Below are 57671 nucleotides of genomic sequence, written 5' to 3'. Positions count from 1 at the left end.
AAGGAAACGTATAGAATTTCTATCTCTTTTGTCTACATTATTGACGGTAATGGTTGGGTATCTCTTTCCGATCCAATGAAATAAGGAACGTCCAAATCCTCGGTTTCTTTTTTCTCGCAAAACACCGAACTGCAGAACTGCTCCGTTGGCCGATTTTATAACCGCGTATCCACAAATCTTATTCTCTTCCCTTATCGTGACCACATCGTATAAATGCGGGTTTCGTAAAATTGCATGAACAGATTGTTCCCAAGATGGTTCCAAATTCCAGTAAGAATGTACCGATGTCCAATCGAAATCTTCCACGCGAACCGAAGCAATGGAAGTAAAACTAAGATCGTCCGGAAGGGTTACATCAATACGCCCCTTGAAACAAACCAATTCTCTATGAATTTGAAATCCTATGGCGGTATACGCTTTTATAGCTTTATCATTGGTTTGGATCACTTCAAGTAAGCATTTTTGAATATGATGTTTTTTAAAAATGGGAATAGCATGACGATAAATTTGTTCGACTAGCCTTTTCCCTCTATATAAAGGAATGACTCCTGTACCGGTATTAAATGCAGTTCTTTTGCCGTTATGGTCACCGATGCCATGCATAACAAATGCAACCTGCTTATCTTGATCAAAAGCACCGAACGACAACTGATAATTCACTCCCGCACCTGCAAATTTATCAGCTAATTGCTCCGAAGAAACTTGAAATGGAATGACATAATCGGAGAAGGCTTCGTTAAAGCAAGTTGTAAACTCTTCTAATACAAGGTCCTCAACATTTTTGATCAACATGTAGTTTTCGCTCCTTTACTTTTAGTTTTATGACTTATGATGCAGTCAACTTCTTTCATTTAGTTCGGCCATAGAAAAAAGAATACCCGTCTGACTTCCCTAGCTTAGTCGTCTCCGTTGCGTCCACTAGCTTGACCGCTTTCAGTAACGATACAATTTGCGTATGCATTAGCTTTGCATCAAACTTATCCATCTCTCTGTTTTCACTATTCACTAGTAGATAATCGGGCATTGGAATGAAGCCAATTACAGGTATACCTGCTTCAAATAAAGGCTGACTCTCTCCAAACTCAAACTTGTTATGTCCACGCAATAACACAGTACGTGTGCCATCGGTCTTTTCAATAGCCTTCAGCCAAATGGCTGCCATCATTTCATTGCCCGCATAAGTATATTCTGTACTTATTTGTCCAGTAGAGCTATAGTGACCCGTATTATCGTCCTTCCACTCCATGCTGCCTAAATGTTCAACCGTAATTCCAGCTACAGCTGTTAAATGGTCTTTCTTGCCATCCCATAGCTCTCGATGTCCCTCCATCCAGGTGGAAGTCGCCTGAGAAGACCCTTTGAAATCCGGCAATCTAAAATGCCCTGTCACAAAAGCGAAAATCATCGTACGTTCCGGCTGCTCCTGCTGCAAGTAACGAATCATGGACAGCATGCCCACAGCACCATTCTCCTCCACTACATTTATCCCATCCGTATGCGTATTTACGATTATCGCTTCGTCTTTATTTTTACCGTTAATTTTCACATAAAAGGATTCTGTTGGAGCATTTTTTTGTATTTCTGCTTCTAAAATAACCGTACCTTCTTTATGCTCCTGAGCTGCGCTGATCACCTTCTGCCCATCCGTTTCATTAACCCAGATCGCAGGGATTCCAGCATAATCGGTGGTAAAAGGCACATATTGCTTTTCAACCTTATCGTCGGATACCCCTTTCCAGACTAGAACAACTGCTTTTACCCCCATTTCCTTCGCTTGCTCCAATTTAGCTTCTTTTAAAGCTGTAGTGAGAACTAGATCGCCTTCATTTGGGGCAATTTGGCTTTCCATTGGGGATGAATCCCGCATGTTCATTACGATCCCACTTGGAAAATTTCTAAAATCCTCAATTTCAACGACAGCAATTTTCCCGCTGGCCTGGTCATATTCACCACGCTTCGTATACACCAGTTCCCCTGTTACGCCCTTTTCGTCAGTCTCCCCGGAATAGGGGAAAGCTGAAGAAACATGAATTTCCTGCTGATCAATCATTAAAGAACTGCTCTTTTCTTCCCATCGGTCAAAAGTATAACGATCACGATAAACATTCAACCCCATATCCGTTACCTGTTGCTCCAGCCATGCAATGAATTGATTGTGACCCTCAGAGCCGGTTGTACGGCTTCCAAAAGAATTCATTACCTCAATATCCTTCAGCATCACTGCTGCAGAATCCAATGTATGTTCATCGATCGTCACTGCCGCATTCGTTGCTAATGCCACAGGCTTTGAAATAGGTTTTGCATAGATTCCAATACCCCAAAGTACAGTGACGATAAGAGCTGTGATGCTAAATAACACTTTTCGAACCACTAGAAACGCAGTGACTCTTCTACTCTCCTTTTGCCAAAACAGTCCTCTCCATATGCCCGCTACGATCAGCAGCAGGATAGAAAGCGCAAGCAGCCAAAATTCTCCTGTCAGTAAAAACAACCCTTCCGCCGCCACCACACTAATGAATACCACATGTAACTTCTCACGCTTTTTTAAAAGCAAAAAAGAGATGCCTAATTCTGCTAATAAAAAGATAATGGTAACTATCGAGATTACCGTCTCTTTGCCAATAAATACCGTGGCACAAAGTGCTAAGCTCAAAAGCAGCACCGCTGACAATCGTCTATATAAGTTTTCTAACATGACGCCCTCCCATTTCATCTAACTACTATTTTGACATTACATTTGTAATGCCTTATGGTTTTAGCATATTGAAAAGACTCATGAAAAACAATGAAACGAACACCAGAATGTACAAACGGAGGGGAAATGTCATCTCAAATCATGAATTATACAGTCCAAATACCTCTCAGCATCAGTCCAATAAAGAAACCAACCGTTTGACAAGAGAGGCCATCTGTACGGCATTAGTCTATTTGATCCAGGAACAGCCGTTTAACAAAATCACCATCACCGATATTGTGAAGCGCGCAGGAGTCTCTCGAACGGCCTATTACAATAACTATTCCTCCAAGCAAGAGATCCTGGTGGATTTGGTCGATTCGCTTATTTTTGAAATTAATCAAAAACTCTTGCCTTACACCAATGAATTAACAGGCAAAGCCAAAGAACCTCAAAAATTTATTAAAGTGCTTTTTGAAGTTATTTTTCAACAGCGTAGCATCTACAAAGCTCTTCAAAGCGCGAAGTTTGATCATGTGATTCTGGATTGCTTGAATGAAATGATGCTCTCTACTGCTCAGGACAAAAGCGAAGAGAATGTATATCGTATATACTTTAAAGCGGGAGCCCTCTATAATGTTCTCCTCAAATGGATACAATCCGACTTTACAAAATCCATTGATGAGATGACCAAGATTTGTCTCTATGTATACCAAACTCCAATGTCCCAGGAATAAGGTTTAAATATCGTATTTTTTAATGTCAAAATAAAGAAACCACGGAACCAAGTTCGGCTCCGCAGTTTAGTTTTCAACCATTCTATTGGATCTGCTTCATGTATTCTTTGAATGCTTCGGCGATTTCTTTGTATTTTGTATGATGCAGGTAATGTGAACCTTCCATCGGGATCATTTTTCCCTGTGCGGATTGTTTGACTTGCTCCTCATGAAGCGGAATCCACTGTTTATTGTGCTCATTATTCGATTGAACAAAGAGAAGCAACGGCAAGTCATTTGGAATTGTGAGTTTTTCTCCATTTTTGAAATTAGAACCGAGGTGGCTCAATTCATTCATTAACGTTGGATTGCCCGCAACTTGATTCGAAATCAAACGCATCTGTTCTTTGGTATGCTCATCGAATGCAAGCGATTCATACGGATCTCCACTCACTTTTTGGACCAATCTCATAAGACCTGATTTTTTGAGGAACTGCATCGATTTTATAGGCAATTTGACATCCATACCAGGTTGATTGGGAACGCTGCTATCGATGCCGACAAAAGCAACAACTTCATCCCGATAGGTGTTCACATAGGATGCTCCGTAAAGTCCAGTTATAGAATGTCCCATTAGAATGTATCTGTTAATACCCAGTTGCTGCAGAGCTTCGTGAACCTCACTTACAATATTTTCTGTCGTTCTTTCTTTCTTGGTTTCATCGCTCAAACCATAACCGAAAGGCTCGACCACCACGACTTTATAATTGGGGGAAATTTCATCGATCAATAATTTGAAATCAAGCGCAGGCGTCGGGGTTCCTTGTCCCGGAAGGAGCACAACGGTTTGCTCTCCGCTGCCTTGAATGAGCACATTCATCTTTTTCCCGTCCACATTGACATACTGGCCATACGATTCGATTTTCTTTTTCTCGACCCCGTTGCTGATAATATTAACGATAAAAACGATGCCCATGAACAGCACGAGCGCCCCTACAATACCTCCGATTATTTTTAACCATAGGTTTCGTTTCTTGTGGCTCTTAGTCCCCGTTGTTTTTATTTCCACCATATTCCACCATATTTGCCACGTTCATCTCTTCCCTTCCTTGTCCCTGTATCTTATCTGAAGTGCCGCCTTGACGACATGTTCAAAGTGTAATCAACCAAGATGTACTCTTCGTGACGAGAATATGAACGGAATATGAACAAGCCAAAAAGAAAGCAATCTCTAAATGCATTGAAATCAAAACTAAAACAACCTAAGGCATGCACCCTAGGTTGTTTTAATCGTATGATTCTACATTTGTTGTTAATTATGCAGCCCTTGAAATACTTCGTACAAAACTTAAGCGCTCATCTCATTAACGGCTGACGGTTACCTTGATGGTATCGCTTAAGGTCTCTCCCGCTGCATTGACCAGCTCTGCCCGGTATTCATACATGCCGAAAGCGCGGCCAGTGACATCAGTTGTAGCGCTCTGCGCCGCTGGCGTGTTGGCGTTTAGCGCTTGCGTGTCGATTAGCTGCCCGTTCTCGTAAAGGCGGTACTCGGTGGCGTTAGTGCCCCACCACAGATTCATCGATACTTTATAAGAACCGTCTCCGTCCCAGTTGTCATGGGCCAGAACCGGCTTGCCCGGAGCGGCATCGCGTATCGTCACCGTGAGCGGCTGGCTCTTAGTTGTGCCATATTTATTAGTCAATTCTGCTGTGTAAACATAGTTGCCGTTCGGCTTGCCGTGAAGTACTGTGCTTGTCGTCTGGGCGGACGGTGATACATCCTTCAGCGACTTGGAATCGATCAGCGTGCCATTCTCATAAAGCTTGTAGCTGGTAGCGTTATTGCCCCACCAGAGGTTCATGGTGACGGTAAAGTTGCCTTCACTGAGTACATTACCGTAGCCGCTGTTCGAGGACAACACCGGCTGACCAGGCTTGTCAGTTGCGAGTGCAGCTCCGCCAGTAATTTGGAACTTGTAGCTCTTTTCGGTAGTGTTGCCTGCGGCATCGATCACGACATAGCTTACAGTATGAGGCCCGGCACCCAGCTCCGCAGCGTTCAGCATCTGTCCGTCGGCTATGGGCTGTCCATCCAGTAGGAGCTGTTTGGAGGTTACGCCAGACAGATTATCTTCGGCAGTCAATACAAACTTAAGCTGGGCTTCCTCATCCACATCGCCGACCGCATGACCAGACTCCGTCAGCTCCACTGTCGGTGAAACCGTGTCGATATTAAGGGTCAGTGACTTGGTTTCTTCCGCCTTCCCCTTGTCCGAAACCGCATGGTAAGTCAGCGTATACTGTCCGTCTTTGCTTACGGCCAACGGAGTGCTGTATATGGCTTGAGCGGCACCATTCAACGAGTAATAAACCTTTGCTGTATCGGAGTCGGCCTTCAGGGTCACTTCGGCGGGCTGGTTCAACCAGCCGGCAGCGTTCGGATTCACCGACAACGTCGCTGTCGTTACCGGAGCGGCCTCTGCTTCCACCACGCTGAAGTCCACGAGACTTCTAGGTTTGAGCTGGTATACGCCTTTGAAGATCGCGGCTACACCCGTAATATTGAGTTTCTGTCCTTCCGCATAAGGGAAACTGTCCTTCGTGATCCCCGTCCGGACATCTACTCGGATGTGATTGCTTGTCCCATCATTGGCGACGGCATCAAATTCAAAGGAACCGCTTGGAGTTGCGGTGATAATATTCGTCACTTTCACGTCGTTAAGCTTTAGCAGCTGACCTTGATTGGTATCGTTCACCGCTGGTACGGCAACGGGCTTAGGCAGCTCGACTGTGCCGGTCTTCTCGATCTGTACAACTTCGGTCAACTCTAGCTCCGAATTGTACAGCGCCGTGGACGCTGTTACCTTGACCGTATCACCGGCATGGTAGCCACTTTGGCTCTGGTAGACATAAAGACCGCCGGTCTCATCCTGCATATAAAAGGTCTGACCGCCGAAAATACCCGGCTCAGTCGTTACGATTCCCTCAACTGTCACCAACGACCCTACTATCTTGGTTCGGGCTTCGCCGATGGAGACAGTCGCCGGAATCGGATCTTCTTCGTCCGGAAGCGGTTCTGCTGGGACGTTACCGAGCGTTACCGAATCGGTCTTCAGGTTCGTTCCGTTCTGGCGCAAGCGCAGGTTAGATGCAGCCGTGGTACCCGGTTTGATCTGCACGGTCAGATCTTTGTAGGCATGACCATTCAGGTCTGATGTCAGGCTAAAGTTGGCGCTGTAACCATAGCTGCTCGGCCAAGTGCCGTCGCTGTTCTGGATCTTGGCGATCTGGGCTCCGCTGCTCACCTGGTAGATGCCTAATTGGAAGCCTGATACGCTGGTATTGGCAGGCAGATTATCTGCGCTGACACGAATCTGGAAATCCTGCGCGTTAGGCAGCACAGTCTGGTGTGTGAAATTGTACAACGCACTTGCTGTAGCCGCTGCTCCGCCGTAAGAACCTGCCTTGAAGGTACTGCGGTCATACCATTTATAACCGGCATTCGGCGCGGCCCATGGCTCTGGCTGCGGTTCGGTGGAGAGTGCCGGCTCTTCGAACGGATGCAACTGTGTAGGCTGATCCAGCGTTAAGCCACTTACCTGGGTGAAATCTGTATAGCTCGCCTGTTCGGCGAGCCAGTTAACGGTGTTCACCAAGAGCTCAGCATCATCAGCCTCCTTGAAGCCGTCGTAAGTCGTTTTCTTGGCACCGGTATCCTCGCGCAAATATTTTGGCGTGGCATCCTCGACCGGGGAGGAGTCGCCGATAAAGGCGGCTTTGCCGGCTCCTTTTTTCGCCACGGCTACGTATGGACCTTCCGCTACGCCGCCGCCATTGTAGACGCCTTGGTCCACTGCGTTGCCCCAAGTATTGTTGGTTTTAGGCAGATAGACGATGCCCTTCGCCCGGGTTGGGTCGAGGATTGCCAGCGTAGAGCCGGCATGCATGGCTACACTTGATACTCCTGCTGTAATACCGAAGGCTTGCTCGGGAGCCACTATGTTGTTTGCGTTAATGTCACCGAGCGCATTGAAGCGGAACCGGACGCCGAACTCATCCGCGAGCCAATCGGAGCTGACCACGCCTTGCATGGCTGCAGAGCCAGCCTCATCGGTGCTCATGCCTTTAGCCGGGTTATCCCAAGCTCCACGGCGGTACCCGTTGAATGCCTCGCTGCCGTCCCAACGGTTCTTATTGCGGTCCGCATTGTAATGATCGCCGATGAAGAAGATGCTTCCGCCGTTTTCCACGTATTCCGCCATGGCTGCCTGTTCGCTGGATTTATATGGAATGTTAGATTCGGCTACAACGAAGACATCATAGCTGGAAAGATCGCCTAGCGTAATGGGAGTGGTCTTACGAAGTTCCTTGACATAATAGCCTTCTTGCGCAAGTGCATTGCCAAAGTCGGAAAAGGCACCGTTGATAACCCAGTCGGCCGCCCCGGCCGTCTGCGCGTGAGTATTGTCGAACAGAATTTTCTGGCCTGAATGCTCGTTGACCACTTTGGCTTCAATAAATGGTGCGGGGTCGCTTGGCCCCTCAGCGTATATCGCCGAGTCGGCTCCGAATGCGAACAATTGCAGAGGTACGGCAACAGATGCAACCAGCATGCTATTTAGCAGCTTCTTTTTCCAACCTGAATGCTTCTCCTTCATATCCTTCCTCCTTAAGAAATAGATCGGCGGATTTTTCCATAATTGTCCACCGCTTTCGTCTAATATGCTATCTCATAAGGGTTAAGAAAAATATATATTTATGTAAAGTGTTGTAAATTTATACTTTGGGCCTATACAGTGGGTGAAAACAAGGTCGAATCTTGGAAATAAGCTATGAAAAAAGTCTTAGTGATACTGGAGTTTTGGTCCGGGACGTCCTAAGCGTTCAAACAGGAATATCTTTCTTATTATTCGGAAAGAACTGCAATAGAAAAAAGGTACGGAAAAACATCACGTTTTCCGTACCTTTTTCATTTTAGAACTTATTGGACAGCCATTTCATTGTTAAATCCCTTTTATCTTCATTGATGTAAATAAATATTATACAGAACCTGTGCAGCTTCTGCTCTCGTTGTCTCGCCTTTAGGGCTCAGGATCGTATTGCTCCGCCCGCTTATGAAGCCGAGCTTAATCATTGCAGCTAAATCTTCCGACGCGTATTTTGATGCTTTGTCGGCATCTGTAAACCTTTTAAGATCTTCGGCCGTACCGGTCTGTAATGTTGTATTGGCTGCCCGCAGCGCTCTCATTGTCATCACGGCCATATCCTGCCTTGTTATTTCCGATTCAGTATCGAAAATACCATTATAGCCTACCGCTATTCCAAGAGCTCTGGCAATTCCAATTTCGTCAAAATATTTATTCGTTTCCTGAATATCACTGAAGTTAGTGTTAAATACCACTGTCAGCTCTAGTGTTCTTACGAGCCATGCTAGATACTCACTTCTTGTAATCTTGTTGTCAGGGCTGAAGCTTGTAGATGTTGTACCTTCTACGAAGCCTTTAGATGCCATGGTTTCAACTGCTGCTTTATACCATGATTGATGGGTTACGTCACTGAAACTCTTTTTCGTGTATGCAATAGCAAACTCACCCACTTGTGACGTTGTAAATACCATGGCTTTTTGTGCAGCGTCATATTTTGCATTCTTGATCTGTACAGGCTTACCATTTGCATCAATATACCAGATAGCTAGGTATTCAGCATTTGCCAATTCTTCAGAAGTAGGAGTATATGGGATCTGAATCTCTACCGGTGCATTTAAATTATTCGTTTGAATGGCTACTCCATCTATTTTGACACCAAATTGGATTACAGGTCTGTTGCCTATCACATCTTTAGTTACAGGATCAAGCTTTGAATTGTCTGCCCTTTCCATAATGAGTACAACACGCTTGGCATCGGATGCTGCTGTCTTAAGCATCGTTGATGAAACTCGTACCGTACCAATTCCTATAGTAACTTCTATTATCATATTTGCTGTAACCGAATTCAGTGCTGCAACAGGAAGCTCAACGGCATATGCACTTGCTCCCTCGATTATCGGGATTTCCACTCTGACAGTTTTTATACCAACACTGTTCGCTTTTGCATTTGCCAACGCTTTATTGATGTCCTCCTGTCTGATTGGTGCTCCTGCAGCTATGCCGGTCACCGTATCCAGTTTCAGTGGCCCAACCTTAATCAGTTCTCCATCAACTGTAACGATTACAGGAGTCGATGTCGGTGTCGGTGTGTACACTGCTGGCGGTGGAGATGTAGGTTCCGGAGTTGGTGATGGCGTTGTTGTCGGTGAAGGGGCTGAAGGCGTTCCGCTTACACTGATGCCAGCCGACACATTGCCTGTTTTATTAACAGTTTGCAGCTTAATTGTATAATGCGTTCCGTTGACAAGTCCGGTGATGATTGTACTATTATTACCGCCGCCGATCTTCTGTTCGAACTCTTCACCAGTGACTACGACATGGTCAAAGTCCGCACTTACCGGATTTATCCATGTAAGGTTTAGCTGTCCATCGCCGGCGTTTACTTTTACTTCTGTTACTTCTTGAAGCTCTGGATCGGTCGGGTCTACAACCGAATTGCCTATGATGACTGTAAGGGACTGACTCGCATGATGCGTTTCAGTCTCTTTATACCTCACCTCATAGGTTCCGGCATCTAGAGCTGTGACCTCAATACCTGAGATAATGATCCAGTTATGTGCATCCACTTCCTGTTTCCGGTATTCCATTGCGGAATTTACGCCTGTAATCTTTCCGTCCTTTGCGCCGGTTACACTGACATCTACACCTCTTACCTCAGCGCCGGATGGCGGATTCTGCTCTTGCTTGGTTCCGTCAGGCACTACAATAATGATTGCGAAGCTTGGATTTCTGGTATCTGTCTCAGCATACCGAATTTCATAACTGCCGGCTTCAAGGTTCTCGATGCTGGTTCCGCTGACTGCAGTGTATCTGCCTCCATCCGTCTTCCGATATTCCATATCGGCAGTCACATTCTCAATCTTCCCGTCCTTACCACCTATGATTGTAGGCGGTGTTACGACCAGATCATCCGCGTTCGGAGCTTCTTTGTCTTCCTTAGCTTCATTACGAATTTCCACGGTTACAGGCTGACTTGCATCTAATCCGCCTTTCGCTGCGTACCGGATTTCATAGGTGCCAGGTTCAAGATCCTCAATCATTGTACCAGTGACAGGAATATAGCTCTCTTCACCTAGCTTCCGATATTCCATAGTGTCGTTTACGCCTTCTATCTTACCCTTTGTCGAGGTGACTGAGTTGGCGTGCAAGATCACCCATTGACTCTTATCCGGTGCAGGCTGCACGTGATTCTGCCCATCCGGAATTACAACTTCCTTATCCGGACTGGCATTCAGGATATCCGTTTTCATATATCGAACATAATACTTGCCGGCAATGAGACCTGTAACTTCAGTTCCCACGATTGCTGTATAACCTTCGGCGCCTTCCTTCCTATACTCCATTTCCGTTGTCACACCAGTGAGCTTGCCATCGGTTCCATTGATTGTGGTCGGCGCAACCCCATCCGGCGTTGTCGGTGCCGGCTGCTCCGAATTGGAAACTGCTTGGATAACTTCCCATTCCCATAACCCAACGCCATTGTCACCTGCCTGTGACTGCTTTGTCATTGTAACCCGCAGCGCCTTAACTTCCAGCACGGGATTAAACTCATATCGGTTCGAGGATTCCGCTGGGGTATGGTCAACCACCTTGATGCCTTCGGTAACTGCTTCTAGCGTGACCCATTCATTTGTAACGCTATTCAATGGAATGTATGAGTACACGTACTTAGTAGGCGCTTTGATACCGCCTGCATCAGACCACAACACCAAATTCGAGCTTTGGATGGTAGCACCTTGCGGCCATTCATACTGGACCCATTCCGCTGCGCTTTCATTGCCCCATGTTCCCCAATGCTGAAGGTTATTGCCTTCCTTTTTCCCGTCATTAATCGCGGCTAGACTCTCCCAAGGCGAGGTGTAACTGGAAGAAGTATTGGCCAGGAATGCCATATTCTTATCACGCGGGCTGAGAAGGCGCAAATCTGTCAGCAGCTTTTCAAGAGCCTGTGTAACTTCTCCGTTTGTGGCATTCATATTTTTGATTACTGCAGAAGCGTTCGCCTTCGCCTCATTGATCGGCGCAAGACCCGGATCCATAAAGTTTAAAGCGTTTAATGTATTAACGTAGTTATACACCTTTATCAACTCTGACTTATCTACCGCCCCTGTATATCCGTATACCTTCCATTCGAGAATACCGCTACCATTAGCAGTAGGCTTCATGTCCATACGGGCGCCAGTGATATATGCAGGTTCGAAGGTGGTTGTGTTGTATTTATTGAGCTCATTTCCAAGACCCTTTAAGGCTCTAGGTGTATACCATTTTCCATCCTCACCGCGAAGCATGAGTTGCATATCCTTCGGACGGAAGTTTCCTCCGCCGTCCTGGAACACATAGACATCCATGGAAGAGGCTAGGAACGGCTGATCCCATTCATAAGTGACCCAAGCCGGATCACCTTCTCTTCCCCAGTTGTGCCATGCACTGTTCGGTGCACCCCGGTTCGGCGAGAAATCTGCCGAACTTTTTGGTTCAATGCCGTTATTCATTGCTTCAGGATACCCGTCACCGCCGGAGAAGCTAGCAGACGGTTTGGCTGTCAGCGCTGCGTTTTGCAGCCCTGCATTTACGACATATACAGTGGTTCGTACCTCTAGATCGCTGTCTTTGACTGTCCCTCTAGCTTCGAATTCACCTGTATTCGCATAGCTGTCAGGATCAATTACATCCCACTTAATCTCCCTCTCCATGAATCCGTCTTCTGATAGAATATTCACCTGGGCGGGAAGTATCGGGGGTATTTCTTTCTTTGTCACTACGCTAATTGCCCGGTATGTGTCGTTGGTGTCTTCTTTAAGCTCAATCGTTACATCCTTACTAGCCTTCTTATCTTCGTCTGCCGCTGTGAAGGTAAACACATAGGTGCCTGCCTTACTGACGCGCGCATACGCCGTTGCTTTATCTCCTCCCACAAAAGTAATCTCTCCAGCACCATCAGGCTTTTGCTTAACGGTCCATGCATATGACAACGTAGGTTCAAATACCGCACTGTGCACTGGATCAGGTATTGCCTCGCCGGATAATACCAGAATACTGTTATTCGTAACATCCTGAGTCGCAGTCACTTGGCCAATTTCCGGCGGCAGTTTCTCAGGAGGTGCTGCCAGTTGAAAGGTTACTTGGCCGGAACCTGTTTTCTGTCCGTCATTGGCGGTGAGCTCGACCGTATATGTGCCTTCTTTTGTACCGACTGCCTGTGTAATGCTTGCCTTAGGATGGTTGAAGGTGAGCTTGCCGCCTTCCGGAGTACTGATTACCTCCCATTGGTAGGTCATTGTGCCATTCGGTGCACCGTCATCGGTTACAATGCCGTTCAGCATAAATGGAATCAGTGCCTGCGGTTTTTGCGTCGCCGTCTCTGCAGTAACCTGCGGTGCTTCATTTTCACCTGTTGCTAACTTTTCAATGGTCAGTTCAGCCGACTTCGCGCTGCTCATATGGAACATTGCGACGCCTTTATTCTTCTGAACATAGAACTGACCAGTAGCTACATCATCCAGTTTAATACTATAATAGCCGTTCTCGATTCCTGCTCCGTCAAAAGTAATTCTTGAAGCATGCTCTTTCTCAGCGGCATTTAAGAGCTGTAGTGTAAAAGCCTTGCCGTCTTTTCGAATGTTTGCGCTTGTAGCTTTATCGCTCTCCAGGACCAGATACATCTGCTCATCTAGCAGATTGATACGCTTGCCGAAGCCATCCTTAGGCGTGATCTGATAACTGTCGCCTTCGTCAGTGACCAGAGCACCATATCCGAACAGTCCGAATATCGGATCAGTGACAATATCAGAGCTGATGCTGAGTAGGGAACCGTAGAGGCCTTCCTCTGCTTCGCCAGAAAAGTCATTCCAACCGTTATTCATGACGCGGGAACCGCCGTCGAATACGTCTTTAGTACCAGTTCCTCCTTTATACATTGAATATCTCCAGGAGGTACTGCCTACAGACTGTGCCGCAATCTGCCCCATATTGACAGCGTTAAAGTTGGAAACCTTCGCCGCATAGTTGCGCTGCTGTGCGATTGCGGTCTGATCCTCCGATCTGCCGTCATCTTCATAGCGGAGCCAGTCATCCATAATGTATCCTGCTAAAGAGGCGGTATATTGGAAATTCCACCAGCCTTCGCCGCCACGGAATACCGGTACAGAATAATGGAACCAGTTAGGCTGAATACCGCGCATCGCGCGCGTCTTCCAGTCAGCCATTTCCATGCTTTTCTCAGCTGCGGCTGCGCGTCCGTCCTCAGGGTAGTAGGTGCGTAACGCCTTGGCAGCAGCATAAGCGCCTTCCTCACCGGTATTATCATACTCAAATTCGGACCCGTAAGGATAATTGGCGTAGGTCATATTCCGTCCTTTATCCAGCGCGAACTTCTTTTGCAGATTTGCCGACTCGGTCTGCATGCCCTCTTCCTTCAGCGCTTCAATCATATGCGGAATCTGTTGCTCGCCATAGAATCCGATTGCTCCGCTAGAGACACGGTTATAATAGATACCGTATGCCTTTTCCAGATAGAACTGCGGGGATTCGCGATACTCAATCAGATTGGGGTAAGCCTTTTGAATCCGATACATATTGAGAAAGCCGGTCGCTTCCATAATTTCAGAAAAGGCCCGTGTATAAGGTTTGTCTTTATCTGTGAAAGCTCCCGAATCTCTGAGGTAGTTGGCTACCATATAACTATCCTGCGTATTCTTCATAAATCGTTCCCACATAAAGTCGATCAAGTAAGTTTCTATAGAGCGGATTTCATCGGGATTGGGATCAAGATAATTCTTCATGGTCATGAAATTGATGTTATCGTGGCTCCAGTCATCTCCCCAGTGGCTTGTGTTCAGATCAATGCCGCCGGTAAGATACCAGTCAAAATAGTTGCCATAAGTAGGACTTGCCGAATTCTTATCCTGCGTGTGCTCCACCATGAAATTGGAGTGGGCTTCCGACGTTTGGTCCAGTTCGGCCAGCACATTGAATTCGAACTGGGTAAATTTATCTACCCATTCATTTCCAACCTTCAGCTTGTATTCCACACGAACGCTGTTGTTGCCGATAGAGTCGAACTGAAGCGAATAGATCTGATGCTGTTCACCGTTTACCACCTTGGTCTCCACAAACTCGTAAGATTCCGTATATCCCGGGTTTCCGTCAGAAAGTCCACGGCCAGTGCGGGAGTTGTTGACCATATCCTTCCTGTTCTTTCCAGGCTTGATGTTCGGGATATGTTCTTCGTCATATGGATCATTCTCGTCAACACTCTGAATGTCGATTGCCTGTACATCAATGATACTGTCGTCGTAGTGGAGATCCAACTTAACAGGCATATTGATGGCTGTCTGGAAACCAGGTACCGCTACGGCATCAATCATGCCTGATTTATACAGGATGGATCTCAGGTTCGCCTCACGGTCTTCCATAGAGGTTGAACTGTTATTCTGGCTTTGGGCATTCTCCTGAGGCTTGTTATCGCCTGCGCGTACCGCTGAGAATTTGAACTTATAGGTTTGTTCCTGCTCTGGTCCCAACACTAGACTGGAGGCATCGGTAAAATAACCGCGGCCGGTTTTCTGGACGTCCTTAGAGTGGATATACAGAACATTTAATCCTGGATACCAGCCGCCACTGTCACCAGTCCAGTTCGAATATGTGTTTCCAGAACGCAATTCACCCTCTTCTTGCATCCAATAATCAACATACTCGATGCGAGCGCCGCTATTCGGCACTGGGGTAAACAGCATGAAATTTCCTTCGCCGCTGGTGCGGATAGCATAGGCATACCCGCTGTCGGCGCCGGCAAAATTATGCACGGTTACACGGTCGTCATAGGTATCAGATAAAGTCTGGTATTTGTTATTCCAAGGCATGGGCAAACCGATATCACCGAATTCAATATATTTTCCGCTTTTGTTTTTCACGGTGATTTCCCACAGCATCGAACCGTCTTGGGTATCCATATCAAATACGGACTTCACGTCAAAACCTTTTATTACGCGCTGGGCTGTCGAGTCCAGGTTCTGTCCGATAAAGTTGACTTCCACTTTCTTACCGTCTCCTGAGGCTGTTTTCGCAATATAGGGATTATTAGGATTGATATCGGAGTATTTTGTTGATCCGCCGGCCGCAAGCGTTTTATTGGTATCTACCTCTAGAAAGCCCTCTCTGTTGTCAGGGAATTGTTCACTGTCACCAGTACGATAAGAAAAAATCATTTCGCCCATCCATTGGTGCTGGATATTGTTTTGAGGGATTGTGTCGTTAGGCAAAACAAAATTGATAGGCTCTCCGTTTTTATTGGTAGGGTTATTATTGATATACAGTTCTTCTATCTGACCTAAATCACCGACTTTCGCAGAAAGGCTAGTATTCGCTATATCATTTTTTACTGCAGATACTGTGGCTGCGGCGCTAATCTCTATAGGAACCGATTGAAAAAACAACAGCAGAGCAATCGTAAGTGGCCTTAGCTTTTTAGTCATCATTTACTTCATAACCTCCTGTTTTTGTACTTAGTAATAAAATTAATTCAAGTATTTTTTTACTCCTTTCTTCCATTCCATTAATAGAAAGCGCTTACTTTAGTGTATCATCCGTAGTTTCACTGAAAAACGAATATAACAACCAATATTTATAAAATTCCACACTTTTTTGTCTTTGCAATGTACTTATAGCAAATTTATTGTGCCGAAATACAAGAATCAAAAAAATCCCCTCATGTATACAGGAAGAGTTCACGATCACGTGATCTCTTATAGCCCTGTCTAACATGAGGGGACTTTTAGCTAAAAAGCAGGCTTTGCTTGATGCAGCGCATGCTTCATTCCATTATTTATTGAAATTAATCTTCTCCGAACCGTTCTCAAGAATGATCGAAGTGTCCCGCGGCTTTGTTTCCGCGATTTTGCGCCCAGCTCTGAACGAATAAAGAACTCCGGCCTGTTTACGAATGGTCTCATACTCGTTCTCTGCTTCAAGAACGATGAAGTTGGCAGGTTTACCTACTTCAATGCCATACATATCCTCGATATTCAACGTTCTTGCGCTATTTTTCGTAATAAGATCGATTGAATTTACAATTTGGTCGTATCCGAGCAACTGAGAAGCATGAATGCCCATGTGGAGCACCTGAAGCATGTTGCCTGTACCTAGCGGATACCATGGATCAAAGATATCATCGTGACCGAAGCATACATTAAGTCCGGCTTCCAGCAGTTCTTTGACGCGAGTTAATCCTCTTCTTTTCGGATAAGTGTCAAAGCGTCCCTGCAGATGGATGTTAACCAGAGGATTGGAGACGAAATTTAGGTCAGCCATCTTCAGTAATCTGAACAGTTTGTACGTATAGGCATCATTGTATGAACCCATCGCCGTTGTGTGGCTTGCTGTCGTGCGGGAGCCAAGCCCGCGTTCGTAGGCTTCTTTGGCTACAACTTCTAAGAAACGGGATTGCTCATCATCGATTTCGTCGCAATGGATGTCGATCAAGCGGTCGTACTTTTCAGCGAAGTCAAACACAACCTTCATCGAATCGACGCCATATTCTCTTGTAAATTCGAAGTGTGGGATACCACCCACCACATCAACGCCCATTTTCAGCGACTCTTCTAGTAATTCTACGCCATTCGGGTAGGAGTGAATACCTTCCTGTGGAAAAGCGACAAGCTGGATGTCAATGAATGGTGCCATTTCTTCTTTCACTTCAAGCATCGCTTTAACGGCGGTCAAGCTTGGATCGGTGACGTCTACATGTGTTCTTACATGCTGGATACCCTGCGCGATCTGCCACTTCAGTGCAGTTTTAGAGCGCGTTTTGACGTCTTCGTGCGTCAGGAAGGCTTTACGTTCTGACCAACGCTGAATGCCTTCAAATAGTGTTCCGCTCAAATTCCATTCCGGCTCACCAGCTGTTAACGTTGTATCCAAGTGAATATGAGGTTCAATGAACGGCGGCAGCACAAGTGAGCCGTTAACGTCAATTACTTCCTCATTCGCAGTTGATTCCAGTGACTGCGTGATAAGCTCAAACTTCCCATCTTTCACTACAATATTCCATAAACCTTCTTTACCCCGCAATTTTGCGTTTTGTATAATCATTTAAATTCCCCTTTTCTTTGGATTTTCTCGCAGAAACGATCAGCATCAACACGGTATATACAACCGCTGTTCCGATAAGTGCATTGAGTGGTGTTATTCCTGGAGCCAGCTGGGCAAAGGCCACACCGATAGCCCATGCCACCATCGCTATCCAGTTTACATTCTTGAAAGTCATGTCGGCAAATGGTTTATAGTTTCTGCGCTTCACAATAAAATAGTCTGCGATGATGATAGCTCCGATGGACGGTATCGCTGCGCCCAACACATTCAAGAAACCGACGAAGTTGTTGTACATCCACATGGCAAATACTGTACCTACGATGCCGTTCACAATAACGAAGAACTTTTTCGATATTTTAGTGATATTGGCAAAGCCCAGCCCGGAAGCGTAAAGTGCATTATCGTTGGTCGTCCAGATGTTCAGGCCCAGAACGATGATTGCAGGAATGAGCAGTCCTTGCAAGAACATGACCTCCGAGATATCAGCTAGATTGTAAGCCATTGCGCCGACTGCGCCGAATAGGAACATAAGTGAGTTCCCAAGAAAGAACGAAATGACAGTGGCTGTAACCGCCTGCCGGGACGTCCTTGCAAACCGGGCAAAATCGGGCGTCAGCGTTCCGCCGCTAATGAATGACCCGATACAAATGGTCAATGCTGCTGCTGCGGTAAGCGACTCTGTTGGTGAGTAATCGAGCAACCCTTGCAGACCACCCAGCGTGTTAACTCCTTCGAACACGGAGTAACCACCGAGAATTGCAATGGCCGGAACTGCTATATAACCCAGAATGACGAGCGACTTCATGCCGAAGATGGCTGATGCCGTCATTGCGAGACCAAACACGAAGATCAAAAGGTACACATTCCAGTCCATCGCTCTGGCGACCGGTACCGCGAACATGGCTACACCGACACCGAACCATCCTACCTGTGTGAAGCCAAGTAGGAAAGAAGGAAGGTACGATCCTTTTTCACCGAACGCATATTTTGCAAGCAAATGCGTGGAAAGACCTGTTTTGGCAGCGATATGTGCCAGTGCTCCCGTATAGATGCCGAGTGCCAGATTACCGGCAAGCACGATTCCAATGAACTCCATGAATGTCAAGCTGACCCCTAACGTTCCTCCTGCCAACATGCTTGCGGAAAAGAAAGTGAAAGCCAACATGACGGAAAACGTCTTCCCAAAATGATTTCTCTGCGTTTTCGGCACCGCTTGCCACGAAAACTCTTGATCTTGTTTACTCATCAGAATACCCCCATATAAAGTGTCCTGATACCAAAAAAGCAGAAACAAAAGAGGCTACTCGTCAAATCAATCTGACAAGTAGCCTCTTTAGTTCATCATAACCCGCGCGAAGACACAGAGCATCCCTTGACGGAATATGCCCTGATTCTTAGCTGATTATAAAAATCCGCTGTCCTTGTCAGCCTCTCTGGACTGAATTAAAGGTACCAGTATTTAATTACATTCTATTATTTTAGAAAAACCTTTGGATGTCAATGTCATTAATATCCATTGATTAGAATCTTCATTTGAAAGCTGCACTCGGAATTTTTAATAGGATGATGTCGACCACGCCTTCCATATGGCACTCCGCATCTATTAAACTATTAAGTAGTGCCAAGTAATAAATTCACAATTGTATCAAGTTGAAGCTCTAATGAAAATGGGTCCTCCATTACGAATTCATCATGATAGTTATCACCATATAAATAAACTTTACCATTTTTCACTGCAGGTATGCCTTTCCAAATGTTACTTTCCATTGCTTTTTTGGTTGCATCAGCATCGCCGTTATATACAAAAACATAATCACCTAAGTATTCTGGAAGAACTTCAAGTGAAATCGATTCAAACCCTTCCGCCATATTTTTTGCATTTTCTGTTGGAGGCAGCTGTAGCATATTGTAGATAGTCGAAGATCCATAGTTTCCGCCCTTTGCCGCTAAGACGTATACTGCTTTTTCTGAAAATGAAACAACCGAGACGGTCTCCCCTTCCTTGATCACCCCGGATAGTTTTGACTTTGCTTCAGCTACTTTCTGTTCGTATTCCGTAATCCATTCTTCTGCTTCTTTTTCTTTTCCAAAAATCTTGCTTACACTCCTAAACTTATCAAGCGGCCCTGCTGTTGTTAACCCCTCCCAATAAGGCAGAAAAACAGTCGTTCCAATTTTCTCATATTGTTCTATATTCTCATCGATTGAGCCGATAATTAAGTCCGGATCTAGCATCGTTAATTTTTCCAGGTTTAAAGGGAAATTGCCTAAATCTTCAATTTTCTCGATCGTTTCTTTGGGAATGTCTGCCTTTTCCATCCAACCTTCATCCAGCATAAACGTTCTTACACCGATTGGAACTATACCTAATTTCAATAAATGTCCCATATATTGATCAGATGCCACTCTTTTCGGCTCTGCGGGTACTTCCACATCTCCCTTAGGTGTTGATACTATTCGGGTTTTCAAAATTTCTTCTGATTTTGTTTGATTTACGTTTCCATTCCCTGCACTTTGCTCCTTCGCAGCTGTGCCCGTCCCGCTGGAGCAAGCACTTAATAATAGAGAACCGCAAAGCAGTAAAGCTGCCGTCGTCTGAGATTTTGTCATTTTAAACATATGTAATTCCCCTTTATCCGTATTATGATAATGATTATCATTATTAATATACTGTTGAACGATGTGTTCAAAAATAGAGGATGTGGGGAAGTTTGATGGATTTTCAACAACTCGCTGTATCTCTCTTGTTCTAAAATGTGCAGGTGAAGCTCCCTTTCTTTTCTTGAAAATTCGGCTGAAATAATAAACGTCTTTATAACCAACGCTTGCTGAAATTTCCCCCACAGAAGCATCTGTTGTCATTAAAAGCTTTGCTGCAAGATCAAGCCTAAACCAAATTAAATAATCAATCGGACTCATACCTGTGTACTCTTTAAACAATGATGACAAATGATAAGCACTAAAATTAAATACTTCCGCAAGAGAATCTAATGTGATAGGCTCCGCGTAGTACTCCTGGATATAGGTGATTACTTGGACTGCAACACTTGTTTGTTTCACCTCAGTCTCTTTTCTATGTAACTCTGTTAATTGCTGATGAATGAATTGATAAAAAAGTGATTTTACGTTGAGTCTCTCTTCTTGCTCGTTCCATTTTTGATACATCATTTGAATTTTGTTATAAAGTAAAATGGGTGCATCAGGGGTAAAACAATATTGTGATTGGAAGAGATCCTCTTCATGAATCCATGCACGGTAATAAATGATATAGTAAACAAATTTTTCGCTTGTTGGAACAATATTGAGGGTCGCCCCTTTTCCGCTATGCAAAAATTGATATCCTGTAAAAGAAAATTCAGACCGATCTAACTGAACTTGAGCACTTCCATGTACCGATAGTAAAAATATGTTGGCTGGAATCTTATATTTTTGAAGTATTTCGCCTTGCACCATTTCAATATGGCGTACGTCCATTAACTTGACCGTCGCTTGATCCCAAAGAAATATTTGATTGCTTTTGTGCATAATGATTGCCCCTCCGTTATCTTTCTAATGATAATCATAAATGATAACCATTATCAATAACAGTCGAGATATTTATTTGAGCTCCTCTTCGCAAAATACTTGTAAATGATTACTAGCCAGAATAGTGTTAAAATATGGGTAAAAAGGATAACTAATTTGTAACAGGGAGAACAACTATGAAAATGAGATTCATAATGAATACAATCTTTGTTTTGTCACTTGCAATTCTAACTGCGGCAGCAGCTCCTGCAGATGAAGTCGACTACCAAATCTTCATTAAAAAACAGAGGATTTCGGGAGATATAACTGCTGTTAATGAGTCAAATACTACACTGCTGCCCGCTGCACCTTTCTTTAATGCTTATCACTTTAAAATTAAACCTCAGGAAAATACCAAATTGATTATAGTGACAGATGGTTATACCAAATTAGAATTTGAAATAGGCAATACAACGGCTTACCTTAAAGGTATGAATCCATACACAGAACAAGGATATGGAGATGATGGCTTAAAAGTGAAACTCGCTGTGGCTCCAACAATAATAAATGACCGAATATATTTACCGATCTCTCTTATCGCCAAGAGTCTGGGTTTACATTATCAAATTGACAAACATGAAAAGAAAATTATTTTCTATTCAATTCCAAAGAAATCTGCATGATTATGATCCTTAATCTTTATTTCTTCCGAAATCTATTTCTATGTGGCTTTGATTTACTCCCAAACATAAACCTTCTCCACACAAACTCAAAGTGTCCATATTTATGTCCGTGACTACAATTCATTTCTTCGGGCATTCAATACTTATTGAAACAACACATTACAAAGTAATAATCATCTGCTAAGCCGATCCAGAAAGGATCGGCTTATTTTTAAAGTTTTCCTAAGGTCAATCTTGTCTGTTCTCAACAGATTTCATGCGGTTTTGATCGTCAGGCACTCGGTCATTACTGAATTCCTGACCTGCTTCTACTTCACCATGGCCGGAAGCACTTCGAGCAAAATTTGTGAACTGCCTTTTTTGCTCATCTAGCTTATGTTTACTTTTTAGAAGCTCTTGCGGATCCAGATTTGTCATAATGCTATCCTCCCAAAATGGAATTATGCTGTTTATTCGCACTATAGAAGTTTTCCATAATAGAGCGGTGCTTATGCAAGAATTTCAATAACTTTAGTCAAAACAAGATATTCTAAAACTACGATCCCGACGCAAATCATTATAAAAAACTGAAGTCTTGCCGTATTCATTCTATCCTTCCAATACTCTCCTCGGAATAATGAAATGATGTTAGGTGTAAAAGTATGTCTAACTGTTTCGTTATAATCATCATTATCCGCAAAGAACACGCGAAACAATACCTTATATACCGGAATATTTAAGAACAGTAGAAAAATGATTATAACAAGTTCGAGTCTCAATGTATCTCCTCCCAAGATTTATTCATCCTAATTTTACCACACGAATAACTGTAGAATTTGGGAAAGACATTATTGAGCAAGATTACTTTCAGTTGTGTAAATCATTATTTATGCTCCAAACACTTACAATTTGTACTTTCTATTTCTGTGAAGACAGCTTTAAATGAATCATCAATTCATTCCATTAATACCAATTTAAAAACTCCGCGCAAAAAAAAGGCGTATCCCAAACTGGAATACCCCTCTTTAAGCTTACCGTCTCACCCTTCGGGCAAAATCAACGAACTGAAATTTGTCCATCCGGTGTCTAGACTCGGTATATTGGAAAAGCACTGTATTCTCCAGATAAACATAGTTTCGGACTACAACAATATGTGAGAAGCCCTTCAAATCGAGTAATCGATGATCCTCCTCGGTTGAGGGCTCAACGGATATCAGCTTCTTCGCATAACTGATCTTAAGCCCCAACTCCTGCTCCAGATATTCATAGAGTGAGCCTTCCGCGATTTCCTCGTTTAGGAATGGAACAATATCCGCTCGGAAATAATCCTTATCCAAAATGATCCGATCTCCTTCAATTTCTCTGGCACGAACTACTTTCCAAACCAGGGTTTCAGGCGGAATCTGTAGATGTCTGGCGAGCGCGGCCCCTGCTGGCTCACTTATTGTCCGCTCTACCAGTGTCCGTGAGGTAGTACCCAGTGTATCGGACATCTCTTTAAATGATATCAAACCGGTAATGGGGAAATCCATTCTCGTCATGTCAAGCACAAAGGAGCCTCTTCCCTTGATTTTGTGAATGTATCCTTCACGGAACAAGAGGTTCAGTGCTTTGCGAACGGTTTCTCGTGAAGTGCTGTAAGCTTCAGCAAGTTCACTTTCGGAAGGCAGCTTGGTTCCCGGGAGCAGTTGTTCAGAATGAATTTGGTTGCTGTACTCATTATAAATTTGCAAATATTTATTTTCTCTCAATTTTGATCACCGCCCTTTATTGTATCACGTCATGCCTTTGGAAGCATCGATTCAATTGGAATACGGCACACAAGAAGAAACGACTTTGTCGTCCTTTAAAGACGAAACCGTTTCACGAAGTAATATAAGAGGATTATATACCGTGGAACATATAAATTTATAGAAAGACAGCCCCTGGGGGCTGTCTTTCTATAGTATAAAGTCTTTGCCAATATAACATTTATCAACCCTTGAGATGAACAGTCAAGATAATTGTTTGTTTAACCGTAGCTGGTCCTGTCTTCTCTTCAATCTTCTCGATCATTTCCTGACCTGCTGGAATGATGATTGGAGTAATCAACGGGTAACCTGCTGCACGGATAGCTTCCATATCAAATTCCAGCAGAAGCTCACCTGCCTGCACCTTGTCTCCAATATTCTTAAAGGTGGTAAATCCGCTACCTTTAAGTGACACGGTATTAATTCCCACGTGGATGAGTACTTGCACACCGCTGGCATGCTCCAGAATAAGCGCATGTTTGCTCTTGATCACATGAGCTACTGTAGCATCAAAGGGTGCATATACTTTACCCTCAGAAGGTTCGATTGCAATGCCATCGCCCATTTGCTTCTCGGCAAAGGCGGGATCGGGAACTTGTTCCAATGGTACTGCAGTTCCACTGAGCGGAGAGATAAGCTCTAGAATATTCACGGAGTCCTGTGACTCTTGAACTATAGGGCGGCTGTGTAAATTGTCTGTCTCGCTCACAGTACTAGTAACCTTTGTAGCTGAGTTCTTTTCGGAACGCCCCACCACAGAACGGCCGTAGAGTACAGTGGCGACAAATGGCACAATGAGAACAATAAGCATGCCAATGAAGAACACGCCCCACTGGTTCGGGAATATCGAAAGGAAGCCGGGAATCCCGCCTACGCCAATGGAAGAAGCGCGAACCTGATTAACGGTAAGAAGCATACCGGCAATCCCTGAGCCGATCATCCCGAAGATGAAAGGATAACGATAGCGGATATTCACTCCGAAGATCGCCGGCTCCGTCACGCCGAGGAATGCAGAGACAGAAGATGTAGCCGCTAAGCCTTTTGCCTTCTGTTCTCTGACTACGAACATCATCGCCAGTGCTGCAGCACCTTGTGCAATATTGGATAACGCTAACATCGGCCAGAGGAAAGTGCCGCCCTCGCTGCCGATGAGCTGCACATCAACCGCCAAGAAGGTATGATGCATACCAGTGATGACCAGAAGCGCATAGAATCCGCCGTAAATCAAGCCACCAAGAAGTGCAAAATGATCAAATACAAAGATCAGGCCGGAGGTGATGGCATTGGCAATGCCAAAAGTAACCGGTCCGATAATGGTGAAGGCCAGAAAACCTGTAATCAGTAAAGTCACCGGCGCAACAACCAGCAGTTTAATGGAATCATGCACCCGGCGGTTGAGGAACTTCTCCAGCCTTGCCAGAATATAGGCCGAAACCAGCACAGGCAATACTTGTCCCTGATAACCGATCTTCTCCAAATGCCAACCGAACAAATTCCAGGTTGGAACAGTTCCCTCAGTGGAAGCACTTGCATAGTTATAGGCACTTAATAGATCCGGGTGCACTAGAATGAGACCCAAAACAATCCCGAGCAGAGGACTGCCACCGAACCGTGTAACAGCTGCCCAACCGATAAGTGCTGGTAAAAAGGTAAAAGCTGTGCTGGCAATCGTATTAATAATCGCAGCAATGTCTTTCCATGCGGGATAGACATCCACCAGCGACTGATTATCAAAGAAGATACCAGGTCCGGTCAAAATATTATTGATCCCTAGCAGCAAACCTGCGGTTACGATAGCCGGTAGAATAGGAATAAATATATCAGCCAGCGTCTTGATCGCACGCTGCAGCGGATTCTGTTTTCGGGCAGCCGCGGATTTCACTTCATCTTTGGAAGAACGAGAACCGCCTGTGATCTGAATCATTTCATCGTATACTTTATCTACAGTTCCCGGTCCGATAACGATCTGAAACTGCCCTTGGCTAGAAAATTGTCCCTTTACTAGTTCGTTGCGGTCCAAGGCTTTCGAATCCACCTTGCTCTCATCATACAGCGAGAATCTCAGCCGGGTTACACAATGTGTCGCAACCTCTATATTCTCCTTGCCCCCAATTGCCCGTACAATATCCTCAACATTTTTGCGGTCTATAGCCATATTTTCACTCCTTACATAATTGATTTGTGCTCCTTCTCAAGTACACCTCGTTAGCGGATTAACCACATGTAGGAAGCATAAGGACTAAGCTGAAGCTCTTGTGTTAAAGCAGGTGTATCTGTTGTGTTCCCAATCAGGAGTTCGTCCCTGCCCCTCGATGACAATTCGGACCAGTGACTGTCTTCAAAGCGGAAGGTAATCCGTTTACTGCTGAAGTTTGAGACCACGACAAGCGCTTCCCCATCTCCTGTTCTAGCGTAAGCGAATACTTCAGGGTGTGCTTCATCGAGTCTCTTGAATACACCGTCTATAAATATCCCATACTCTTTGCGTAACGCAATTAGCTTGCGGTAATGATGGAAGATGGATTTGGGATTGGCTAGCTCCTTCTGCACATTGATGTCCGGATACCGTTCATCAACTTTCAGCCATGGAGTACCGGTGGTGAAGCCGGCATTTCGACTGTCATCCCACTGCATCGGCGTTCTTGAATTATCCCGTGAACGTTCCTGAAGAATACTCAAGGCAACCTCAGAGCTTTTCCCTTGTTCGCACAATATGCGGAACATATTCAGTGACTCGATATCACGGAACTCATCGATACTATTCCATACCGGATTTGGCATACCGATTTCTTCCCCCTGATAGACATAAGGTGTCCCTTGAAGTCCATGCAGCGTTGTCGCGAGCAGCTTGGCGCTCTCCACCCGGTAGACCTTATCATCAGTGAATCGGGAGAGGGCACGCGGTTGATCGTGATTGTTAAAAAATAATGCGTTCCAGCCCCGGCCTTTCTGCATTTCAGTCTGCCACTGCGTGAACAACCGTTTCATCGCCTCAAAATCATAGGGCATTAGCTCCCACTTCTGTCCATTCGGATAATCGACTTTTAAATGATGAAAATTGAACGTCATGGAAAATTCCCGTTCTTCAGGGTTCGAGTACCTGATGCAATGCTCCAGTGTAGTTGAGGACATCTCTCCTACAGTCACCATCTCATACGGACCAAATACCTCTTCATACATTGCTTTGATGTATTCATGAACACGTGGACCGTCAGTATAGAACTTTCGTCCATCCCCCGGCGGAACACTTCCGTCATCATTAGGGAAGCCCTGATCCTTGGAAATTAAGTTAATTACGTCCATGCGGAAGCCGTCGACACCCTTTTTAGCCCAGAATAGCATCATATCGTTCACTGCTCTACGGACCTTCTCGTTCTCCCAATTCAGATCCGCTTGGGTTTTATCGAAGAGAGTTAGATAATATTGTCCCGAAGCTTCATCGAACTGCCAGGCAGGGCCTCCGAACTTCGACTGCCAGTTGTTGGGTAAGCCTCCGTCTGGAGCTGGGTCCTTCCAGATATAGTAATCACGGTAGGGATTGTTCCTGCTTGAAATGGATTGTTTGAACCACTCATGTTCTGTTGAAGTATGGTTAACCACGATATCGATCATTAGCTTCATGCCGCGTCTATGCAATTCCTGTACTAACTCGTCGAAATCCTCCATCGTTCCAAAATCCGGGTTAATATTTTCATAATCCGCAACATCGTAACCGTTATCATGTTGCGGCGAAACATAAACCGGCTGTAACCAGACAATATCAATTCCAAGGGTCTGTAAATAATCTAACTTTTCAATAAGTCCTTTAATATCTCCTGTTCCGTTGCCTGTAGTGTCCTTAAAGCTCTTTGGGTACACCTGATACACCGTGGACCGGCGCCACCATTCTGAATTCTGGGACTGACTCAAGTTGAACACCTCCAAAATGAATTACTTTATGTCAAATATTAAACCTGTATATACAAGTTCAAACACATCCACAGTTTAAACCTGTATATACAGGTTGTCAATACTAATAATTATCTAAGCCCTAGCAAAAGAAGTGACAAGAACATTTATACCGATACTCTTAACTACGATTCATTGGAAAAGGGTATTGCCTGATGGTTTGTCTTTTATTAACCTATTTGATAATCAATTATTCTTTTTCATTTATTTCCCGTCTAAATACTTGTTCAAAATCACAACAAAAAAAGCCGCTTTCTAAGCGACTTTTTGTATACGTTGATGTCCAGTTAAAAAGACGAACAGGATACCTTTTTACGAAATATAAGTTAGGTATCCTGTTTCATAATAAATTTAGTTTTTATTTAAGTTCCTGGAGGAGGCTCTGTCCAAATTGTGGCAGGGCTACACCAAAATTTTCTGCAATGGTTGCTCCAATATCCGAAAATGTCTTACATACAGGAAGCTCACATTGTTGATTGAAACGCTTACTGTAGATGAGTAAAGGCACATATTCGCGGGTATGATCTGTACCAGTATGAACGGGATCATTGCCATGATCTGCCGTAATCATAAGAAGATCATCTTCACTCAGCTCCGCGAGAACTTCCGTCAATCGTTCGTCAAATTCTTCTAGTGCTTTCCCGTACCCGATCGGATCTCTGCGATGACCATAAAGAGCATCAAAATCAACAAGATTCAAGAAGCTAAGTCCTGTGAAATCACTATGAATGGTCTCCATGAGTTTATCCATGCCATCCATGTTAGACACTGTGCGCAAAGACTTGGTGACACCTTCTCCATCATATATATCTGAGATTTTGCCAATCGCTAGTACATCTAACCCAGCATCCTTGAGCTCGTTCATCACGGTTCTTCCATAAGGCTTCAAGGCATAATCATGGCGGTTCGATGTTCTTTTGAAATTTCCGGGCTGTCCGAGGAACGGTCTTGCGATCACTCTACCTAACATGTAGTCCTCGCGTAAAGTAATCTCTCTGGCAATCTCACAGATTTGATACAGTTCTTCCAAAGGAATGACCTCTTCATGAGCGGCAATCTGAATCACTGAGTCTGCTGATGTATAGACAATGAGTGCACCGGTCTCCATATTCTCTTGTCCAAGCTCATCGAGAATAGCAGTACCGCTAGCGGGTTTATTCCCAATTACCTTTCGTCCCGTTCTTTCTTCTAATTCATTAATTAATTCATATGGAAATCCTTCAGGAAACACTTTGAAAGGAACCTCAATTCGCAAACCCATGATTTCCCAATGGCCTGTCATCGTATCCTTACCATTAGAAGCCTCTTGCATTTTTGACCAATAAGCTAAAGGCTGATCTACCTTGGGAACTCCGGGTATTTGGTCAATATGACTTAACCCTAACTTGGATAACACAGGAACATGTAGTCCATTCATTTTTTCCGCAATATGCCGTAATGTATGTGATCCTGTATCCCCAAACTTTTCAGCATCTGGAGCTTCACCAATACCTACAGAATCCATAACGATGACGAAAACACGCTTAAAACGGGGTGTTTGTTTCATGTTAATACTCCTTAATTCAACTAGAATATGATACCGATAATCAAAGCAGATAAAACGCTTACAAGTGTGGCACCGAATAACAGCTTTAATCCAAATCGAGCTACGATATTCCCTTGTTTTTCATTCAATCCCTTCACAGCACCCACAATGGTACCAATGGACCCGAAGTTAGCAAATGAGATTAGAAAAACGGAGACAATAGCTGTAGTACGTCCGCTTAAACCGTCTTGGATCTTAACAAAGTCAAGCATAGCAACGAATTCATTCGCAACAAGCTTTGTCGCCATAATACTGCCTGCATCAACTGCTTCATGCCATGGCACACCGATAAGAAAGGCGATTGGTGCAAAGACATACCCTAAAATTCCTTGAAACGAAATACCGAATACTCCGCTGAAGACCCCGTTAATTAGAGCAATGATTCCCACAAAACCAACCAACATTACTCCAACTACTATGGCTACCTTGAAGCCATCCATAATATATTCGCCCAGCATTTCAAAAAACGTTTGTTTTTCCGCTACCTGAACTTCAACAATATCTTCTTCAGGTGTAACTTCATATGGATTAATGATGGATGAAATGATAAATCCACCGAAAAGGTTTAATATTAATGCAGCTACTACATATCGAGGTTCTAGCATCGTCATATATGAACCAACGATTGACATGGATACCGTCGACATTGCGGACGCACATAATGTATACAAGCGATGTTTTGGCAATAATCCCAGTTGGTTTTTCACCGAAATAAACACTTCATTTTGTCCTACAATTGCAGCTGCAACTGCATTATAGGATTCCAATTTGCCCATGCCATTTATTTTACTCAGTACCAAACCAATATACTTTATAATGAATGGCAATATTTTATAATGTTGCAAAATCCCTATTAATGCTGACATAAAAACAATTGGCATCAAAACATAAAGGAAAAATGTATGCGCCCCTTCATTTGCAATCCCGCCAAATACAAAGTCAATACCTTCGTTGGCGTAGCCAAGTAATTTTGCAAAACTATCAGCAAAGCCTTTAATTAAGAATTCGCCTATGCTCGTTTTTAGGATAATTAATCCCAAGCCTATCTGAATAGCGATCATTACAATGATTGGACGATATTTAATCTTTTTCTTATTGTTACTTCCAAGCCATGCCAGTAATAGAACAATAACTAAACCGGCAACAGAAATTAGATAGTGCATTTTTAACCCTCCAAATTATCGGTTGATTTTCTTGGAATCCTCATTCGAAATGTATCTTTCCACATTAACCCTTGTTCCAAAATAATCGCCAATAGACTTCCGCAGATTAATCCATTATTTAAAATGGCTATCAAGATCGGAGATAAATGGGCTGTGGCTGATGAAGGGATAAACATTAGACCCACACCCACTAAAAGGGAAACTCCACTAACGATAAAAGTTCGTTCTTCATGAATGACCTTCTTCAATTCCTTTAGCGCTAGTCCGACCATCTTCACAAAAATGACGAAGGTAACGGAATAGCCTATGGGAGCTGGAATTGCTGATATAACATTCATCATTGGCGGAAATAAGGATATTGAGATCACTAAGCAGCATCCAATTAAAAATGATCTGCGCTCCTTCATCCCTGTTTGTTCAACATATCCCGCCGCTCCCGAGATAGGGACAGAGCCGACCGCTCCTAAACCGCCACTAATAAGATGTGTAATTCCAGAAGTAAACCCGGCGCGCAAATAACGACGATGATCCACTTGCTTTTGTTTCATAACGGTCTCCATCAAACGGATGGACGCAACTGCATTGGTTATTAATAACAGCGTTAATAAAAAGGCAGTAGTGATGGTCCCGGCATCGAATTGAGGTCTGCCAAATGGGAATATTTTCGGTAGCTTAAACAAAGTATCCGCATGAGAAAACACCGGTATAATACCGCAGATAATAAATAATAGGCAGCCTATCAATATACTGAAAATTATTGAAAACTGGCTGAGTACTACTAAGCGACTTTTTCCTAACCAAAAGGTAATGCAAACCACAATCACACTCAGGATGAATACTTTAACATCTAACGTGGTGTGGGCTATGGTAATCCCCATCATCCCTTTCATAAAAGATCCACTTAATTGAAAGATCAATAAAAGTAAATAAATAAAAGTGATGGTTGGAGTAAATAGACGAGCGATTTTATCCATTAGCTTAAATGCCGAAATTAGGATAAATAACACACCGCTAATGATCATTGCCCCACTTAAAGCTTGTAAAGCACCATTGTTAGAAGAATAAAGTCCCCCTACTAAACTTGCGTAAATCGTAAAAATGCTCCACCATAACCCTGCCGGACCTTCGTGAATAGGGAATTTATGTCCCATCAGGCCTTGTAAAAATCCAGCTATCCCTAAAGTAATCATTGTGCTCTGGATAAGTCCAGAAGTCTCTATGGGTGTTAAGTTATATAAATCTGCGATAGCAATGGGTGCAGCAATTGCACCAGCGATCATAAAAATCATCCACTGCAATCCTGACAGTATTCCCTTCATTTCTTTCTCACTCTCTTCTCTAACAACACTGCTCTTATTAATTAATCAGCCATCAATGACTGTATTAAGAGCTATTTCGACCATTTCATAAAAGGATTGTTCACTTTCTTTATGAGTCAGGTGTTCCTGTCTTAACAATTGACTGCCGACTGTCAAAATCGATAACGCTTTTACACCATATTTTGCCGCTAAAGTGTATAGGGCTGTGCTTTCCATTTCTACCGCTAAAACCCCGAAATCCATAAACTTGTGAAGTCGATCTAAGCTCTCACGATAGAATTCGTCAGAATTATAGATGTTACCAACAAAGACATTTGCATTTTTAGCTTGTGCTTGTTGATATGCTTTTATTAACAATGAGAAATCTGCCGTAGGTGCGAAATTACAGCCATGGAAGATCTTCTCCGTCATATTACTGTCTGAAGACACCGCTTGGGCTAATATAATATCTCGGATATTGATGTTTTCCTGCATCGCGCCGCATGTACCAATGCGAATCAATTTCTTAACTTCATAATCGACGATCAATTCTGTAGCATAGATACTCATCGATGGATTTCCCATTCCTGTCCCCTGAACCGACACCGGTATACCCTTGTATAATCCAGTGTATCCATACATCCCTCTTACTTCGTTATAACAATTAGCCTCCTCTAAAAAGTGTTCTGCTACAAATTTTGCACGTAAAGGATCTCCTGGGAGCAAAACGCGCTCTGCTATTTCTCCCTTATTTGCACCTAAATGCCTACTCATAGTTCTTCCTCCAACTTTTAATTGTAAACTGAGGTTTACCGAAATCGCTTTCCACATACCGTCAAGTAAAATCAGTTTCGAAACTAGATTGAGCATAAGGTTTTTTAACATTACAAACTAGACCAAAAACTTACGGAGCTTACGGAAAATAATTGGTCAAATTATAAAAGTAGTTCTTTACGAATATTGTCCAAATCTCTTTTTGATGGGATCGTAGAAATAATAACAACCGGCACTGTCTTTAGTGCCACCGGGATATTACTAATGACAAGATCAATATTATTTTGCTGCATGATCTCGTCGGTTAGCCCTTTCATTATGGAAGTATTTAGGATTAACTGATCCCCTATCTCCTTCTTTATCAAATCTGCTATGTAATGACGAATCGAGAATTCTTCCCCGATCACTAAGAAAGCCCTTTTACTTTTGTAACGTAAGCTCGAACGAACTATTAAGGTTAGCTTTGTTAAATGAAAATGATTAAACAGAATGGAAGGGTAAGTTTTATTCCACGTTTGCATACAGGTTTGCAATTCTTGATATATCTGCTGGCACTCCTGCTCTACATAAGTTGTTAAATGACTTTTTGAAATCATCATCCATTCCGGAATTGCATTTTCGATTAATAGCTTGTCAAAGAACCCGTAAATCTCCAATATAAATCGTTCTTGCATATCTAAGTTCGGGTATACCTTTGCCAATAACATTAGAAGCAGATTCCCCATTTGATATTCTTCTTTATCCTTATGTAATTCGACTTCTTTAATCGGAGTGATCTCTGACCCTTCATAATAATGATATTGGCTGAGACTAACCATGGATTGCATAAAGAATATTTCACTTTTCGGGAATTCGATGGACAGCTTTTTTTCAAGACGCTCTGCTATGGCTCTCACTGGTATATAAAACATTCCCTTTTCCCAGGGGTATGCATTTTCGTCGATGGTTACACAATTTCCTTTAGCAGCTCTTTCTATTACAATGGCCAACAAAAAGGACAATTTCCTTTTGGAATTGATAAAATATACAATGTTATTCTCATTCTCTATATTTGTGATCAACTGATTTATATAAGCAAAATCGACATTCGCAAAGGGCCATCCTGTAAACTCATATGCATCACAATATAACTTCCAATAAAAATATCGGATATTCATTTCATTCCCTTTGATCACAGGTGTAGAGTAACTAATGCGTAGCTTATACGCTTTTAGATCATTATTATTTAATTCCACAATTAACTTTTTTAAAGAAGACGTACTCATAAACAGAGCTTCAGCGAGCTCCTCCACGGAAAGTCGACCCATATTCGTAAACAATAAATCCATCAGCCGATAAAAAATGGTTTGTCTGAACATAGAAGACATCGCTTCACTAATCGTACTTCGCCCATCACGTCGAAGAACGATTCCCTTTCCTCTAGAAACTTCAATGGTCACTGTTGGTGGTAGCTGCTTGCTGATTTCCTCCACCATCTTACGTATGGTCTTATCTGAGATGCCTAAACTTTTTTCAACTTCGGCTAAGGTAAACCATCTTTGTTCCGTATCAAGCAGCGTTAATAGTTGGTTGGCTAAATTAAATCCCTTATCCATTTTTCTCCACCCTAGTTCAATTTCATTTTAATTTTTATAGTATAAACAAATTCACATCATAACCATATTATTTTTCAATAAAAAAACTCGGGTTACATTTACCCGAGTTTCACATTTATTCACATCTGTGCTTTTTCTTCTATAGGACTGATTGCTTTAAGCTGCATCGTTATTACGGCTGCAATAACGGCTTTGATGATGTCACCCGGCAGAAAGGCTAGCGCTCCGGTAAGTCCGGCCCATATCGACGTATTTGTTATCAATGCCATGATGGGGGCACCAATCAGGCTCACTAGCAATACACCAAAAATCACGTTGATCGCTATCAGCTTCCAAGTTCTGACCTTCGGCCAGATTTTTTCAGAATACCAGCCTATAAGGCCGGCCGCGATCGGAAAGCTAAGTATGTATCCTGCAGAAGGTCCAACGAGCACCGCGATTCCGCCACGACCTCCGGTCAATACAGGCAGCCCAATGGCTACTAGAATGATGAAAATGATTAGGCTGAGAGCTCCCATCCGTTTCCCCAGAAAACATCCAGCCAACATGACGCCAAGCGTCTGGGCAGTAATCGGAACAGGGATGAAACCAAGGGGGATGGGTGGAATCATGCCCAGCACCGCGATAAGTGCTGCGAATAATGCAGCATAAATAAGTTCTTTTGTCTTCAAAAAATTGACCTCCATTGGATAAAAATAAGTGTATTCTGGTTAGTAAATACGTCCAGTAAGCTGAATTATAATGGAGATAGCTACGATTGTAAACCAAAATATAATTAATGGTTTACAATAGAGCGGGACACCGCGCTTGAGTTTTTCCTATTGTTATATAGAATTAGAGTATTCAGTCGCAATCGTTGAATGATAAATTACTCAATGGATTTTGGTCGGAGAGTTATACTTTTGGAGGTTTAAGTTCATGACAGTAAAAGAACATATTCTTGCCTTGCTTGATAGTAATAAAGGTGAATTTTTTTCCGGGGAGGAAATAGCCGTTCAGTTATCCGTGACGCGCAGCGCGGTCTGGAAAGCCATAAAATCGCTACAGACAGACGGTTATTCCATACAAGCTGTAACCAATAAAGGCTATTCCATGTCCCCTAAAACGGATATCTTGTCTGCCAGTGCAATTTCAAAGTACCTGGATACACAGGGGCAAAAGTTACGTGTTGAGGTCTTTAAGACATTATCTTCAACGAACGAAGCCTTAAAAAACCTTGCTTCAAGTGGAGAAGCTGAGGGTAAGGTGATCCTATCGGAAGAACAGACAGCAGGTCGCGGGAGAATGGGCCGTAAATTCTTTTCTCCACCGGGAACAGGGATCTATATGAGTATCCTGCTGCGTCCCAAGCTATCAGCAACGGATTCCGCTCTGCTGACTACTTGTGCCGCTGTTGCTGTTGCCCTTTCCATCGAGAGTATATCAGGTAAAGAAGCACAGATTAAATGGGTGAATGACGTTTTCATGGAAGGTAAAAAGGTATGCGGGATCCTTACCGAAGCATCCGTGTCACTGGAAAACGGTTGGCTTGATTATGCTGTTCTGGGCATTGGTATCAATGTAGCGCTACCTTCTGATGGCTTTCCTAATGATCTTACCGAGATTGCAACAACTGTAACTTCTGAAAATAAACCTAATGGTGATCTCCGTAACCGACTGGTAGCAGAAGTACTAAACAATTTTATGGGATTCTATGAGCATTTAACGGAAAGATTGTTTCTTTCCGAATATAGAAAACGGTTAATTTCACTTGGCAAACCCGTAACAGTGATTAAGAATAATGAACAACGTAAAGCAATAGCAATGGATATCGATAACGATTGCCATATGAAAGTCAGATATGAGAATGGTGACGAGGAATATCTTTCAAGTGGAGAAGTCAGCATTAAGATTTAACTGTAGCTTCAAACGCGGCTAAGTGCTGACTCTTAACTGGCTACATCATCGTGCGTGTTTTTGCGGAGATTGTAAGCCTACTACACCAAAAAAACCTTGCTGAATCAAGGTTTTTTTTAATGAACGTAAAATATCAACTTAAGGCTCAGAATTCTACTGTACTAAAGTATCTAAATCCGGCTGCAATTTGTTCCGCAAAATATACAGCATGATGGCACCAACAAGAAATGCTACGGCATCCGAAATGACGAGCGACCAGACCACTCCATGGAAACCGTTCATTCGATTAGCGATATACAACACTGGAATCAGAGTAATACCTTGAATAACTGACATAATAAATGCGGCGGTTCCTTGCGCTGTTGCTTGGAAAATCCCCGTAAACAACGCGGTCGTTCCTGAAATGAACAGGGATAAAAACGTCACATGAAGAATGTAGCTACCCATTTCAATTAATTGAGGGTCATTCGTGAATAAGCTAATTAAGTGATCGGAAATCAGATAGACAATGACGCCGAATACGGCGGCTAACACCACAGTTGCTTTGATTGTGAATGTAATGGTATGCTTCATGCGTAATTTATTTGCTGTAAAAGAGAAGGCAATTAGCGGCACGACTCCCTCGCATAAACCCATCAGAATAACCTCAGGAAATTGCAATAAACGTGATGAAATCCCGAATGCTGCTATAGCCTGCTCCCCATATTCGACCAGAAAACGATTAAAGATGAGCGACATTGCACCCATAAAGATACTCATAACGAAGACGGGAACTCCGATTTTGAATACATTGCTGAGAATTTCTTTGTTAGCTTTGAACCATTTTACGGAGATGGTCAAGAATTGGCTCTTATATCCCATATGGAAGGCGTAGAATGCACTTGCAACCAAGTTAGAAATGACCGTAGCAGACGCAACGCCGATCACGTCCCAATGGAAGACGAAGATGACTAGAGCATCGAGAATAATATTCACAACAACACTGAGAAGCATACCGATCATCGATGTGATTGCTGAACCTTCCGAGCGCACGATATTCTCCAGCGTGAAGAATAATACGACAAACGGTGAACCAATAAGCATTATCGTGACATAGTCTTTCGTGAAACCGAAGGAGTCAGGCGTCGCTCCCAAGCCATGAACGATTGGATCGATCAACGGGATACCGCCAGCCATTAAAATAAGTCCGAGAACTAAACTGCTGTAAAAGGCGAATGAAGATACATGCTTTACATCATCATATTTTTTCTCTCCGAGCAAACGGGAGATAAATGCACTGCTGCCAATGCCAATCAAGTTACCTAGCGCCATAATGGCTGCGAATAACGGTAAAGTTAGTGCGAGTGCGGTTAACATCGCAGTATTGCCCAGTGTACCAAGGAAATAGGCATTCAAGATGGAGTATATGACACTCATCGACATGCCTAGCATCATCGGTACTGCGAAGTGAGCTACGGCTTTTGTGACAGGTGCTTTTTCAAAGTAATGAAGGTTTTCTGCGTCCATATCGGTCACCACTATCTTTCTTTATTTTATTTTAAAATTACTTAGAATTCTAACTATTAATCCAATATAAACCGTGACACGGCAACAAACAAACCCGTACCATAACGACGAGTTTTCAGGTTTGGTTTGCCGGATTGGACTGATCTTAATTTCTTTAAAAGCATGTCATTGCGCTGCCTTTGACGTTCCTCCTTCTCTTAAGGAAAGGCAGCGCAATAGCTACTGTTTGTTTAAAAGACTCTGTTTACTTATCGTCCGGGTCCTGTGACTTGTCTGGTGACGAATTCGTTCCATCTTTGGATGGCCAACCGAATCCGCGCATGTCACTATGCCCTTCCCTGCCAAATCCAGGGAATCTTCCGTTAAAGCGTTCGTCTCTAGAATTTCCCCACATTCTATGCATTTGTCCGCGCATGGCCATTAGTTTTTCAAATTCCTCTGTTCCCATACGCTCCTTTGCGGCCTCCATCCACATAGCCATTACATCGCGTTCTCCATCCGTTCCAAGTTCTTCTTCTAACGCCGTGATGACGCGGGTTAAGTAATCCCCGAAAGCAACCTGTTCTTCTGGTGATAGGCGAGAAAATATATTAACGCTGTCTAACTCTTGTCCCTCTTCTTCTTGTCCTTTTTGGGTTAAGTAAATCAACATGATGCGCTTGTCTGTTTCTGATGGCTTACGGGTGATATATTCGGCTTTCTCCAATTTTGCAAGTAATTCATTGAGAGATGATACACGGATGTCCAGCATATAGGATAAATCTTTTGTGCTGATACCGTCTTTCATACGAAGAAACGCTAGTATCCTGCCTTGCCCGCGGGATGTGTCGGCCATAGGGCCAACAGCAGCGTGTGTTTTTAAGTGTTGGCGTTGTAGCAGCCATTGCAGTTTCGCGAGTTTTTCGTATAATTCAGTATTCATGTCCATATTGGATCCTCCTTAAAGTTTTTATGGTACCTGTTAATCTTTGTGACGGTACCTGTTGGTTTTTATTATAACGGTACCTGTTAGATATGTCAAAATGTTTTTTACAGGTACCGTTAGCATGTAGTTACGCTAATACTGGGGCACCTTGGTTAAAACTTGTAAACAAAATACAAAACCCGCGCGGGCGCGGGTTCTTATAAGATCATGTTCTGATCAGTTTTCTTTTTTTATATCTTCAAGCAAACCTTCAAACCATTGAACATTTACTAAATGATGAGATAGTGAATTCTCTAACATTTTTTTAAAATTAGAACTGATATTTTCATCGTTCTCAATAGAAAGCTGCAGTAAAGAAATCTTATTTTTAGTTTGTTCAATTTGTAATTCAATTAATTTAGATAGTTCTTCTTTCTTATATTCATCTGAAAATAGCATAGCTACATAAAAAGATAGATTTATATAGTCTGTCTTAGACCCATATTTGAACATCAACTTTTCAAACTCTTTTTCCCCTAATTCAGTGATGTTATAATTATGCGTTTCTCTGGTGTTATCTCTTTGATCAACTTTTATAATATACTTTTTCTCTACTAATTGCCCAAGATTATAATAAAAGGACCCCTTGGTGAAATTGACTATATATTTATAGTGTTTTTCTTCCATTAAGGATAACAATTCATAACCGTGAGCCCCTGGATTTTGTTTTAATAATCCTAAAATTAGTAATATTATCAAATAAACACCTCCGTCAAAATACTATTAGGTTTAATCATTGTTGATTTGTATGAACTGGGCTTGAAATTCATCAAATGATATTTTTCCTAATGCAAAATCCATACTCAATATATATATTTTTTCCGCTTTAGTGTGTATTCTTGCATTATGGAGACTTAACAATTCATGTTCATTCATTAACGGCTCAAGTACATGTTGCTTATTAATAAAGGCTTCAAAATATCGTAACCCGAATTTTCTTTGAGATATTGCATCGATATGAATCCCATCCGGATTAGAAGTTAAACCTGAAGCTGTAACAAAGTAACAATTATCTTGTTCAAAAGCGAATTTTTGTAATTCTTGATTCATTAACGCATATTCCGTGCAATGTTTCCCAAATCCTTCTTTGCCTAAAAAATCCCCTAAACCACCAATGATAAATGGAATATTTGGAGCCTCTAACTCTTTTCTTAGCGCCGTAACAATCTGAAGTAATTTCTGATAATAGACTTTATAGTTGCCGTTACTACTATCACTTTCTCCTTGATGCCATAAAATCCCCGATAATTCACTATTCTTCATTGCAAATTTAGTTTCTTGTAATGCATGTTTAAAAAGTGCCCCACCTACTGCCCATTCATCAATGGTGCTCCCTCCCTCAGCGCAAGGAATTAAGCCAATAATGTCTTCTTCATTTTCACGACACCATGCATCCGCAAATGATCCAGCAAGACTTATTCCTGAAACAGGACGGTCATAATTAATAGGTTCAGCCATCATTTGCCATCTACCATTACGCAACATTTGTATTCTTTCGTTATAGATGGGGGGTACTTCATGTATAAATCCTCGTCCAGCCATATTTGACTGACCAATCATTAAAAATGATTTGACCATTATTCTCATCCTCTCTTCATTAGTCTAATTAGACTGTCTATATTATTAGTCTAATTGGACTATTTGTCAACAAATACGCTTTTTTAACCTAATCTCAAAATTTATTATTGAATATTGTTAATGGGAACTCTTTTTGTAAGATAAGATTTTCGATGATTTGTTTGGTTAAATCAAAAAAGCCGCCGACAAGGCGACTACGTATGTCATGTGTTTTTTTGGCTTAATGCTGTAGTTCCTTATTATCCATAGATATCTTTTTGATCTCATTACTTTCAAGGATTGGACTAGGATAACCAGCACTTACTACTTGTATCATTGCTTGCCCTAATTGTTCCGAAGTAACGACACCCTTCAGTTTTCTAAGTATGGGATAAAAAGGTCTTAGCACATCGTATAAAAGTTGATACATTTTTGTCTTGGATCGGACGCCGTTAGAAGGAAGAATGATTCCTGGTCGGAACATATATGCCGCCTTAAACGGAAGCTGTAACAGATCATTTTCCGTCTTTCCTTTCACTCTCGCCCACATGGACCTACCTCTTTCAGAACTATCTGTCCCACTTCCCGACACATATAAAAAGGTCATCTGGGGATTTAGTCTAACCAAAGTTCCCGCAACGGATAGCGTAATGTCATACGTTATTCGTCGATATTCATCTTCCTTCATACCCTGAGATGATACACCTAGACAGAATAAACAAGTATCAAATCCTTCTAATTCATGTTCAATTCGATTCAAATCCGTGACATCGTTGAGCTCGATTGATTTTAGTTTTATATGTTGTTGCTCTGGATGTTTACGACCTATTGTAACTATTTCTCGCACTCTGTCATCTAATATACACTCCCGCAGTGCACTTAGACCTACCATTCCCGTAGCGCCAAATATAATGACCTTCAATCTATCGTTCACTCCAATCTTATTTATCTGATTTACTATAAGTAAGTTTATTATACTCGACATCAACTGAATAAAAAAAACAAGCCTATTTGGCTTGTCTGCAAAGTAGAAGGTTATATCATTTTTAGCTCATTGGATACGTAAATTGATAATTTCCAGATCCAATGATTAGTTTTTGGCTTTCTGGCATTTGTTCCACACTAGACAGACCTATAACTTGCTCTATTGGGATCCCAGACTCCAAAATATTCTCCTGCTTCATCGTTGGAATCATAACCTCAGCTGTTGTATTAGATGGTATCAATACTTGCATTTCTACTGAAGCTTCATTCTGTTTTTGCCAAGTTACCTTGATCGTTCCATGGACAGATTCAAGCGAGGCATCAACCCACGTCAAATGTTTCCCGATTAGCGGTTGGATCCGTATTTTTTTGTAGCCTGGTTCCAATAGTTCGATACCAGCGGCAGTGCGATAGAGCCAATCACCTATAGCGCCGTAAGCATAATGGTTATAGGAGTTCATATCATCGCTCCAGAACGAACCGTCCTGTTTTATTCCATCCCAATGTTCCCAAATGGTTGTGGCCCCTTGAATTACGGAATATAACCAGGAAGGATACTCTTTTTGCAGTACCAATTGGTAGGCTAAATCCGTGTAACCAAATTTAGAGAGGACTAGACACAGATACGGAGTACCCACAAAACCGGTCGTCAAGTGCACTCCATTTTCTTCGATGTGGTCTGCTAGCATCTTGGCTGTACGATGAAGATCCTTTTCCTCCAATAAGTTAAACATAAGGGCGAGTGTATACGCAGTTTGTGTCGGTGATGCCACCCGCCCATTTGGCGTTACGAACTCTTGACGGAATGCCAGAACAATCTTCTCATGCAATGCTTCATATTTTAAGGCATCTTCGGGTTTTCCAATGACAGTCGCTGTCTTAGCTAGCAATTCCGTTGAATAAGCATAGAACGCGGTAGCGATCAACTCTTTTGGAGTTGCTCCGACGTAGCTGTTTTCTTTGGCATCTAGACCTAACCAATCTCCGAAGTGAAAACCTGTATTCCATAGATATTCGTCTTCACCTTGCACCCGAATATACTCGACCCAAGCTTTCATACTTGGATATTGCGTTTTCAGCACACGAATGTCCCCATAACATTGATAAAGCGTCCAAGGACAAATCACCGCGGCGTCTCCCCAAGCAGCAGAGCCGTATCCTGCCGCTGGTACATCTGGAATAACATGTGGAACTCTTCCGTCCTCTTCTTGATCCGCGGCCAAATCCTTTAGCCACTTTTCAAAGAACGGAACGACATTCATGTTGAAGGCAGCTGTGCGAATAAAAACTTGAGCATCCCCCGTCCATCCCAATCTTTCGTCTCGTTGAGGGCAATCTGTCGGGATATCTAGAAAATTCCCCTTTTGTCCCCATAAGATGTTGTGCTGAAGTTGATTTAAGAGTTCATCTGAGCAGTTGAACTTGCCCGTTTGCTCTAAGTCCGTATGGATGACGCAGCCGATGAATTGTTCCAATAATTGATCTTGTGGTACACCAGTCACTTTTACATAACGGAATCCTTGGAATGATAAATACGGCTCAAATGTTTCTTCCTCTCCGCCTCGGCATACGTAAGTAACAGTCTGCTTTGCCGATCGTAAATTACCGATGTAGAAGTTCCCTTCGCGGTCCAAGACCTCAGCATGTTCTAAAGTAACTATGGTTCCTGTTTCAGCATGAACCATAAACCTTACCCATCCAACCATATTTTGTCCCATATCCAGCACGTGTTCGCCTTTAGGTGTAGTAATGATAGCGATAGGCTTGATGGTTTCTATAACCCTAGCCGGTTCGTTTTCCTGAGCAACCAATGTAGCTTCTGGACGGTCCTTGAGAATAGTCTTTTGCCACTTTAAATCCTCAAAACCGGAAGAAGACCATCCTTCTTTCTCGAGCCTCGCATCATATGTTTCGCCATGATATAATTCCGACATCAAAAGTGGACCTGTCGAAGTACGCCATTTCTCATCCGATACAATGATATGTTCAGAACCATCGGATAATGTGACGTGTAGCTGGATTAGCACAGCACGACCATTACCGAAGATGTCTTTCTTTCCTTCCCATGCTAAATAACCTTTATACCACCCGTTTCCCAGAATACAACCAAGCGCATTGCCACCAGCAGCAATCAATGACGTCACGTCATAGGTCTGATATTGAAGTCTGTTGTTATAACTGGTCCAACCAGGATTAAATAGTGTGTTATCTGCTGGAGTACCATTAATATAAAGTCGGTACAATCCAAGCGAGGTTGCATACACACGCGCTGATACGACATTGTCAGGGATTGAAAATTCCGTACGAATATAATCTCAAGGCTCCGCTCCGTTATCTTGGTTACTCAGGGGTGCTGCTATCCATTTTGCCTGCCACTCTTTGACCGACAACAAGGCTGTTTCCCAGTATGCAGGTTCACTCCATTCCGAAACCTTCCCTTGATCGTTCCAAGCTCGAACCCTATAGTAATACCGAGTGCGTGACTGTAAGTCGGGACCCGCATACTCAATATGAACATTGCTATCTGATTCTACCTTTTCAGAATCCCAGATGAGTTCTGAAACGAATTTAGGATCATTCGCGACTTGAACTTGGTAGGCAGATTGGATAAAGCCCCTTACTTCTGTGCTGATCCACCAACTAAGCCGCGGATGTAAATCATCAATCCCCAATGGATTTTTTCTATAATTCACCTTAAGATTTGTGACCTCAAAATTGGACATTTGTAACTACCTCCTATATTCATTCGGTAACCTACCAGAACAGTTAAGAATAGAATTGTCGCTCATGTATCCAGCAGTGCTAATTCTATTGTACGAGGTCGCTTAACATAGAATTGGGGGTATTTCTGACATTTTTATAGGTGGATCTGGACATTCATTCATAAATTTCATACGATGAGACTAGCCTTAGGTAATTTGAAAGGGGCCACGATATGAGTATCAGACGCAGTACCTTTGTCATGTCCGGAGATAGCTTTTTTGAGCCTGGTGTGCCAATTTATGTGAACAGGGCTTACGAAACGTTCGAATTGAATGCGCATTCTCATGAGTTTATCGAGATTACTTATATCAGTGAAGGCGCAGGGGTTCACTACATTGAGGATGAGGCCGTTCCAGTCGAGCACGGTACGTTATTTTTTATACCTATCGGACGCAGTCATGTATTTCGCCCTAAGACACCTATAAAAGACCGTCCGCTTATTGTTTACAACTGTTTGTTTCCGGTAGAGTATTTATCTGAGCTTCAGGTTACTTTTCCTCACGCTAAAGATATTTGTGAATTTTTCACAGACATGCAATTGCTATGGTTCTCTATGAAAGATATCAATGGTGCATACCATATAATGTTCCGTGAACTGTTTCGTGAATTCTCGGCAAAACCACCTGGATATTTAGCTGTCCTTGATGCTCTTGTCGTGCAAATATTAACGGGCTTGTTTAGACATCGGTTACAGCTTAATACACCAACAGGGGAGAAGCCACAATGGATTGCAGTTGATGAAGCCATTGCATATATAAATTATAATTATGCCAGCGGGCTTAAACTTAGCGATCTTGCTAGCAAAGCGAACCTTAGTGAACGGCAATTCAGCCGACTTTTTCAGCATCAAACGGGAATGAGTTTTACAGATTACATGCAGAGTATTCGTATGGATGCTGCCTGCCGTATGCTTTCTGGAGGTCATAGAGGTGTAAGCGAAATTGCCGCAGCAGTCGGATATGCTGACCTGAAGTTTTTTCACCAAATATTTAAAAAAAAGATCGGAATGACTCCCCGTCAATATAGTAATTCGCTACGAGTTGAGCAATAGCTACTAAACTTCCAAGTAATGATTAATGGCATAGAGATGGATTATGTTGCCCTAATGAGCGAAAAGCGTCCCCCTTTCTCGGAGATCGCTTTTCGATATCATTCATAGTTATTCTAGATACCTATACCACTACCGGAAACTTGATCGAAGCATCAAACTCTCCGCCGTTCTGAAACTCCAAGCGTTCCCCATTCGGCAATATCAGTACAACAGGTATATTCTCCGGTCCTAATCCCGTAATGCGGAAAATATTATCTTTCTTCAGAGTCCACTCGACTTCAACTATGCCGTGTTTTGTGGCCACCTTGCCATTCGCCCAATCCAACATTAACAATTTGGGCTCAATAATGATGGTTGAATACCCAGGAGCCCCTGGCCTTACACCAAGAATCTCACCTAGAAATTCTGAGATCGGCAATGCACTCCAAGCGTGGCAATCACTGCGTGGATTATTATCGTCTGGCACCTCTGGTAAGGTCGTAAGATGCAGATCCAGAAAAGCTCTCCAGCGGTCAATCACTACAGAAGCTTTGTCATACAATTTATGATGAGATAATATCCGGAATAGTTCATATGAAGCAGGCATAGACAATTGCGTCATTTGTTCGGCTGGGTATTCGATTGTACGTTCCAGCAGTTGGACAGCTTCCTCTCCTGAAACTGCACCGCATACAATCCCCCAGACTTGTGTATGTTGGCTAAAATCATCAACCTCTGGTCCATCTGCGAAAAGCCCACGGTCTGTACGCCAACAGTGACGTAGCAAGGCATCATTTATGGCGTTTGCTTCTTCTTTGGCTTCGCGCGCCGCATCCGCCCAACTCAATGCCAGATATAGTTCAGAAGCAGTATTAAGGGCAGCTGCGAACATTTGACTGAGCAATGTAAGTGGACCTTGATTATGTGCCGGAGGGGTTCCTATCTGCCATTCTTTGCACCAATCGAAGAAAGGCCAGTACGCACGCGGCGTCGGAGCAACAAGTCCTTCAGGTGTCAGTAAACGTCTAAACCAATCAAGAACTCCAGTCATTGTAGGCAAATAACGCCGAATTAAGTTTCGCTCACCAAAGTATTGATAATGTTCGTTAAGCATATGAATCCAATATAAGGAAAAGGACGGAATCACTTGCCGATATTCAGCTGGATAGCGGCTCTGTAGTATGCCTGAAGGCAGTGCAGAACTGTGAAAGTCAAACAACGAACGGCGGGCTAATCGGTCATCGGCACTAAGCGCATAGGTGAATAACATCTGAAGTCGGGTGTCCATCGAATATTGCATTTGCTCATAATATGGACAGTCCTCATACGTTTCGTGCATACATCTTTTGAGCGTATTTAAAGACAATTCCCAGAGTTGTTCGAAATCCGGATCTGAACAAGCAAAGGATGCTTTAATATCCAGTGGATAGCCCACATCTCTATAAGAAAGCCGAACAATTTCGAGCGGTTCATTCTTCGCAGTTGCTTCAAGTCTGATATACCGGAAAGTACGGAATTCAAAAGGTTCATAACGCTCCGCAACGTATTCATCGCCTACTCCAGCCACCGTGTAGTAATCACTCTCTCCGATTAAGATACCGTTCTTAGCATCGTCCCTTTTCCCCTTCACTCTATGATGGAGATTAGATGAGGCTTCCTCATAAGACTCTGAATATTGAACTCCGATCTGGCTATCACGGCCGCCCCGCATTTCCAATGTAAGATAGCCTGTAGCTAATTCTCCAGCATCAATCTCCAGCCAGATAGAACAGCCAGGTTCTACACGCAGAGAGTCCGAATCCTTCTCATTAAGAAATGAAGTGTATTTCGGTATAGCTGAGACATTATCAGCATTTGTGACGCCACGGAAGAACATCAACGTCTCGTTTAATAAAGGAATCGGGCGTGGTGACAATTGCCAAGGTGTTAATTGACCATATTCATCGTCTGTTCTAGAAACTATTGTTGCATCTCTCCATCCTTCACCAATGAAATCGGGCATTTCCCAACCGTGGTCCAATCCCTTTCCATCGATATCTTCAAACCCGCCAAGGTGAAAGATAATCGGGCTAGGGACAAGCATAAATCCAGTCATCATTTTACAATGCCAACTCTCATCGGTATGAAGAGCTTGTGAAGACCCTTTTCGCTCAATAAGTTCACCCTCAAGCAGCATTGTACCTCCGACAGCGCGGTAAGTCGAAATGGGACCGCTTTCACCAAGTACAAAGGGACCGGCTGCAGCATAGTGAAGTACTTTAACTGCTAGCACGTTCTTTCCAGTAATAAGACGCTCGCTCAGATCAACTGTTTCGTAATAATGGCTGAACTGGTCACCTTTGCAGGGTCCAACAGAGACGGATTCACCGTTAAGAAATAATCGGTACCGGCTATCCGCCGTGATATCAACAACGAGTTTTGCTCCATCTGAATCAGAAACGTTAAATTCGCGGCGAAAATACACCAATTCATGTGTTCCCGGATTTGACGTCCACGGATATCCTTTAAACCAAATCCAATTTGCCTTCCACATTCTGTTCTCTTCCATAGTACCTCCTACTAATCCGATTTATTGTAAGGTCAGCAAATGATATGCATCACGAAATTCCGATCTTGTCACTAATATAAAGCTGTACTATCTCTCCTCCAAATAAAGAACCAGTATTTGTAATATCAATGAAATGAACCCCTAAAGTTGCTGTGACTCCTCTTGTTTAATTTAGATCCATTACGATTATTTCCATATACAATAACAAAAGCTGCCAAGCAATCGCATGGCAGCTTTTGTTATATTGTATAAGATGTTCAAGCAGCGTATCTTACTTATCACCGGCAAGTGTAAGCCACTTCCGATTGTGATGCTCCTGAACTTCAACGGGGGTATCAAAGAAATCGCTCAACACATCCGACTGCAGGCAGTTTTCCGTCTCATCCCCTTTGTAGATTTCGCCGTTCTTAACTAATAACGTATGTGTGAAGCAGGGTGTTATCTCTTCGATATGATGCGTTACATACAGCAAAGTTGGTCCGCCGGGTTGCTTCGTAATCTTCTCGATCATTTGCAACAGCTGTTCTCGGGCAAAAATATCAAGCCCTGTGCATGGCTCATCAAGGATCAATAGATCTGGATTGGCCATAAGTGCGCGGGCAATGAGGACTTTCTTGTCGCTGACCTTGCGATAAGGTATCGTATGTACGAGCGGCTAAGGAAGAGCAGTCTAGAAACTCCATCAATTCTTCGGCTTGCTTTTGATCCTCTTCATTGGTCTTATCATATAAACCGATAGTTGCAAATTTCCCGCTGAGGACGATGGTCAGGGCAGTCTGATGTCCGTAAAGCTTCTGCTGCAGGGAGGTGCTGACCCAACCGATTCGTTTGCGCAGCTCCCTAAGATCAACATCACCGAAGCGGTGGTCTAGCACTTCGACTTGCCCAGTCGTCGGCCATATATAGCCGTTCACTACGTTCAGCATCGTCGTCTTGCCTGAACCGTTTAGTCCGACGATACACCAATGTTGCCCTTGTTTCACTTCCCAATTCATATCGCGTAAGATCATGGTTGTATCGCGCTGCCACGATACATTTTTAAGAGATATAATCATGCCCCAATTTCCCCTCCTTATGAATGTCTGTATTGAACTTAAAGCTCAGAAAGAGTTCCATTTAGAATACTCAGAGTGCATTGTACCGCTTGATCTGGATCCCCATTTTTAATAGATTCATAAACTTGTTCATGGTAATCGGATTGAGGATCATGAGAACTATAATTACGGTTTAATTTACTCATTGCATCTGACAAAATAAACGTAAAGGTTCTATATAAATCAATGATCACAGCGTTTTTGCTTGCTATCGCTACTGACATGTGGAATTCTATATCCGATTTGGCATACAGTTCACGATCATTCTTCTGTAGAGCCATATTTCTAGTATCCAAATGGTTCCGCATGTTGGATAAGTCAGTGTCATCATGTCGTAGAGCTGCTAATCTTGCGATTTCTAATTCAATCATTTTTCGAGCTTCGAAGACTTCAATCAATTCTGCACGAAGTAAACGATGGGTGAGTGGTTCTTGAATAAGAGGACTGGATTTTAAGTAAGTTCCAAAACCCTGCTTTTTCTCCAATAGTCCAGCATGAACTAACACACGGACTGCTTCTCTTATCGTTGATCGCCCTACATTAAATAATTGCATCAATTCAGGTTCTGGAGGTAATTTGTCTCCTGGTAAGATAGTTCCTGTTGAAATCTTATGTTGGATTTGGTTAACAACATCGTCCACTAACTTAGTGGATTGAACGGGTCGGAACGATCCCTTCTCAAACATCAGATCATCTCCTCTTTCTGCAGAATATCATGATATTCTTTACTTAACAAGTAAGATTTTGAAGTTTTTAACGCCCAATCTGGGAATAAAAAAGCAGCTAATCATTTGGATTAGCTGCTGACGTAACTTATTTAACTATAGCTTTATTGCATGGCTCACTATTATTTATTGTCCTTTTTCCATTACAGCAAAGTAGTTATTTTCACTGTCAGCGAAATTGAATACTCTTCCACCGGGAATTTCTAAAATATCTCCTACCGTAACATTTTTGTTCTTCAACTCTCGATTCAATTGATCAAAATGATCTGAAAAGAACATTATAGAAGGTGTTCCGAGATTCATTTCAGGATTCATTTGGGCAACCAACTCTTTATTATGAAGAACAATGCTAGTAGCTGCACCTTTCGGAGCAAGCTCGATAAATCTCATAGGGCCATTTGTTTCGTCCAAAATCACCTCAAACCCTAGCTTCTCTGTCCAGAAATCTTTGGATTCTTCTTGATTATTTACATATAACATTACTTGACCCATTTTATTAATCATAATTTATACTCTCCTTAGTTGAAGAATTTATGAGGTTGTCCATATCCCCATATCATTTACTTCCTTTTCCTACATTAAACCGAAATTTAGATATGCGAAAGAGAACATCGATAAAAATTTTTATATAAATATTTCTACAATAATTCAATGTACCCTTCAGTGCCATTCACACGAATTCGCTGCCCGTCTTTTATCAGCTTGGTAGCGTCTTCTACTCCCACAACAGCCGGTAAGCCATATTCACGAGCGATAACCGCTCCATGGGTCATCAGTCCGCCAACTTCGGTGACCAAGCCTTTAATGGATACAAACAATGATGTCCAACCAGGGTCAGTAAAAGCGGTGACTAATATATCTCCATCTTCCAGATCTGCCTCTTCCATGTTTAAGATGACACGTGCTCGTCCCTCTATAACTCCGGCAGAAACAGGTAGACCTACAATCGCTTGGGCTGGCAGATTTTCTCGGTTGTACTTACCCGTAATGATTTCACCATCAGAAGTGATTACACGTGGCGGAGTTAGTTTTTCAAAAAAATTGTAATCGTCTTTTCGTTTACTGATGATCTGATAATCCAGTTTATTTGTGCGTGCGACTTCGTGAAGTTCTTCAAAATAGAGATAAAATATATCTTCTTTTTCATGAATAATTCCCGCTTCTACTAGTTGTTCGGCTTCTTTCAGTAATGCCTGTTTGTAAACGAAATAGCGATTAATCATACCGTATTTTGGATACTCACGATAACCGATGAAATTCCGGATTAAACTGATCACTCGTTTGGTCTCTTCAGCTTTTTGTTCACCATCCGGTAATTGCTTCAATCGATCTAACAACTCTTGTTCTTTTCCCAAAGCTTCCTGTCGTCCTTGCTCAAATTTCCGTTTGCCAGCATTTGGCGCAAAGTTTTTGATATTATTGAGAATCATGGGCAGAAGTGTAATTGGTTTTTCGCTCCAACGGGTTCTCGAAATATCGATTTCACCGGCACATCGCATCCCATACTTGTTGAGATATGCATAAATAGCGTCTTGAGTCTCCCGTCCACCCTCAAACTTAACCAGTTCATCCAAAAAATCATCATCTTTTACATGTTGTAAATAATCAATTATTTTCGGGTAAGGACGAATCACATCTGCAACATCCAATAGCGCTAGACCCATTTCCGAAGTAATGTTGTTGGGTACAGATTGAGATAGCGTATCTGCTGCGTTTTTTTCACCTAACCACTCGTACATTTTTTCATTGATCCATGACGAAGCGTTCATAGCAGTCATAAAAACCTTTGTACTTTGTGGGTTAGATAAGAACTTCTTTAATTCCTGGAGATCTTCGAGAATAAAATCAAATAAATCTGCTCCTGATTTTGTTCGGATGTTTTGTTTTAATTCTTCTATCGATGTTTGACTGTTCTTAATCAAATCAGAAACAATTGCCGGATCATTTTCGATTAGGGCTTGAAAAACTTCTGACGACCTATCTTTACTGCTATTATCGGGACTCCGTTCTTTTTTATCATCTGGTATCGATTTTATATATTCTCGTTCTATTAGGGTTATAAATGCATCTTTTATGAGCGGATCGGATTTTCCAAGGGTATTTATGAAAGTTTCTCTTTTGGCAGGTGAAGCCAGCATATGTGCAACATCAACAAACAACCTTCCGCCGGCTTTACGCATAGGTGCAGGAGTTATTAACAGGTAAAAAGACAATCCTAGTGGTTTCATGGGATCCGTCATCATTTGTTGATGACCAACAGATACGTAAACGTGTTTTTCTTGATCATTTACTTCAGGGATCGGGTATAAAGTAGTGATTGGTCGACTTTGAACAATATAAAAAGTATCATGATCCAAACACCATTCTATATCTTGCGGGCAACCAAAATAAGCTTCAATCGCTCTACCTATTCGTGCCAGTTGTAAAACTTGTTGTTCTGTAAGTGTTTGAGACTTTTGCTGTTCGAGATCGATTTTCCGGGTTTCTGTTCCACCTTCTTTTATGCCATAGATAGCTATTTTTTTGGTTGCTATCATCGTATCAACGAGTTTCTCTTCGTATACTTTATAACAATCGGCAGATACCAAGCCGGAAACCAGAGCTTCACCGAGCCCAAAACTGGCATTAATGGATAGCAACTTTCGATTAGAGGTCATTGGATCAGCGGTGAATATAATTCCTGATACCTGTGGAAAAACCATCTTTTGAACAATAACGGATAAATAAACTTGTCTGTGATCAAAACCATTTTGTATTCGGTAGATTACTGCGCGATCCGTAAATAGAGACGCCCAACATTTGCTTATATGCTGCATGATTGCTTCTCGTCCGATGATATTTAAATAGGTGTCCTGTTGACCGGCAAAAGAGGTATGTGGTAAATCCTCAGCGGTTGCACTAGAACGTACTGCGTAAGCCTGTTCTTCACCAAGTTGGGAAAGATAGTGAGTAACTGCTGTCACAACATCTGAAGGAATTTCTACTTCCATAAGAAGTTCTCGAATTTTCCTACTGATTTCACCAATTTGCGCTCGATCGTTTACGTTTAGCATGGATAGTTGATCTAATAAAGTATGATACTTTTCGTTCTTTTCGATAGCTTTTTGGTAGCCCGCTGTTGTAACACAAAATCCTTCTGGTACATTTATTCCTTCGATAGTTGATAATCTCCCTAAATTCAACCCTTTTCCACCAACAAGCGAAAGCTGCGTATGATCTATTTCCTGAAACCCAAGAACTAAAGAACTCATTCAATCTCTCCTATCTATCAAATTTAGAAAAAAACATTTGACAAGAGTTTACCGGCATGGTACATTATTAATGTAAGATGCATTAACTTTGTCTATTAAATAATATAAAGACGTGTTATGATTATATCATCGTGTCTGTTCATATGCAATATTAAAGAACCTGATAAACGACTCAGGTTCTTTTTTTGATTCCAGTAATCAATAACCAACACTCGGACTATACTCCATCTTTTACATTGGATCTATAACCCATGGACTTCAAACTCATAGATTCGCGCCGCCGTATCGGCTCCCTGCGTGGGTTTAAGGATTATTAATTTTACATAGCGTGCTTTCACCAACGCGATCGCGTCTGTTGACTCGGCTGCCGAGTTTCCTTGAACGTTGACGACATCCGTCCAATTCGTTCCGTCAATACTCACCTGAATGGTATAATCGCTCGTATTAAACCCGGACCATTCTCCTCCGCTCTGTGCATGCTTGATGATAAAAGTGCTAATTTGATGCTCTGCTCCGAGATCGACCTGAAGCCAATGAGGCAGATTTCCAAGTGCGCACCATTTGCTGTTATCCGTAACTTTGCCGTCTACGGCGTTCGTTGCTCCTTCCTTATCTCCGCATGCATGATCAGCCGTTGCAATTTTTCCAAGTGCTAAATTCTTCACCGCTCCAGCTTCTTTGCTTACTGTGATGAGCGCCTGTTTCGTAATGGTATCTTGCCCCGCGCTGTTAGTTGCAGTCAGTGTCACGCTATACACGCCTTCCTGATTGAACGTTACAGCAGGGTTCTTCGATGTACTCACAGCTGGGCTTCCGCTTTCGAAATTCCATGACCATCCTTCTGTTACTTCCGTCGATAAGTCAATGAAGTTTACACTCTCACCTGGTGCCACCAGGGTCCGATCAGCCTTGAACCCAGCAATTGGCTTCGGATAAGCCGGCCAACTGATCTTGACGCTGGAGGACTGACCTTGCTCGTATCTTGCATTGATCGCAACGACCTTCAATTCTGTGACCGTTTCCTTGTCTATTCTGCTCATTTCAGGAACATAGAACACATGATTCGTTGTTGCACCCATCAGCACTTCTCTGCCATCTGGCAGTACACGATAGATTTCATATTGCTTCACCTGTTGATCAAGCGGTTTCCACTGTAATCTAGCATCTCCGTAAATTCCATTACGGAAATCGGATTGAGTGACCTTAAGCTCGCGAACTGCCGGCAGTGCTTTAATTGAATCATTAGTATTCTGGATGGAGAGCTGGCCAATTTGAATGCTATAATTACTGATCGTATCCTTGGTATCAAAGTACAGTGACAACGCAACGATACGTTTTCCTTTATATGGGGTCAAATTCAAAGTTTCGGTAGTCCAGCCTGACGAAGCTTTATCCTTCACGTTAAGGAAGACAAATTGGTCGGGATGGTCTGCGAAAGCGAGACCAACCTTTAGACTTGGCTTGTTCGGCGTTTTATACGTAATCGATAGCTTTGTACTTGCTTCAATTTTCAGGTCTGTCTTGTAGAGCTTCAAATGTGTGGCATTGTTGTGGCTCAGTTCACCTGATACCTTCAGAGAGCTACCGCCATAATATGCATCGGACCAATCAAGCCTCGGAGTAAGTGCTGTTCCTTTGCTGTCTGCGATCCAGCGCCATGTAGGCAGGATATCTTGCAAGCTTCGGTTATTCCATCCCTTATCTCGTACCTGCTGCCCTCGGACATAAAATTTCTGTCCGCTTCCTGTATTGAAGTTGGTGATGAAATGCAGCTTATTTACTGGGGAGGATTCTACCACATCATTCGCGATCCCTTTCCATGCCTGATCGCTCACGGTGTTCCCCGGGTTCCCGTTTGGCCCCACCCAGAATTTGTTCTCACGTACGAAGAAATCCTCCATACTCTCTGCACTGTTAAAAGCCCAGTCTGGGCGATAAATACCAAGGGAAGTGACGGCAGGCTTGCCATCTGGATACAGTAGATTCCAGTTCACATTTGTATCGTAGCCCTTGGCTTCAACATCGATCCCTGCATACAGATCATATGGAGTTCTTCCCAAGCTTTTGGCCTTCTCTGCGGAGCTTTTAAGATCCTTCCACCAAAAGTTTAGGAACATACTGTCTGTAATTTTCTTATTATCTTCCTGTAGGAACATCGCATTCTTGTCATTTAGTGCGTTCTGCCAACTGATACTGCCCTCCTTAGTCATAGAGTCGTACCATACGATTTGCATAGACTCCGACTTGTGCGACTCTAGATAACTTAGGAAAGCCTTCATTTTCTGTGCATCAGCCGGCACACCACCTTCGGTCTCCTGATTAATGAACCAGCCGTCAAATCCATAATAGTTCGCAACCTGGATCAGCTTGTCTGCAGCAGGAAACGAGCCGTCACTGTTCTGTTGAAGCATTTGCTCCACCCATTCAAATTTCCCTCCATACACGGTAGGTGGGAAGAATACCGTTCCGATGATCGGTACGCCATTCCTATGAGCTGCGTCGATAGTATCCGCGCTTGGAGGTACAATGATCCCTTCTCCAGCTGATCCGCCCCAGTAAACCAGCTTGTCAACATACTGCCAATAGGAGAACGTGTTAGCCTCAAATTTGTCCGAACCTTGTGATGGCACACCACTTGTTCCTGAGTTCAGAGCTGATAAGGCCATAACTTTCGGCGCTTTGGTCGCATGGGAGTTGACACCATCTGTCACAAATCGATCTTGCAGCGGGATTGTGCTCCGGTTGAATGCCGCATCCGGATCGGATGCAGGACTCCACTGAAGCAATTGCTCTGGAAACCAGTAGGATGAATAAGGCTGTTTAGCGAAAGCTGTTGTAGATATTGCTGCGCACATCACCAATAAGAATATAAAACCTGCACCAATCTTTTTCATGCCATACTCCTCCAATCAATAGATAATATGGTTGCGCTTACATTTTAACAAGTTGGACAAAGCTGTAGATAGTGGATTAATGACAAGTCCAGGTGCACTTATTACAGGTTGTAAACCTGAAGCTAGAGTACGACCATATTCTTGGCCTCTATAAATAAAAAGAGCCCCCATTTAAACAAACGGGTGCTCTCAATCTTTTAGTATCATTAGAATTACGATTTCCAAATTTAATCAATTAGTCTCCCAGCTCTACAACCTACAAGTTTAAAAGAAACTGTCTTGTGTTCTGATAAGCGTCATTCCATCCCATTTTTGCGTAGAATCGAAGTCCATCAAGTCCCTTGAAATAATAGGCTCCCATTAACCGCTCTTTAAAATTAGGAGTTTCTACTCCGTTCTTTTCTTGATAGTCTTGATACAACTTAATAACATCACTCCATGGCATATGCCGATCGAGAATCGCAAGGTCTATGAGACAATCACCGTACATGCAATTCCCATCGATGATGCCGGTAATTCGTGTTCCATCGGACAAAATATTCCACTGCTGAAAATCTCCGTGTATAAAGCTTCTATTTGATTCATTATAGGGTACGTAATCCATCAACCGACTGTAAATTTCTTCGTATACACCCTTCTCCAAGCAAGACGTATGGAAGAGATCATACCAATTCTCCCAGAACGTTCCCGTTTGATCCTCAGCATTTACTGCAACAATAAAGTCTTTCCAAGAAGAATAGCCCCCGTTGCCATCAGCACCGATCCACCCATATCCGTTAGTTGCCCCAATATCCGCTGCTCCCATTCTTGTCAAAATGCTGATAATTTCAGGCAAGTGAAGGGTTTGCTCCTCTGCCGTGTAATCGGATAGGTTGCGACCTTCCATTCGTTCCATGATTAAATAGGTTATCTGACTAGTTTTTCCTAAAGCCAAACATTTCGGGAAAGGGATGTTCTGACTTGATAGCAGATTCGATACATAGTTTTCTGTTTCATACGCTCCTGCCAGATCGCTGAATTTAACTACATATCCTTTCCCTTCAAGGATAAAAGAAAACACGTTGCTTATATTACCACCGGAAAGAGGTGTAATCTCAACTGCACCTGGTCTAAGATGGTTCTCTAATACTTTTTCAATTTCACTCATGGCCAATTTTGGCTTCGCGTAAGTCACCGTAGCTTCAACTCCTATAAATTAGAGACTAAATTTCTCTTTCCTCATATTCAAATGGTTCTTCACACGAGTAAATGTCATCGAAAAACCCCATAAACGGAATGTCGTCTTCCATGCATTTTATGCGATAGGATAATTCCTCATCACATGTGGGTACTACACCATTGTTCCTCATTACCTCGAATGCATCTACAATATTCTCCATGAGCGTCACTTGGATGAATAAGGAGAGCTTATCCAACATTGACTGATCGACCCCGGTCTCAGATCTGTATCCTTTAAGGACTACTTCAAAATAATCATTCATGAACTTCTTTCGTTTAACAGCATCTGGTTCGAATTGTGTCCATCCCACGCCCTGTGTCCAGAGACCTGCCAGATCAAACATATACCAACAGAAACATGAATTATCGAAATCATACACAGTGATTTGTCCAGTATCAAAATCTATCGAATAATTCCCATCATTGTAATCAAAATGGATCAAACCGAATGACTCAAGGTTCCTGTCCAATTCATCTAAAGTTTTAAGAAGCTTTACCAATCTCTCTTTAAGGAGAGATAAGGAGTCAGGTATCAATTTATCAATATATTCGGCATTAAATCTGTCAAAAAAACTATGCCGACGATGAACAGGAGTATATCCTTTCGACAATTCATGTATTTTCCCTAGAACTTTACCACAGTTATAATAATATTCTGTAATTGGAGCTTCTTCCCGGTACCGATAATTATTTTCTACAAGCATTTTCCCCTTAGCCTTATTAAATAGGCAGATAAAAAAAGTATGATTATTATGAATAATCTCTTCCAGCAGATTCCCCTTTAGGGAGTTGACTACATCCGAGACACTTCCGCCATGTTCAAATAAATACCTAACATACTCAACTTCACCTAAAAAATCTTCCCGGCTTCTGTCATTTAGGAAGGCGATTCTGAGTATTTTGGCGTCAGTACCTTCCTTTTCACAAGTATAAACGACATTACGCCCTCCATCATGTGCCGGAATGGGCTGAATTTCATAACCATTCAACTCGTACAACTCCGATATCAATGGTAGTAAATACACATCAGCAATTTCAATAACCTCATTATTTGTCAAAAAATCTCTCCTTTAGTCCGATCAATTTATGTATAGCTTACCAGTCTCTAGTGATAAACTGGATAGTAAAAACAATTATAATTAAATTATGCTGCTTCATCAGTTCAAGTTTTTAATTAAATGGAATATCACTTTAGCTATTTAGATATACACGAATTAAAATATCCTGATCATGATTGCCGAACCCAGCCCCATAGAGTGTTAATCCACCAACATTTTTAGCCTGCTCGTCAACCG

The 57671-nt window shown here is 42.7% G+C and carries 38 protein-coding genes and 1 pseudogene (2 of these 39 only partly in view); 4 read left to right on the top strand and 35 right to left on the bottom strand.

Translation table 11 applies throughout. The features are described 5' to 3' along the window. Positions 1-792, bottom strand: partial view of a GNAT family N-acetyltransferase gene (locus tag ACDZ28_RS24485; protein ID WP_375103000.1) — the 5' portion only. Its footprint begins 60 nt before the window's first position; only the first 792 of its 852 coding nucleotides appear in the window; it begins with the start codon at positions 790-792; the stop codon falls past the left edge of the window. Between the two features lie 55 nt (positions 793-847). After that, positions 848-2695, bottom strand: a complete 1848-nt coding sequence (locus ACDZ28_RS24480; RefSeq protein ID WP_375102999.1) for a hypothetical protein — start codon at positions 2693-2695, stop codon at positions 848-850. Positions 2696-2775: 80 nt separating this feature from the next. Between ACDZ28_RS24480 and ACDZ28_RS24475 the strand changes: the two genes are divergently transcribed. Further along, on the top strand, positions 2776-3411 hold the full coding sequence (locus ACDZ28_RS24475) for a TetR/AcrR family transcriptional regulator (protein WP_375102998.1): 636 nt from the start codon (positions 2776-2778) through the stop codon (positions 3409-3411). Positions 3412-3493: 82 nt separating this feature from the next. On the opposite strand, the gene ACDZ28_RS24470 is transcribed toward ACDZ28_RS24475, so the two are convergent. The 6 genes from ACDZ28_RS24470 to ACDZ28_RS24445 form a co-directional block, all read right to left on the bottom strand. Then, positions 3494-4462 carry an alpha/beta fold hydrolase gene (locus ACDZ28_RS24470; protein WP_375102997.1) on the bottom strand — a complete coding sequence of 323 codons (969 nt, stop codon included), beginning with the start codon at positions 4460-4462 and terminating at the stop codon, positions 3494-3496. Positions 4463-4754: 292 nt separating this feature from the next. After that, positions 4755-8051, bottom strand: coding sequence for a chitinase N-terminal domain-containing protein (locus tag ACDZ28_RS24465; RefSeq protein WP_375102996.1), 3297 nt, complete (start codon positions 8049-8051; stop codon positions 4755-4757). Between the two features lie 362 nt (positions 8052-8413). Beyond that, positions 8414-16015 (bottom strand): DUF5695 domain-containing protein, encoded by a 7602-nt coding sequence (locus ACDZ28_RS24460; protein ID WP_375102995.1) that lies wholly within the window; start codon positions 16013-16015, stop codon positions 8414-8416. Between the two features lie 343 nt (positions 16016-16358). Continuing rightward, positions 16359-17627 (bottom strand): cytosine deaminase, encoded by a 1269-nt coding sequence (locus ACDZ28_RS24455; RefSeq protein WP_375102994.1) that lies wholly within the window; start codon positions 17625-17627, stop codon positions 16359-16361. Next, positions 17596-18873 carry a cytosine permease gene (gene codB, locus ACDZ28_RS24450; RefSeq protein WP_042127882.1) on the bottom strand — a complete coding sequence of 426 codons (1278 nt, stop codon included), beginning with the start codon at positions 18871-18873 and terminating at the stop codon, positions 17596-17598. The genes ACDZ28_RS24455 and codB overlap by 32 nt, the downstream gene beginning before the upstream one ends. Positions 18874-19238: 365 nt before the next feature. Next, positions 19239-21152 (bottom strand): AraC family transcriptional regulator, encoded by a 1914-nt coding sequence (locus ACDZ28_RS24445; RefSeq protein ID WP_375102993.1) that lies wholly within the window; start codon positions 21150-21152, stop codon positions 19239-19241. Between the two features lie 194 nt (positions 21153-21346). Here ACDZ28_RS24445 and ACDZ28_RS24440 point away from each other — a divergent pair, with 194 nt between their 5' ends. Further along, positions 21347-21814, top strand: coding sequence for a copper amine oxidase N-terminal domain-containing protein (locus tag ACDZ28_RS24440; protein WP_339286576.1), 468 nt, complete (start codon positions 21347-21349; stop codon positions 21812-21814). Between the two features lie 228 nt (positions 21815-22042). On the opposite strand, the gene ACDZ28_RS24435 is transcribed toward ACDZ28_RS24440, so the two are convergent. From ACDZ28_RS24435 to ACDZ28_RS24385, 11 genes are all read right to left on the bottom strand, one after another. Further along, entirely contained in the window at positions 22043-22231 is a 189-nt protein-coding gene (locus tag ACDZ28_RS24435; protein WP_042127876.1) for a hypothetical protein, read from the bottom strand. Positions 22232-22302: 71 nt separating this feature from the next. Next, positions 22303-22572 carry a hypothetical protein gene (locus ACDZ28_RS24430; protein ID WP_375102992.1) on the bottom strand — a complete coding sequence of 90 codons (270 nt, stop codon included), beginning with the start codon at positions 22570-22572 and terminating at the stop codon, positions 22303-22305. A 252-nt stretch (positions 22573-22824) separates the two neighbouring features. Next, a complete protein-coding gene (treR, locus tag ACDZ28_RS24425) occupies positions 22825-23544 on the bottom strand; it encodes a trehalose operon repressor (protein WP_375102991.1) in 720 nt (239 codons plus the stop codon). Between the two features lie 223 nt (positions 23545-23767). Next, positions 23768-25738 (bottom strand): PTS system trehalose-specific EIIBC component, encoded by a 1971-nt coding sequence (treP, locus tag ACDZ28_RS24420; RefSeq protein ID WP_375102990.1) that lies wholly within the window; start codon positions 25736-25738, stop codon positions 23768-23770. A gap of 50 nt (positions 25739-25788) precedes the next feature. Further along, complete coding sequence (gene treC, locus ACDZ28_RS24415; protein ID WP_375102989.1) at positions 25789-27492, bottom strand: alpha,alpha-phosphotrehalase; 1704 nt, start codon at positions 27490-27492, stop codon at positions 25789-25791. Between the two features lie 397 nt (positions 27493-27889). Then, on the bottom strand, positions 27890-29077 hold the full coding sequence (deoB, locus tag ACDZ28_RS24410; RefSeq protein WP_375102988.1) for a phosphopentomutase: 1188 nt from the start codon (positions 29075-29077) through the stop codon (positions 27890-27892). A 20-nt stretch (positions 29078-29097) separates the two neighbouring features. Further along, positions 29098-30279: a NupC/NupG family nucleoside CNT transporter gene (locus ACDZ28_RS24405; protein ID WP_375102987.1), complete on the bottom strand. Its 1182-nt coding sequence runs from the start codon at positions 30277-30279 to the stop codon at positions 29098-29100. 2 nt (positions 30280-30281) lie between these two features. Continuing rightward, positions 30282-31598, bottom strand: a complete 1317-nt coding sequence (locus ACDZ28_RS24400) for a purine/pyrimidine permease (RefSeq protein WP_375102986.1) — start codon at positions 31596-31598, stop codon at positions 30282-30284. Positions 31599-31643: 45 nt separating this feature from the next. Then, a complete protein-coding gene (gene deoD, locus ACDZ28_RS24395; protein ID WP_042127861.1) occupies positions 31644-32351 on the bottom strand; it encodes a purine-nucleoside phosphorylase in 708 nt (235 codons plus the stop codon). A gap of 161 nt (positions 32352-32512) precedes the next feature. Continuing rightward, positions 32513-33946, bottom strand: coding sequence for a helix-turn-helix domain-containing protein (locus ACDZ28_RS24390; RefSeq protein WP_375102985.1), 1434 nt, complete (start codon positions 33944-33946; stop codon positions 32513-32515). Positions 33947-34065: 119 nt separating this feature from the next. After that, complete coding sequence (locus tag ACDZ28_RS24385; protein ID WP_375102984.1) at positions 34066-34617, bottom strand: biotin transporter BioY; 552 nt, start codon at positions 34615-34617, stop codon at positions 34066-34068. Positions 34618-34864: 247 nt separating this feature from the next. On the opposite strand from ACDZ28_RS24385, the gene ACDZ28_RS24380 reads away from it, so the two are divergent. Further along, on the top strand, positions 34865-35842 hold the full coding sequence (locus tag ACDZ28_RS24380; protein ID WP_375102983.1) for a biotin--[acetyl-CoA-carboxylase] ligase: 978 nt from the start codon (positions 34865-34867) through the stop codon (positions 35840-35842). Between the two features lie 153 nt (positions 35843-35995). Here ACDZ28_RS24380 and ACDZ28_RS24375 read toward each other — a convergent pair whose 3' ends face one another. The 7 genes from ACDZ28_RS24375 to ACDZ28_RS24345 all read right to left on the bottom strand — a co-directional run bounded on the left by ACDZ28_RS24375 (position 35996) and on the right by ACDZ28_RS24345 (position 43576). After that, complete coding sequence (locus ACDZ28_RS24375; RefSeq protein ID WP_375102982.1) at positions 35996-37348, bottom strand: MATE family efflux transporter; 1353 nt, start codon at positions 37346-37348, stop codon at positions 35996-35998. Between the two features lie 244 nt (positions 37349-37592). After that, positions 37593-38276 (bottom strand): MarR family winged helix-turn-helix transcriptional regulator, encoded by a 684-nt coding sequence (locus ACDZ28_RS24370; RefSeq protein WP_052414608.1) that lies wholly within the window; start codon positions 38274-38276, stop codon positions 37593-37595. Positions 38277-38489: 213 nt separating this feature from the next. After that, a complete protein-coding gene (locus ACDZ28_RS24365) occupies positions 38490-39011 on the bottom strand; it encodes a PadR family transcriptional regulator (protein ID WP_375102981.1) in 522 nt (173 codons plus the stop codon). A 30-nt stretch (positions 39012-39041) separates the two neighbouring features. Continuing rightward, positions 39042-39890: a sialate O-acetylesterase gene (locus tag ACDZ28_RS24360; protein WP_375102980.1), complete on the bottom strand. Its 849-nt coding sequence runs from the start codon at positions 39888-39890 to the stop codon at positions 39042-39044. Positions 39891-40110: 220 nt separating this feature from the next. Continuing rightward, on the bottom strand, positions 40111-40791 hold the full coding sequence (locus tag ACDZ28_RS24355) for an epimerase (RefSeq protein WP_375102979.1): 681 nt from the start codon (positions 40789-40791) through the stop codon (positions 40111-40113). 124 nt (positions 40792-40915) lie between these two features. Then, positions 40916-43144, bottom strand: a complete 2229-nt coding sequence (locus tag ACDZ28_RS24350; protein WP_375105410.1) for a family 78 glycoside hydrolase catalytic domain — start codon at positions 43142-43144, stop codon at positions 40916-40918. Positions 43145-43168: 24 nt separating this feature from the next. Beyond that, positions 43169-43576 carry a hypothetical protein gene (locus tag ACDZ28_RS24345; protein ID WP_375102978.1) on the bottom strand — a complete coding sequence of 136 codons (408 nt, stop codon included), beginning with the start codon at positions 43574-43576 and terminating at the stop codon, positions 43169-43171. A 212-nt stretch (positions 43577-43788) separates the two neighbouring features. Here ACDZ28_RS24345 and ACDZ28_RS24340 point away from each other — a divergent pair, with 212 nt between their 5' ends. Continuing rightward, positions 43789-44667 carry an AraC family transcriptional regulator gene (locus tag ACDZ28_RS24340; RefSeq protein WP_042127849.1) on the top strand — a complete coding sequence of 293 codons (879 nt, stop codon included), beginning with the start codon at positions 43789-43791 and terminating at the stop codon, positions 44665-44667. Positions 44668-44788: 121 nt separating this feature from the next. Here ACDZ28_RS24340 and ACDZ28_RS24335 read toward each other — a convergent pair whose 3' ends face one another. From ACDZ28_RS24335 to ACDZ28_RS24295, 9 genes and pseudogenes are all read right to left on the bottom strand, one after another. After that, positions 44789-47194 (bottom strand): alpha-L-rhamnosidase C-terminal domain-containing protein, encoded by a 2406-nt coding sequence (locus tag ACDZ28_RS24335; RefSeq protein WP_375102977.1) that lies wholly within the window; start codon positions 47192-47194, stop codon positions 44789-44791. A 271-nt stretch (positions 47195-47465) separates the two neighbouring features. Beyond that, a pseudogene (locus tag ACDZ28_RS24330) lies at positions 47466-48249 on the bottom strand (ABC transporter ATP-binding protein). 38 nt (positions 48250-48287) lie between these two features. Beyond that, complete coding sequence (locus ACDZ28_RS24325; RefSeq protein WP_375102976.1) at positions 48288-48974, bottom strand: FadR/GntR family transcriptional regulator; 687 nt, start codon at positions 48972-48974, stop codon at positions 48288-48290. A 165-nt stretch (positions 48975-49139) separates the two neighbouring features. Then, complete coding sequence (locus ACDZ28_RS24320; protein WP_375102975.1) at positions 49140-49517, bottom strand: VOC family protein; 378 nt, start codon at positions 49515-49517, stop codon at positions 49140-49142. Between the two features lie 134 nt (positions 49518-49651). Then, on the bottom strand, positions 49652-52264 hold the full coding sequence (gene ppsA / locus ACDZ28_RS24315) for a phosphoenolpyruvate synthase (protein ID WP_375102974.1): 2613 nt from the start codon (positions 52262-52264) through the stop codon (positions 49652-49654). Between the two features lie 242 nt (positions 52265-52506). Continuing rightward, positions 52507-55158: a discoidin domain-containing protein gene (locus ACDZ28_RS24310; RefSeq protein WP_375102973.1), complete on the bottom strand. Its 2652-nt coding sequence runs from the start codon at positions 55156-55158 to the stop codon at positions 52507-52509. 256 nt (positions 55159-55414) lie between these two features. After that, positions 55415-56332 (bottom strand): aminoglycoside phosphotransferase family protein, encoded by a 918-nt coding sequence (locus tag ACDZ28_RS24305; RefSeq protein ID WP_375102972.1) that lies wholly within the window; start codon positions 56330-56332, stop codon positions 55415-55417. Between the two features lie 28 nt (positions 56333-56360). Then, entirely contained in the window at positions 56361-57434 is a 1074-nt protein-coding gene (locus ACDZ28_RS24300) for a phosphotransferase enzyme family protein (RefSeq protein ID WP_375102971.1), read from the bottom strand. 133 nt (positions 57435-57567) lie between these two features. Beyond that, positions 57568-57671, bottom strand: the 3' end of a protein-coding gene (locus tag ACDZ28_RS24295; RefSeq protein ID WP_076120897.1) for a transcriptional regulator. Its footprint extends 805 nt past the window's final position; the window shows 104 of its 909 coding nt (coding positions 806-909); its start codon lies off the right edge, out of view; it ends in the stop codon at positions 57568-57570.

Source organism: Paenibacillus sp. RS8, from assembly GCF_041956825.1.
Taxonomy (GTDB): Bacteria; Bacillota; Bacilli; order Paenibacillales; family Paenibacillaceae; genus Paenibacillus_AQ.
The sequence above is the reverse complement of the archived record's forward strand: the minus strand, read 5'-3'. Positions and strand labels throughout refer to the sequence as shown.

Excerpts from the sequence above, each read along its gene's own strand:
- ACDZ28_RS24480 (WP_375102999.1), bottom strand. The coding sequence starts at position 2,695 with ATGTTAGAAAACTTATATAGACGATTGTCAGCGGTGCTGCTTTTGAGC.
- ACDZ28_RS24475 (WP_375102998.1), top strand. The coding sequence starts at position 2,776 with ATGAAAAACAATGAAACGAACACCAGAATGTACAAACGGAGGGGAAAT.
- ACDZ28_RS24470 (WP_375102997.1), bottom strand. The coding sequence starts at position 4,462 with ATGGTGGAAATAAAAACAACGGGGACTAAGAGCCACAAGAAACGAAAC.
- ACDZ28_RS24465 (WP_375102996.1), bottom strand. The coding sequence starts at position 8,051 with ATGAAGGAGAAGCATTCAGGTTGGAAAAAGAAGCTGCTAAATAGCATG.
- ACDZ28_RS24460 (WP_375102995.1), bottom strand. The coding sequence starts at position 16,015 with ATGATGACTAAAAAGCTAAGGCCACTTACGATTGCTCTGCTGTTGTTT.
- ACDZ28_RS24455 (WP_375102994.1), bottom strand. The coding sequence starts at position 17,627 with ATGATTATACAAAACGCAAAATTGCGGGGTAAAGAAGGTTTATGGAAT.
- codB (WP_042127882.1), bottom strand. The coding sequence starts at position 18,873 with ATGAGTAAACAAGATCAAGAGTTTTCGTGGCAAGCGGTGCCGAAAACG.
- ACDZ28_RS24445 (WP_375102993.1), bottom strand. The coding sequence starts at position 21,152 with ATGCACAAAAGCAATCAAATATTTCTTTGGGATCAAGCGACGGTCAAG.
- ACDZ28_RS24440 (WP_339286576.1), top strand. The coding sequence starts at position 21,347 with ATGAATACAATCTTTGTTTTGTCACTTGCAATTCTAACTGCGGCAGCA.
- ACDZ28_RS24435 (WP_042127876.1), bottom strand. The coding sequence starts at position 22,231 with ATGACAAATCTGGATCCGCAAGAGCTTCTAAAAAGTAAACATAAGCTA.
- treP (WP_375102990.1), bottom strand. The coding sequence starts at position 25,738 with ATGGCTATAGACCGCAAAAATGTTGAGGATATTGTACGGGCAATTGGG.
- deoB (WP_375102988.1), bottom strand. The coding sequence starts at position 29,077 with ATGAAACAAACACCCCGTTTTAAGCGTGTTTTCGTCATCGTTATGGAT.
- ACDZ28_RS24405 (WP_375102987.1), bottom strand. The coding sequence starts at position 30,279 with ATGCACTATCTAATTTCTGTTGCCGGTTTAGTTATTGTTCTATTACTG.
- ACDZ28_RS24400 (WP_375102986.1), bottom strand. The coding sequence starts at position 31,598 with ATGAAGGGAATACTGTCAGGATTGCAGTGGATGATTTTTATGATCGCT.
- deoD (WP_042127861.1), bottom strand. The coding sequence starts at position 32,351 with ATGAGTAGGCATTTAGGTGCAAATAAGGGAGAAATAGCAGAGCGCGTT.
- ACDZ28_RS24390 (WP_375102985.1), bottom strand. The coding sequence starts at position 33,946 with ATGGATAAGGGATTTAATTTAGCCAACCAACTATTAACGCTGCTTGAT.
- ACDZ28_RS24380 (WP_375102983.1), top strand. The coding sequence starts at position 34,865 with ATGACAGTAAAAGAACATATTCTTGCCTTGCTTGATAGTAATAAAGGT.
- ACDZ28_RS24375 (WP_375102982.1), bottom strand. The coding sequence starts at position 37,348 with ATGGACGCAGAAAACCTTCATTACTTTGAAAAAGCACCTGTCACAAAA.
- ACDZ28_RS24370 (WP_052414608.1), bottom strand. The coding sequence starts at position 38,276 with ATGGACATGAATACTGAATTATACGAAAAACTCGCGAAACTGCAATGG.
- ACDZ28_RS24360 (WP_375102980.1), bottom strand. The coding sequence starts at position 39,890 with ATGGTCAAATCATTTTTAATGATTGGTCAGTCAAATATGGCTGGACGA.
- ACDZ28_RS24345 (WP_375102978.1), bottom strand. The coding sequence starts at position 43,576 with ATGTCCAATTTTGAGGTCACAAATCTTAAGGTGAATTATAGAAAAAAT.
- ACDZ28_RS24340 (WP_042127849.1), top strand. The coding sequence starts at position 43,789 with ATGAGTATCAGACGCAGTACCTTTGTCATGTCCGGAGATAGCTTTTTT.
- ACDZ28_RS24335 (WP_375102977.1), bottom strand. The coding sequence starts at position 47,194 with ATGGAAGAGAACAGAATGTGGAAGGCAAATTGGATTTGGTTTAAAGGA.
- ACDZ28_RS24325 (WP_375102976.1), bottom strand. The coding sequence starts at position 48,974 with ATGTTTGAGAAGGGATCGTTCCGACCCGTTCAATCCACTAAGTTAGTG.
- ACDZ28_RS24320 (WP_375102975.1), bottom strand. The coding sequence starts at position 49,517 with ATGATTAATAAAATGGGTCAAGTAATGTTATATGTAAATAATCAAGAA.
- ppsA (WP_375102974.1), bottom strand. The coding sequence starts at position 52,264 with ATGAGTTCTTTAGTTCTTGGGTTTCAGGAAATAGATCATACGCAGCTT.
- ACDZ28_RS24310 (WP_375102973.1), bottom strand. The coding sequence starts at position 55,158 with ATGAAAAAGATTGGTGCAGGTTTTATATTCTTATTGGTGATGTGCGCA.